This is a genomic window from Streptomyces sp. (assembly GCF_036524955.1).
GTDB lineage: Bacteria > Actinomycetota > Actinomycetes > Streptomycetales > Streptomycetaceae > Actinacidiphila.
This window is the reverse complement of record NZ_DATDBG010000143.1, coordinates 1-57119: the sequence shown is the minus strand read 5'-3', so window position 1 is coordinate 57119 and position 57119 is coordinate 1. Positions and strand designations below refer to the sequence as shown.

The 57119-nt window shown below is 72.3% G+C and carries 49 protein-coding genes; 15 read left to right on the top strand and 34 right to left on the bottom strand.

What is annotated here, in order from left to right; translation table 11 throughout:
• Nucleotides 1-10: 10 nt before the first annotated feature.
• Nucleotides 11-1429, top strand: a complete 1419-nt coding sequence (locus VIW71_RS11765; RefSeq protein ID WP_331622047.1) for an MFS transporter — start codon at nucleotides 11-13, stop codon at nucleotides 1427-1429.
• A gap of 186 nt (nucleotides 1430-1615) precedes the next feature.
• Here the strand turns inward: VIW71_RS11765 and VIW71_RS11760 are convergent, their stop codons facing one another.
• Nucleotides 1616-2998: a glycine--tRNA ligase gene (locus tag VIW71_RS11760; RefSeq protein ID WP_331622046.1), complete on the bottom strand. Its 1383-nt coding sequence runs from the start codon at nucleotides 2996-2998 to the stop codon at nucleotides 1616-1618.
• Nucleotides 2999-3192: 194 nt separating this feature from the next.
• Here VIW71_RS11760 and VIW71_RS11755 point away from each other — a divergent pair, with 194 nt between their 5' ends.
• From VIW71_RS11755 to VIW71_RS11740, 4 genes are all read left to right on the top strand, one after another.
• On the top strand, nucleotides 3193-4182 hold the full coding sequence (locus tag VIW71_RS11755; RefSeq protein ID WP_331622045.1) for a metal ABC transporter substrate-binding protein: 990 nt from the start codon (nucleotides 3193-3195) through the stop codon (nucleotides 4180-4182).
• 16 nt (nucleotides 4183-4198) lie between these two features.
• Nucleotides 4199-4969: a metal ABC transporter ATP-binding protein gene (locus VIW71_RS11750; protein ID WP_331622044.1), complete on the top strand. Its 771-nt coding sequence runs from the start codon at nucleotides 4199-4201 to the stop codon at nucleotides 4967-4969.
• Nucleotides 4969-5928, top strand: a complete 960-nt coding sequence (locus tag VIW71_RS11745) for a metal ABC transporter permease (protein ID WP_331622043.1) — start codon at nucleotides 4969-4971, stop codon at nucleotides 5926-5928. The genes VIW71_RS11750 and VIW71_RS11745 overlap by 1 nt, the downstream gene beginning before the upstream one ends.
• 93 nt (nucleotides 5929-6021) lie before the next feature.
• Nucleotides 6022-6447, top strand: coding sequence for a Fur family transcriptional regulator (locus VIW71_RS11740; protein WP_331622042.1), 426 nt, complete (start codon nucleotides 6022-6024; stop codon nucleotides 6445-6447).
• A gap of 173 nt (nucleotides 6448-6620) precedes the next feature.
• Here the strand turns inward: VIW71_RS11740 and VIW71_RS11735 are convergent, their stop codons facing one another.
• From VIW71_RS11735 to leuA, 7 genes are all read right to left on the bottom strand, one after another.
• Nucleotides 6621-7418 carry an isoprenyl transferase gene (locus tag VIW71_RS11735; protein WP_331622041.1) on the bottom strand — a complete coding sequence of 266 codons (798 nt, stop codon included), beginning with the start codon at nucleotides 7416-7418 and terminating at the stop codon, nucleotides 6621-6623.
• Nucleotides 7419-7510: 92 nt separating this feature from the next.
• Nucleotides 7511-8257 carry a DNA repair protein RecO gene (gene recO, locus VIW71_RS11730; RefSeq protein ID WP_331622040.1) on the bottom strand — a complete coding sequence of 249 codons (747 nt, stop codon included), beginning with the start codon at nucleotides 8255-8257 and terminating at the stop codon, nucleotides 7511-7513.
• An 87-nt stretch (nucleotides 8258-8344) separates the two neighbouring features.
• Entirely contained in the window at nucleotides 8345-9037 is a 693-nt protein-coding gene (locus tag VIW71_RS11725) for a response regulator transcription factor (RefSeq protein ID WP_331622039.1), read from the bottom strand.
• On the bottom strand, nucleotides 9034-10257 hold the full coding sequence (locus tag VIW71_RS11720; protein ID WP_414720730.1) for a sensor histidine kinase: 1224 nt from the start codon (nucleotides 10255-10257) through the stop codon (nucleotides 9034-9036). Before VIW71_RS11720 ends, VIW71_RS11725 begins: the two co-directional genes overlap by 4 nt.
• Before the next feature lie 215 nt (nucleotides 10258-10472).
• Complete coding sequence (locus VIW71_RS11715; protein WP_331622038.1) at nucleotides 10473-10775, bottom strand: hypothetical protein; 303 nt, start codon at nucleotides 10773-10775, stop codon at nucleotides 10473-10475.
• Nucleotides 10776-11192: 417 nt separating this feature from the next.
• Nucleotides 11193-11906 carry a TerB family tellurite resistance protein gene (locus tag VIW71_RS11710; RefSeq protein ID WP_331622037.1) on the bottom strand — a complete coding sequence of 238 codons (714 nt, stop codon included), beginning with the start codon at nucleotides 11904-11906 and terminating at the stop codon, nucleotides 11193-11195.
• Nucleotides 11907-12174: 268 nt separating this feature from the next.
• The gene (gene leuA, locus VIW71_RS11705; RefSeq protein WP_331622036.1) at nucleotides 12175-13935 is read right to left on the bottom strand and encodes a 2-isopropylmalate synthase; all 1761 of its coding nucleotides are present in this window, start codon (nucleotides 13933-13935) and stop codon (nucleotides 12175-12177) included.
• Nucleotides 13936-14243: 308 nt separating this feature from the next.
• On the opposite strand from leuA, the gene VIW71_RS11700 reads away from it, so the two are divergent.
• Together VIW71_RS11700 and VIW71_RS11695 are read left to right on the top strand one after the other, a co-directional pair.
• On the top strand, nucleotides 14244-15380 hold the full coding sequence (locus tag VIW71_RS11700; RefSeq protein WP_331622035.1) for a M4 family metallopeptidase: 1137 nt from the start codon (nucleotides 14244-14246) through the stop codon (nucleotides 15378-15380).
• A gap of 15 nt (nucleotides 15381-15395) precedes the next feature.
• Nucleotides 15396-15662 carry a protealysin inhibitor emfourin gene (locus VIW71_RS11695; RefSeq protein WP_331622034.1) on the top strand — a complete coding sequence of 89 codons (267 nt, stop codon included), beginning with the start codon at nucleotides 15396-15398 and terminating at the stop codon, nucleotides 15660-15662.
• Between the two features lie 6 nt (nucleotides 15663-15668).
• Here the strand turns inward: VIW71_RS11695 and VIW71_RS11690 are convergent, their stop codons facing one another.
• From VIW71_RS11690 to VIW71_RS11680, 3 genes are all read right to left on the bottom strand, one after another.
• A complete protein-coding gene (locus tag VIW71_RS11690) occupies nucleotides 15669-16235 on the bottom strand; it encodes a DJ-1/PfpI family protein (RefSeq protein WP_331622033.1) in 567 nt (188 codons plus the stop codon).
• A gap of 128 nt (nucleotides 16236-16363) precedes the next feature.
• On the bottom strand, nucleotides 16364-17362 hold the full coding sequence (locus VIW71_RS11685) for a GTPase Era (protein ID WP_331622032.1): 999 nt from the start codon (nucleotides 17360-17362) through the stop codon (nucleotides 16364-16366).
• Nucleotides 17363-17410: 48 nt separating this feature from the next.
• Nucleotides 17411-17773, bottom strand: coding sequence for a cytidine deaminase (locus VIW71_RS11680; protein WP_331622031.1), 363 nt, complete (start codon nucleotides 17771-17773; stop codon nucleotides 17411-17413).
• A gap of 153 nt (nucleotides 17774-17926) precedes the next feature.
• Between VIW71_RS11680 and VIW71_RS11675 the strand changes: the two genes are divergently transcribed.
• On the top strand, nucleotides 17927-18121 hold the full coding sequence (locus tag VIW71_RS11675) for a hypothetical protein (protein ID WP_331622030.1): 195 nt from the start codon (nucleotides 17927-17929) through the stop codon (nucleotides 18119-18121).
• Between the two features lie 267 nt (nucleotides 18122-18388).
• Here the strand turns inward: VIW71_RS11675 and VIW71_RS11670 are convergent, their stop codons facing one another.
• The 5 genes from VIW71_RS11670 to VIW71_RS11650 all read right to left on the bottom strand — a co-directional run bounded on the left by VIW71_RS11670 (nucleotide 18389) and on the right by VIW71_RS11650 (nucleotide 25082).
• Entirely contained in the window at nucleotides 18389-19903 is a 1515-nt protein-coding gene (locus VIW71_RS11670; protein ID WP_331622029.1) for a vanadium-dependent haloperoxidase, read from the bottom strand.
• Between the two features lie 744 nt (nucleotides 19904-20647).
• The gene (locus tag VIW71_RS11665; protein ID WP_331622028.1) at nucleotides 20648-21997 is read right to left on the bottom strand and encodes a hemolysin family protein; all 1350 of its coding nucleotides are present in this window, start codon (nucleotides 21995-21997) and stop codon (nucleotides 20648-20650) included.
• Nucleotides 21998-22034: 37 nt separating this feature from the next.
• Entirely contained in the window at nucleotides 22035-22529 is a 495-nt protein-coding gene (ybeY, locus tag VIW71_RS11660; RefSeq protein WP_331622027.1) for an rRNA maturation RNase YbeY, read from the bottom strand.
• A 13-nt stretch (nucleotides 22530-22542) separates the two neighbouring features.
• Complete coding sequence (locus VIW71_RS11655) at nucleotides 22543-23601, bottom strand: PhoH family protein (RefSeq protein WP_331622026.1); 1059 nt, start codon at nucleotides 23599-23601, stop codon at nucleotides 22543-22545.
• A gap of 371 nt (nucleotides 23602-23972) precedes the next feature.
• Nucleotides 23973-25082 (bottom strand): carbohydrate kinase family protein, encoded by a 1110-nt coding sequence (locus VIW71_RS11650; protein WP_331622025.1) that lies wholly within the window; start codon nucleotides 25080-25082, stop codon nucleotides 23973-23975.
• A 71-nt stretch (nucleotides 25083-25153) separates the two neighbouring features.
• On the opposite strand from VIW71_RS11650, the gene VIW71_RS11645 reads away from it, so the two are divergent.
• Both VIW71_RS11645 and VIW71_RS11640 read left to right on the top strand, forming a co-directional pair.
• Nucleotides 25154-26482: a 6-phospho-beta-glucosidase gene (locus VIW71_RS11645; RefSeq protein ID WP_331622024.1), complete on the top strand. Its 1329-nt coding sequence runs from the start codon at nucleotides 25154-25156 to the stop codon at nucleotides 26480-26482.
• A gap of 434 nt (nucleotides 26483-26916) precedes the next feature.
• Nucleotides 26917-27390 (top strand): HIT family protein, encoded by a 474-nt coding sequence (locus tag VIW71_RS11640; protein ID WP_331622023.1) that lies wholly within the window; start codon nucleotides 26917-26919, stop codon nucleotides 27388-27390.
• Nucleotides 27391-27410: 20 nt separating this feature from the next.
• On the opposite strand, the gene VIW71_RS11635 is transcribed toward VIW71_RS11640, so the two are convergent.
• The 10 genes from VIW71_RS11635 to VIW71_RS11590 form a co-directional block, all read right to left on the bottom strand.
• Complete coding sequence (locus VIW71_RS11635; RefSeq protein ID WP_331622022.1) at nucleotides 27411-27998, bottom strand: hypothetical protein; 588 nt, start codon at nucleotides 27996-27998, stop codon at nucleotides 27411-27413.
• Complete coding sequence (locus VIW71_RS11630) at nucleotides 27995-29353, bottom strand: hypothetical protein (protein ID WP_331622021.1); 1359 nt, start codon at nucleotides 29351-29353, stop codon at nucleotides 27995-27997. The genes VIW71_RS11635 and VIW71_RS11630 overlap by 4 nt, the downstream gene beginning before the upstream one ends.
• Nucleotides 29354-29538: 185 nt before the next feature.
• Nucleotides 29539-30114 (bottom strand): hypothetical protein, encoded by a 576-nt coding sequence (locus tag VIW71_RS11625; RefSeq protein ID WP_331622020.1) that lies wholly within the window; start codon nucleotides 30112-30114, stop codon nucleotides 29539-29541.
• Nucleotides 30115-30148: 34 nt separating this feature from the next.
• Nucleotides 30149-30766: a hypothetical protein gene (locus VIW71_RS11620; protein ID WP_331622019.1), complete on the bottom strand. Its 618-nt coding sequence runs from the start codon at nucleotides 30764-30766 to the stop codon at nucleotides 30149-30151.
• Nucleotides 30767-30797: 31 nt separating this feature from the next.
• On the bottom strand, nucleotides 30798-32261 hold the full coding sequence (locus tag VIW71_RS11615) for a WXG100 family type VII secretion target (RefSeq protein ID WP_331622018.1): 1464 nt from the start codon (nucleotides 32259-32261) through the stop codon (nucleotides 30798-30800).
• Nucleotides 32258-32578 carry a hypothetical protein gene (locus VIW71_RS11610; RefSeq protein ID WP_331622017.1) on the bottom strand — a complete coding sequence of 107 codons (321 nt, stop codon included), beginning with the start codon at nucleotides 32576-32578 and terminating at the stop codon, nucleotides 32258-32260. The genes VIW71_RS11615 and VIW71_RS11610 overlap by 4 nt, the downstream gene beginning before the upstream one ends.
• A gap of 99 nt (nucleotides 32579-32677) precedes the next feature.
• A complete protein-coding gene (locus VIW71_RS11605) occupies nucleotides 32678-33583 on the bottom strand; it encodes a ribonuclease Z (RefSeq protein ID WP_331622016.1) in 906 nt (301 codons plus the stop codon).
• A gap of 22 nt (nucleotides 33584-33605) precedes the next feature.
• The gene (locus VIW71_RS11600) at nucleotides 33606-33962 is read right to left on the bottom strand and encodes a histidine triad nucleotide-binding protein (protein ID WP_331622015.1); all 357 of its coding nucleotides are present in this window, start codon (nucleotides 33960-33962) and stop codon (nucleotides 33606-33608) included.
• Nucleotides 33963-34434: 472 nt separating this feature from the next.
• Nucleotides 34435-37791, bottom strand: a complete 3357-nt coding sequence (locus VIW71_RS11595; protein ID WP_331622052.1) for a S41 family peptidase — start codon at nucleotides 37789-37791, stop codon at nucleotides 34435-34437.
• A gap of 173 nt (nucleotides 37792-37964) precedes the next feature.
• Nucleotides 37965-38159, bottom strand: a complete 195-nt coding sequence (locus VIW71_RS11590) for a hypothetical protein (protein WP_331622014.1) — start codon at nucleotides 38157-38159, stop codon at nucleotides 37965-37967.
• An 809-nt stretch (nucleotides 38160-38968) separates the two neighbouring features.
• Here VIW71_RS11590 and VIW71_RS11585 point away from each other — a divergent pair.
• Nucleotides 38969-40027: a threonine/serine dehydratase gene (locus VIW71_RS11585; RefSeq protein ID WP_331622013.1), complete on the top strand. Its 1059-nt coding sequence runs from the start codon at nucleotides 38969-38971 to the stop codon at nucleotides 40025-40027.
• 699 nt (nucleotides 40028-40726) lie between these two features.
• On the opposite strand, the gene VIW71_RS11580 is transcribed toward VIW71_RS11585, so the two are convergent.
• The 4 genes from VIW71_RS11580 to hrcA all read right to left on the bottom strand — a co-directional run bounded on the left by VIW71_RS11580 (nucleotide 40727) and on the right by hrcA (nucleotide 45184).
• On the bottom strand, nucleotides 40727-41470 hold the full coding sequence (locus VIW71_RS11580; protein WP_331622012.1) for a 16S rRNA (uracil(1498)-N(3))-methyltransferase: 744 nt from the start codon (nucleotides 41468-41470) through the stop codon (nucleotides 40727-40729).
• Nucleotides 41467-42537 (bottom strand): nitronate monooxygenase, encoded by a 1071-nt coding sequence (locus VIW71_RS11575; RefSeq protein WP_331622011.1) that lies wholly within the window; start codon nucleotides 42535-42537, stop codon nucleotides 41467-41469. Before VIW71_RS11575 ends, VIW71_RS11580 begins: the two co-directional genes overlap by 4 nt.
• A 493-nt stretch (nucleotides 42538-43030) precedes the next feature.
• On the bottom strand, nucleotides 43031-44167 hold the full coding sequence (gene dnaJ, locus VIW71_RS11570; RefSeq protein ID WP_331622010.1) for a molecular chaperone DnaJ: 1137 nt from the start codon (nucleotides 44165-44167) through the stop codon (nucleotides 43031-43033).
• Entirely contained in the window at nucleotides 44168-45184 is a 1017-nt protein-coding gene (hrcA, locus tag VIW71_RS11565) for a heat-inducible transcriptional repressor HrcA (RefSeq protein WP_331622009.1), read from the bottom strand.
• 331 nt (nucleotides 45185-45515) lie between these two features.
• On the opposite strand from hrcA, the gene VIW71_RS11560 reads away from it, so the two are divergent.
• Both VIW71_RS11560 and VIW71_RS11555 read left to right on the top strand, forming a co-directional pair.
• Nucleotides 45516-46241: an MBL fold metallo-hydrolase gene (locus VIW71_RS11560; RefSeq protein WP_331622051.1), complete on the top strand. Its 726-nt coding sequence runs from the start codon at nucleotides 45516-45518 to the stop codon at nucleotides 46239-46241.
• Nucleotides 46242-46446: 205 nt separating this feature from the next.
• The gene (locus VIW71_RS11555; RefSeq protein ID WP_331622008.1) at nucleotides 46447-47277 is read left to right on the top strand and encodes a DUF3097 domain-containing protein; all 831 of its coding nucleotides are present in this window, start codon (nucleotides 46447-46449) and stop codon (nucleotides 47275-47277) included.
• A gap of 391 nt (nucleotides 47278-47668) precedes the next feature.
• Here the strand turns inward: VIW71_RS11555 and hemW are convergent, their stop codons facing one another.
• The 4 genes from hemW to lepA form a co-directional block, all read right to left on the bottom strand.
• Nucleotides 47669-48901, bottom strand: a complete 1233-nt coding sequence (hemW, locus tag VIW71_RS11550) for a radical SAM family heme chaperone HemW (RefSeq protein ID WP_331622007.1) — start codon at nucleotides 48899-48901, stop codon at nucleotides 47669-47671.
• Nucleotides 48902-48977: 76 nt separating this feature from the next.
• Entirely contained in the window at nucleotides 48978-50987 is a 2010-nt protein-coding gene (locus VIW71_RS11545; RefSeq protein WP_331622006.1) for a SpoIIE family protein phosphatase, read from the bottom strand.
• A gap of 456 nt (nucleotides 50988-51443) precedes the next feature.
• Nucleotides 51444-53327, bottom strand: coding sequence for an AMP-dependent synthetase/ligase (locus tag VIW71_RS11540; RefSeq protein ID WP_331622005.1), 1884 nt, complete (start codon nucleotides 53325-53327; stop codon nucleotides 51444-51446).
• A 165-nt stretch (nucleotides 53328-53492) separates the two neighbouring features.
• Entirely contained in the window at nucleotides 53493-55343 is a 1851-nt protein-coding gene (gene lepA, locus VIW71_RS11535) for a translation elongation factor 4 (protein WP_331622050.1), read from the bottom strand.
• A gap of 263 nt (nucleotides 55344-55606) precedes the next feature.
• Here lepA and rpsT point away from each other — a divergent pair, with 263 nt between their 5' ends.
• The gene (gene rpsT, locus VIW71_RS11530; protein WP_331622004.1) at nucleotides 55607-55873 is read left to right on the top strand and encodes a 30S ribosomal protein S20; all 267 of its coding nucleotides are present in this window, start codon (nucleotides 55607-55609) and stop codon (nucleotides 55871-55873) included.
• Between the two features lie 466 nt (nucleotides 55874-56339).
• Nucleotides 56340-57083 (top strand): hypothetical protein, encoded by a 744-nt coding sequence (locus VIW71_RS11525; RefSeq protein WP_331622003.1) that lies wholly within the window; start codon nucleotides 56340-56342, stop codon nucleotides 57081-57083.
• Nucleotides 57084-57119 lie beyond the last annotated feature (36 nt).

The window sequence follows — 57119 nt, the reverse complement described above, 5'->3', positions numbered from 1 at the left end:
GGGAGCACGCATGCCCGAGCTGACCTCGCGGCGCCGCACGCTCGTCCTCGCCATCTGCTGCCTGAGCCTGCTGATCGTCAGCCTGGACAACACGATTCTCAACGTCGCGCTGCCGTCCATGCAGCACGACCTGCACGCCACCGTCTCCGGGTTGCAGTGGACGATCGACGCGTACCTGGTGGTGATCGCCTCGCTGCTGCTGCTCGCCGGGTCGACGGCCGACCGGGTCGGGCGCAAACGGATCTTCCAGACCGGTCTGGTGCTGTTCACCGCCGGCTCACTGCTGTGCAGCCTCGCGCCCGGCCTCGGCTGGCTGATCGCCTTCCGGATGGTGCAGGCGGCGGGCGGGTCGATGCTCACGCCGGTGGCGATGTCGATCATCACCAACACCTTCACCGACCCGCGGGAGCGGGCGCGGGCGATCGGCGTGTGGGGCGGGGTGGTCGGGATCAGCATGGCGGCCGGGCCGATCGTCGGCGGGGCGCTGGTGGAGTCGGTCGGGTGGCGGTCGATCTTCTGGATCAACCTGCCGGTGGGGCTGGCCGCGCTGGTGCTCACCGCTCGGTACGTCCCCGAGTCCCGGGCGCCGCGGGCCCGACGGGTCGACCCGGTGGGGCAACTGCTGGTCGTCGCGGCGCTGGGCACACTCACCTACGGAATCATCGAGGGGCCGGGCGCGGGGTGGACCTCGCCGCTGATCACCGGGTGCTTCGCGGTGGCCGCGGCGGCGGTGGCGAGCCTGGTCGCGTACGAGAAGCGGCGGACCGATCCGCTGATCGACATACGCTTCTTCCGCAGCGCGCCGTTCAGCGGCGCGACGGTGATAGCGGTGAGCGCGTTCGCGGCGCTCGGCGGCTTCCTCTTCCTCAACACGCTCTACCTGCAGAACGAGCGCGGCCTGTCCGCCCTGGACGCGGGCCTCTACATGGTGCCGATGGCACTGATGACGCTGTTCTTCGCGCCGCTGTCCGGGCGGCTGGTCGGCGCCAGGGGACCACGGCTCTCCCTGGTCCTGGCGGGCACCTGCATGACGGCGAGCGGCGTCCTCTTCGCGGCGCTGGACGCGCAGTCCGCCAACGCGCCGCTGTTCACCTCGTACGTCCTGTTCGGCATCGGCTTCGGTCTGGTCAACGCGCCGATCACCAACACCGCGGTGTCCGGGATGCCGCGCAGCCAGGCCGGGGTCGCCGCGGCGGTCGCCTCCACCAGCCGGCAGGTCGGCCAGTCCCTCGGCGTCGCCGTGATCGGCGCGGCGCTCGCCGCCGGCCTGCACACGGCCGCCTGGTGGATCGTCGTCGGCTGCGGCCTGTCCGTCCTCCTCGTCGGCACCCTCACCTCCGGCCGCTGGGCCCGCGCCACCGCGGAGCGCACCGCGGAGCTGCTGGCACCGGAGGCGGAGGAGCCGCGGATCGCGGCCCGGGCGCACTGACCGCACTGACCGCCGCACTGGCCGATGGCGCCGACCCCCACCGCTCGGACCGGCACACACCGGTCGCGCATGGGCACGCGGTTCCCCGCGCCCCCGCGGGGCGCCCCGGCCTTCGGGCTGGAAACCGCCGGGCGGACCGACCGAGTCCGCCCGGCGATGGCCGGGGCTTTCAAGGGCCTTCCGGGGTCAACAACCCCGCAGGCGAGTGGCTAGGTACCCCTCGACCTGATCCAGGGACACCCGCTCCTGGACCATCGTGTCGCGTTCCCGGACGGTGACCGCGTTGTCGTCCAGGGTGTCGAAGTCCACCGTGACGCAGAACGGCGTGCCGATCTCGTCCTGGCGGCGGTAGCGGCGCCCGATCGCGCCGGCGTCGTCGAACTCGATGTTCCAGTTCGCGCGCAGCGCCGTGGCCAGGCCCTTCGCCTTCGGGGAGAGCTCGGGGTTGCGGGAGAGCGGCAGGACGGCCACCTTCACCGGGGCCAGGCGCGGGTCGAGCCGCATGACCGTGCGCTTCTCCATGACGCCCTTCGCGTTGGGCGCCTCGTCCTCGTTGTACGCGTCGAGCATGAACGCCAGCATCGCGCGGTTGACGCCGGCCGCCGGCTCGATGACGTACGGGAACCAGCGCTCGCCGGCTTCCTGGTCGAAGTAGGAGAGGTCCTGGCCGGAGCCCTTGGAGTGGGCCGAGAGGTCGAAGTCGGTGCGGTTGGCCACGCCCTCCAGCTCGCTGAACTCCTGGCCGCCGAAGTTGAACCGGTACTCGATGTCCACGGTCCGCTTGCTGTAGTGGGAGAGCTTCTCCTTGGGGTGCTCGTACCAGCGGATGTTCTCCTCGCGGATACCGAGGCCGGTGTACCAGTTCCAGCGCTCCTGCATCCAGAACTCGTGCCACTTCTCGTCCTCGCCCGGCTTGACGAAGAACTCCATCTCCATCTGCTCGAACTCGCGGGTGCGGAAGATGAAGTTGCCGGGCGTGATCTCGTTGCGGAACGACTTGCCCATCTGGGCGATGCCGAACGGCGGCTTGCGGCGCGACGTGGTCTGCACCTGGGCGAAGTTGACGAAGATGCCCTGCGCGGTCTCGGGCCGCAGGTAGGCGACGGAGCCGGCGTCCTGGGTCGGGCCGAGGTGCGTCTGGAGCATGCCGGAGAACTGCTTGGGCTCGGTGAACGCACCCTTGGTGCCGCAGTGCGGGCAGTTGACGTCGGCGAGGCCGTTCGCCGGGAGGCGGCCGTGCTTGGCCTCGTACGCCTCCTCCAGGTGGTCGGCGCGGAACCGCTTGTGGCAGGAGGTGCACTCGGTGAGCGGGTCGGAGAAGGTGGCGACGTGGCCGGAGGCGACCCACACCTCGGGGGCCAGGATCACCGAGGAGTCGAGTCCCACCACGTCGTCGCGCGAGGTCACCATGGCACGCCACCACTGGCGCTTGATGTTCTCCTTGAGCTCGACGCCCAGCGGCCCGTAGTCCCAGGCGGCGCGCGAGCCACCGTAGATCTCACTGCTCGGGAAAACGAAGCCACGGCGCTTGCTCAGGCTGACGATGGTGTCGATCTTGTCGGCGGCCACGGTGCTCTCTTCAGTACGACGAAGCGGTCAGTTGTCCCAGATTACCGGCGTGTGCGGGGCGCATATCAAATCCGTTCGGCGGGCTGCAAGGACGAGCCGCGATCCCCGGCGCCCCGAGCGGCACCGGGGATCGCACCAGCCCCACCGCGAGCGGCAATTGACAATCGTTTCCAGTTAAGCTGAAAATGGTACTCATGAACAACAGTCGCCGTCTGATATCGGCCGCCGCCTTCGCCGGAGCCGCCGCGCTCGCCCTGCCGGCCCTCGCCGCGTGCTCCGACCCCGCGTCGGCGGGCGCCCAGGACGCCAAGAACGGCGGAAGGCTGAGGGTCACCGCGTCCTTCTATCCGCTGGAGTACCTGGCCGCGCAGATAGGCGGCGACCGCGTCAGCGTGACCGACCTCACCAAGCCGGGCGTCGAGCCGCACGACCTGGAACTCGCCCCCCGGCAGATCGCCGCCCTCGGGGAGGCGGACGTGATCGTCTACCTGCACGGCGTCCAGCCCGCGATGGACGCCGCGATCGAGCAGTCCGGTGTCAAGAACACCGTGGACGCCGCGAAGCTCACCACGCTGGCGGACCACGGCACCGAGGTGGACGGCCGGCACCACGCCACGGGCGACAACGGCACCGGCGCCGGGGAGGGCGCCGGTGCCGACCCGCACATCTGGCTGGACCCGGTGAAGTACGCCGAGGTCGCCAAGGGCGTCGGCACGGCCCTGGCGCAGGCCGATCCGGCGAACGCGGCGACGTACGCCAAGAACACCGACGCTCTGGTCGGCAAGCTGACCGCGTTGGACACCGAGTTCCGCGAGGGGCTGAAGAACCGTTCCTCCGACACCTTCGTCACCACCCACGCCGCCTTCGGCTACCTCGCCGAGCGCTACGGCCTGGTACAGGAGGCGATCAACGGCATCGACCCGGAGAGCGAGCCGAGCGCGGCCCGGATGAAGGCGCTCCAGGACCTGGCCGGAAAGAAACACGTCACCACCGTCTTCTTCGAGACGCTGGTCAGCGACAAGACCGCGAAGTCACTGGCCGGCGACCTCGGAGTGAAGACCGACGTACTCGACCCGGTCGAGGGCATCACGTCCACGTCCCGGGGCACCGACTACCTCCAGGTGCAGCGCAGTAACCTCAAGGCGCTCCAGGCGGCGCTCGGTGCGAAGCAAGGACTGGAGTAAGGACTTGGGACCACACATGACGACCATGACTGCGGACACGGTGGTGGAACTCCGCGACGCCAGCGCCTCGCTCGGCGCGCGGCCGGTGCTGCGCGGCGTCGATCTGACCGTCGGGCGCGGCGAGGTGGTGGCGCTGCTCGGCGCCAACGGCTCGGGCAAGTCGACGGCGGTACGGGCGGTGGTCGGCCAGGTGCGGCTCACCTCCGGTACGTGGGAGCTGTTCGGCACGCCGGGTGCCCGGTTCCGGCAGTGGGCGCGGCTCGGGTACGTACCGCAGCGCACCACCGCGGCCGGCGGGGTGCCCGCGACCGTACGCGAGGTGGTCTCCTCCGGGCGGCTGGCCCGTACCGGGCTGCGCTTCCCGGGCCGCGCCGACCGGGCGGCCGTGGACCGGGCGATCGGCCTGGTGGGCCTGGCCGACCGGGCGAAGGACCCGGTGGACGCGCTCTCCGGCGGCCAGCACCAGCGAGTCCTGATCGCCCGCGCGCTCGCCGCCGAACCCGAGCTGCTGATCATGGACGAGCCCATGGCCGGAGTCGACCTGGCCAGCCAGGACGTGCTCGCCGCCACCCTGCGCGAGCAGGTCGCCGGCGGCGCCACCGTCCTGCTGGTGCTGCACGAACTCGGGCCGCTGGAGCCGCTGATCGACCGGGCGGTGGTGCTGCGGGACGGCAGCGTCTGCTACACGGGCGGGCCGCCGAAGGGGGTCGGGCAGCACGCCCTGCCCGGCCACGATCACGTCCACCCGCACGCGCTGGAAGAAGACCGGACGGGGATGGCGGTCTGATGGACATCCTGAACTACGCCTTCATGCAACGGGCCCTGCTCGCCGCCCTGCTGGTCGGCGTCACCGCGCCGGCGGTCGGCACCTTCCTGGTCCAGCGCCGCCAGTCCCTGATGGGCGACGGCATCGGCCACGTGGCACTGACCGGCGTCGCGCTCGGCTTCCTGCTCCGGGTCAGCCCGGTGTGGATGGCCGTCCTGGTCTCCGCGCTCGGCGCCGTCGCGATGGAGCTGATCCGCTGGTACGGCAGGGCGCGCGGCGACATCGCGCTGGCCATGCTGTTCTACGGCGGCATGGCCGGCGGTGTGATGATCATCTACCTGGCGCCGAACGGCTCCAACGCGAACCTCACCTCCTACCTGTTCGGCTCGATCAGCACGGTCTCGCCGCAGGACATCCCGCCGATGGCCGGGCTGGCGGTGTTCGTGCTGCTGGTGGTGCTGGGCCTGCGGCGGCACCTGTTCGCGGTCTGCCAGGACGAGGAGTTCGCGCGGGTCAGCGGGCTGCCGGTGCGGGCGCTGAACCTGCTGCTCGCGCTGACCGCGGCGGTCACGGTCACGGTGGCGATGCGGGCGGTCGGGCTGCTGCTGGTCAGCGCGCTGATGGTGATCCCGGTGGCCGCCGCGCAGCAGGTCACCAAGGGGTTCGCGGGGACGCTCGCGCTCGCCATGACCATCGGGACGGTGGTGTCGCTGGCCGGCACGACGTTCTCGTACTACCAGGACGTGCCGCCGGGATCGAGCATCGTGCTCGCCTCGATGGCGGTGTTCCTGCTCTTCGCGCTGCTCGCGGCGCCGCTGGCGGCCCGCCGGGCGCGCCGGGCGGCACCCGCCGCCCGGCCGGAGGGCGGCGCGCTGGACGTCGAGGTGCGGACCGCCGACGCGCGGACCGACGTACGGAACGCCGACGTACGGGACCCGGACCTACGGGCGGGTGAGACGGCCGGGGCGCCGTTCGCGTAGCCCGCCGCGCGGGGCAGATTCCCCGCGGGCGCGGCTGGCACAATGGAGCCGTCCGGACAGGTGCACGATAACGACCCAGGAGGAGGTAAGCCGGTGACCACCGCGAACCACCCCGTGCGCGCCCGTTCGACCCGGCAGCGGGCGGCGGTGGCGGCGGCCCTCGAAGAGGTCGACGAGTTCCGCAGCGCGCAGGACCTGCACGACATCCTCAGACACCGCGGTGACTCGGTGGGCCTCACCACGGTCTACCGCACCCTCCAGTCGCTCGCCGACGCCGGCGAGATCGATGTGCTCCGCACCGGCGACGGCGAGTCGGTCTACCGCCGCTGCTCGGGCGGCGGCCACCACCATCACCTGGTCTGCCGCGCCTGCGGCAAGGCGGTCGAGGTCGAGGGCCCCGCCGTCGAGAAGTGGGCTGACACGATCGCCTCCGAGCACGGTTTTGTGGACGTCGCCCACACCGTCGAGATCTTCGGCACCTGTGCGGAGTGCGCTACCGGGCCGGCCACCGGGGAGTAGGGCGCCCCTTCGGCGCCCCCCGACACGGGGTGCGCGGACCCGTCGGGGGGCGCACCCGCGCGACCGGCCCCACCGGCCGGTGCCCGGCACGACCGGGGCGGGCGCCGGCCGGTGGGGGCCGGACCGCGGCACCGTCGTGGTGCGCGCCGCGCCCGTTGGGGCGCACCGGCCGGTCAGGCCTGCGCGGCGCCGAAACGGCGGTCGCGCTGGGCGTACTCCAGGCAGGCCCGCCAGAGGTCGCGGCGGTCGAAGTCGGGCCACAGGACGTCCTGGAAGACCATTTCCGCGTAGCTGCTCTGCCAGATGAGGTAGTTGGAGGTGCGCTGTTCGCCGCTGGGACGCAGGAAGAGGTCGACGTCCGGCATGTCCGGGTAGTAGAGGTACTTCGCGAAGGTCTTCTCGTTGACCTTGGCCGGGTCGAGGCGGCCGGCGGCCACGTCGCGGGCGAGCGCCTGGGCCGCGTCGGCGATCTCGGCGCGACCGCCGTAGTTGACGCAGAAGTAGAGGGTCATCGCGTCGTTGCCGACGGTCTGCTCCTGGGCGACCTGGAGCTCCTGGACCACGGACTTCCACATCTTCGGCATCCGGCCCACCCAGCGGATGCGGATGCCCAGTTCGTCCATCTCGTCGCGGCGGCGGCGGATGACGTCCCGGTTGAAGTTCATCAGGAAGCGCACCTCCTCCGGCGAGCGCTTCCAGTTCTCGGTCGAGAAGGCGTACAGCGACAGGTTCCTGACGCCGAGCTCCAGGCACCCCTTGAGCACGTCCATGACCACGCCCTCGCCGACCTTGTGGCCCTCGGTGCGGGGCAGGCCGCGCTCCTTGGCCCAGCGGCCGTTGCCGTCCATCACGACGGCGACGTGCCGGGGCACCAGTTCCCCCGGGATCTTGGGGGGCCGCGCGCCGGACGGGTGCGGGTCGGGCGTCCGGTACGAGGTTCGGGTTCGGGCCAGAATCCCGCGACGTGCCATGGTGGTACTTCTCCTGACGGTGTTCCTGACAGTGGGGGTGCCGCTGCTTCCTGACGCTACTGCCCGTCGCCGCTTCACGACGAACCGTGGCGCTACTTCTCCACGAACCGCAGCGATCGCAGCCCGCGTTCCAGGTGCCACTGGAGGTAGGCCGCGACCAGCCCGCTGCCCTCACGGCAGTGGCGGGGCTCGCAGGCGTCCGCGGTCTCCCAGTCGCCGCCCAGCAGCGCGCCGAGCAGTTCCAGTGCCTCCCGTGAGGGTACGACGCTGCCGGGCACCCGGCAGTCGCCGCAGACGACGCCGCCCGCGCCGACCGAGAAGAACCGGTTCGGCCCGGCCATGCCGCACTTCGCGCAGTCGTCGAAGCTGGGCGCGTAGCCGTTGACGGCCAGCGAGCGCAACAGGAAGGCGTCCAGGACCAGCCGGGGTTCGTGCTCGCCCGCCGCGAGGGTGCGCAAGGCCCCGACCAGCAGCAGGTACTGCTGTACTGCGGGTTCGCCCTCGTGGTCGGTGAACCGTTCGGCGGTCTCCAGCATGGCGGTGCCCGCGGTGTACCGCTCGTAGTCGGTGACGATGGCGCCGCCGTACGGCGCTATGGTCTCGCCCTGCGTGCACAGCGGCAGGCCGCGGCCGACCAGTTCCCCGCCGCGGGCGAAGAACTGCACGTCGACATGGCTGAACGGTTCCAGTCGCGCCCCGAACTTGGACTTGGTGCGCCGCACGCCCCTGGCCACCGCCCGCACCCGGCCGTTGCGCCGGGTCAGCAGCGTGATGATCCGGTCCGCCTCACCCAGCTTCTGGGTGCGCAGCACGATGCCGTCGTCGCGGAACAGGCTCATGGGCCCATTCTCGCGTACCGCGGGACGGCCGCGGACCGCGGCCCCGCCCCAGGGCCCCGGCCCGTGCCCTGCTCCGTGAGGCGCCGCTCAGCGGTCCGCGCCCGGTGCCACCAGCCCCGACTCGTAGGCCGCGATGACCAGTTGCGCGCGGTCGCGGGCGCCCAGCTTGCCCATGATCCGGCTGACGTGGGTCTTGGCGGTGAGCGGGCTGAGGCCCAGGGCCTCGCCCGCCTCGGCGTTGTTCAGGCCGCGGGCGACCAGCGTGAGCACTTCGCGTTCCCGTTCCGACAGACCCGCCAGCCGGGCCGGGGCCGGGGCGCTGACCTGCGGCCGGTCGGGCAGCCGGAGCACCCGGGCGATCAGCCGGGCGGTGGGCCCCGGCGACAGCAGCGAGTCGCCGGCCGCCACGGTACGGATCGCGTCCAGCAGGTCCGCGGGCTTGGTGTCCTTGACCAGGAAGCCGGACGCGCCCGCGCGCAGCGCCGCGACCACGTGCTCGTCGTCGTCGTAGGTGGTGAGCACGAGGATGCGCACCCCCGCCAGGTCGTCGTCCGCGGCGATCCGGCGGGTCGCCTCGATACCGTCCATCTCCGGCATCCGGATGTCCATGACGATCACGTCGGCGCGGGCGCTGCGGGCCAGTCCGACCGCCTCCAGGCCGTTCCCGGCCTGTCCGACCACCGCCATGTCGCGAGCCGACTCGACCAGCATCGCGAACGCGGCGCGTACCAGCGTCTGGTCGTCGGCGAGCAGTACCCGGATGGGCTCGGGCGTGGTCATCTGTGGTCCCCCCGGTGGTCCACGGTGAACGGCAGCTCGGCGGTGACCGCGAAGCCCGGCCCGTCGGGGCGCGGCCCCGCGGTGAGGGTGCCGCCGACGCTGCGGGCCCGTTCCCGCATGCCGACGATGCCGAAGCCCTCGGTGCGTACGCCCCCCGAGGGTTTCACGGGCCGGCCGTTGTCCTCCACCCGCAGGTGGAGGGCCGGGCCCAGCCGGTCCACCCGGACGTTCACCCGCGGGCTGGGCGCGCCCGCGTGCCGTACCGCGTTGGTCAGCGACTCCTGCACGATCCGGTACGCGGCGGCGCCGACCGCGGGCGGCACCGGCTCGGAACCGATGTCCACGGTCAGCTCCACCTGGGCGCCGGCCGCCTCCGCCGCCTTGGTCAGCGCCGGGATGCCGGCCAGGTCGGGCAGCGGCCCGTCGCCGTCCGCGCGCAGCACCCGCAGGGTGGTGCGCAGCTCGGCGCGGGCCTCCCGGCAGGTGTCCGCGATGGTGTCCAGTGCGCCGGCCACCGCGGTGCGGTCCAGCCGGCCGGGGTCGGCGACCAGGATGTGCGCGGCCACCGAGGTCTGCACGCCGATCAGGGTGATGCTGTGGGCGAGCAGGTCGTGCAGGTCGCGGGCGATCCGCAGCCGCTCCTCGGCGACCCGCCGGGCGGCCTCCTCCTCGCGGGTGCGCTCGGCCCGTTCGGCGCGCTCCACGATGGCGGCCACGTAGTTGCGGTGCATCCGCACCACCTCGCCGGCCACCGCGACGGCCACGATCCAGCCGGCGCTCTGCAGCATGTCGGTGCTCGCGTTGGGCTTGCCTATGGTGGACATCACGCCGACCATCGTGCCGATCACGGTGGGCAGCACCAGGAAGGTGCGGACCGGCGGACCGGCGACGGCCAGCGCGTAGAGGGCGACCATGGTGGACGGGAACGGCGCGCTCTGGATGTTCTCCAGGTAGTGGTACGGCGCCACGGTCACGACCATGCCGATCATGGTCCACATCGGGTACAGCCGCCGCCAGGCCAGCACCGCCGAGCCGGCCAGCAGCAGGGTCCACCCGAGGAAGTCCGGGCGGTGGCCGCCGATCTCCTCGGGCATGGTGGCCGCGAGCGCCGCCTCCACCACGAACACGAGCGCGGCGAAGCCCAGGTCACCGGGCGAGACGCGCGGCCTGCCGATCGCGGGCACTACGGGTGCGCGCCGGAGCGCGAGGCTGAGGGACACGCTTTCATCCTCCGTGATCGGCGGGCGGTCGGGAGCGGAGTTGTCGCGGACTTGTCGGTGACCGGACGGTTCTGCGGGGGTCTCGGTGACGGTGACGGCTTGCTGACGTTGTGACGCGGGTGCGTGGTGACCGTGTGGACCTCGGGGGCCGGCCCGGGTGTCCTCGCGGGGGCTGCGGACGCCCGGGCAGGCCGGATCACGGGGTGGGGCGGGCCTCACCCCGGCTGCGGGGCGGGCCGGGGCCCGGCGGTGACCGGTTCCCCGGAGTGCGGGTGGTCGTCACCGCCGGGGGACGTGCGTTCGTGGACCAGGACGAGGTCGGTGGCGCCGCCGCCGGGCATGGTCCGCCGGACCTTGCCGACCTGCGTGGACTGGGCGCTCGCCGACGGGTGGTCGACGGCGTCGTCGTGCTTGACGCCGCTCAGCCTGCCCGCGAAGAGGCCGGCAACGGCGAGGACGACGATCCGCAGGCCGAGCACGTTCCAGGGCAGGGCGTGGCGCTTCGTTGTCGTGGTCACCGGACCAGCGTCCCGGACGGGGCGGGGGTGGTACGTCGGGCCGGCGGCCGAACCGGGGGGTACTCCGGGGGTCTCACGGGGGGGGGTCGGTACTCCGTGGGGAGTAGGCGCGCCGGGGTCCGGGCCCTCCGGGGCAGGGGTCCGGCGTCGTGTAGGCACGGGCCTGGCGGCCCGCACATACACGTAAGTGTTCCGGACGCCTGCCCCTCCGACCCGCGCCCTCTCCCTCTGCGGCTCGTCGGGCCCAGCCACCTCCGACCGCCGCCCTTCCGAGGAGCGACACGTGGGTGGTGGACCGGTCAACGGGGACGGCACGTGGGTCGGTGGGCTGGTCGACGGGTGCGACAGGTGGGTCGGTGGACCGGCCGGTGGGGGGCGACCGGTGGGTGGGGCAGCCAGGGGGAAGGGGGTCAGGCGTCAGGAGGTGGTGGCCGCGGCGGCGAGGAGGCGGTCGATGTCGGGGAGGGGGATGGAGAGGCAGCGGCCGACGGATTCGAGGACTTCGCGTTCGGCGGGGAGGTAGGGGCCGTCGGCGAGGGCGATGTGGGCGCCCTGGAGGAGGACGCGTTCGCGGCCCTGGGGAAGGAGGTGGTCGGTGAGCGGTTCGAGCGCTTCGTGGAGCTCGATGGAGAGCCAACCGCCGCAGCCCTCGACGGCGTCGCCCGCGAAGGAGTCGGGGCCCAGTTCGGTGGAGGCCGCCCGGTAGCGGCCCTCGTCGGCGACGATCGCGGCGAGGAGGCCGAGGAGCTGGTCTTCCGTGCAGTCGGTGAAGCCGGCCGAGCGGACCGCGCCGACCGCGGCCTCGCGGGCCGGGCGGCCGGAGGCGCCGCCGGCGGTGAGGACGGCGAGCGCGATGGTGTGCACCGCGTCACGCAGCATCGCGGAGAAACGCGTGGTGGTGGGCCGGAGCAGCGCCTCCGGACCGTACTGCCGGTGGCAGGCGGTGCATTCGATGACGGTGCCGGCCGAGCCGCGGTTGAGCAGGGGCATGCCCAGTAAGGTCAGCCGCCGGGTGCCGGTTCTGCGGTGGTAGGCGCGGTCGCCGCCGCACTCGGGGCAGAAGAACTCGCCGTCGCCCTCCGTGTGCCAGGCCGTCCGCACACCCCAGATACACAGCCCCAGCCTCTTCACGCTGCACCCTCCGGCCGTCTTCGTCCCGGTACGCACCAATCCCGCCCATGGGTGCGCGAGGACGCCCCGGCCACGGTGCCGTACTGCCGCGATGTTAGCCACAGTGGTGACGTGCAGTCAGTACCACGTACGGGGCCAATTCGCCTTCGTCGCCGTCCGGCGCCGCGTCGACGGCTGCCCCGCCGAGCTGCGAAGCCGCGGACAAGGCGGGTCCGGCCGCGACGGCCGCGGCCGGACCCGTCCCCGCACGTTCACCCGGAAGACTGGGTCAGCGGCCCGCACGGTTGACGGCGGAGACCACGGCCTGGAGGGAGGCGCGGGTGGTGTTGGGGTCGATGCCGATACCCCACAGCACGTGGCCGTCGATCGCGCACTCGATGTAGGAGGCGGCCTGCGCCGAGGCGCCCTCGCTCAGGGTGTGCTCGGAGTAGTCCAGCAGCCGGGCGTCCACGCCGATGGAGCCCAGCGCGTCGAAGAACGCGGAGATCGGGCCGTTGCCGGTACCGGTGAGCACGGTCTCCTCGCCGTCCACCACGGCCTCGACGGTGAGGGCGTCGGTGCCGTCGCTGGAGGTGGAGGTCTGCGCGGAGCGCAGCGAGATCCGGCCCCACGGGTTGTCCGGGGTGGGCAGGTACTCGTCCTGGAAGACCGACCAGATCTGGCCCGGGGTGACCTCGCCGCCCTCGTCGTCGGTCTTGGCCTGGATGATCCGGGAGAACTCGATCTGCATGCGGCGGGGCAGGTCGAGCTTGTGCTCGTTCTTCAGCACGTACGCCACACCGCCCTTGCCGGACTGCGAGTTGACCCGGATCACGGCCTCGTAGGAGCGGCCGACGTCCTTGGGGTCGATCGGCAGGTACGGCACCGCCCACTCGATCTCGTCCACGGTCCGGCCCTGGGCTGCGGCGTCGGCCGCCATCGCCTCGAAGCCCTTCTTGATGGCGTCCTGGTGGGAGCCGGAGAAGGCGGTGTAGACGAGGTCGCCCACGTACGGGTGGCGGGGGTGGACCTCCATCTGGGCGCAGTACTCGGCGGTCCGGCGGATCTCGTCGATCTGCGAGAAGTCGATCTGCGGGTCCACGCCCTGGCTGAAGAGGTTCATGCCCAGGGTGACCAGGTCCACGTTGCCGGTCCGCTCGCCCTGCCCGAACAGGCAGCCCTCGACCCGGTCCGCGCCGGCCATCACCGCCAGCTCGGCGGCGGCCACCGCCGTACCGCGGTCGTTGTGCGGGTGCGTGGAGAGGCAGATGTACTCGCGCCGCGACAGGTTGCGGGACATCCACTCGAAGCGGTCGGCGTGCGTGGAGGGGGTGGAGCGTTCGACGGTGGCCGGCAGGTTGAGGATGATCTCGCGGTCCTCCTCGGGCTGCCAGACGTCCATCACGCTCTCGCAGACCTCCAGCGCGAACTCCAGCTCGGTGTCGGTGAAGATCTCCGGCGAGTACTCGTAGCCGAAGACCGTCTCCTCGCCGAGGATCTTGTCGGCGTACTCCATCACCAGCCGGGTGCCGTCCACCGCGATCTGCCGGACCTGCTCGCGGGTGCCGCGGAAGACCACCCGGCGGAAGACCGGCGCGGTGGCGTTGTACAGGTGCACGGTGGCCCTTCGAGCACCGACCAGCGATTCGACAGTCCGCTCGATCAGCTCCTCGCGGGCCTGGGTCAGGACGGAGATCGTCACGTCCTCGGGGATCGCGTCCTGCTCGATGATCGAGCGTACGAAGTCGAAGTCGGTCTGCCCGGAGGACGGGAAGCCGACCTCGATCTCCTTGTAGCCCATGCGCACCAGCAGGTCGAACATCTCCCGCTTGCGGGCCGGCGACATCGGGTCGATCAGCGCCTGGTTGCCGTCCCGCAGGTCGGTGGAGAGCCACCGGGGAGCCTTGGTGATCCGGGCGTCCGGCCAGGTGCGGTCGGGCAGGTGCACCGCCTCGTACCGCCCGTACCTGTGGATCGGCATCGACGTGGGACGCTGGCTGGCGGTCGCGGTGGTGACGGGCGTGGCACGGCCGACACGGTTCATGGTCATGGGGGCTCTGGCTCCTCGGGGATCCGCTCGGGGCAGCCGACGGCGGCATGGACAACGCCCGACTCCGCGGGGAGGGGGTCGGCCTACGACTGCGGGCCCTCGCCGCGGCAGCTAAGAAGAAGCAGCCCGAAACGCATGATGGGTCCGACCTTAACCGAGCGCGGCGGCATCTCGCATTCCGGTGCGTAGTTCCTCTCAGTATGCAAGATGGACGGCTCTGTCCAGCAAAAACATGATCTTTCGCTCATTTTCGCTAATCATCGGGAGAATCGCAGACAGTGTGTGATCACCGTGCCACATTGCGTTGCATGGGAGTCTTCTGCACGATCGTGCCACCGCACGTACTCGACCAGCTCGCGCGAGGGGAGGACCGGGCGCTGTCCGACACCGCCCGGCGCACCCTCGAACACGACGCCCGCGAGCGGACCCGCCGCCGGCTGACCACGGTGCTCGGCCCGACGGCGCTGAGCGCCGCCGCCGTGGACCGCGCCGCCGCCTCCTCCGACCAGCCGCGACGCACCGTTCACGACGCGAAGCACCACGACACGCTGCCCGGCCGCAAGGTGCGCGGCGAGGGCGACAAGCCGTCCAAGGACCAGAGCGTCAACCGGGCGTACGACGGCCTCGGCGCCACCTTCGAGACGTACCTGCACGCGTTCGCCCGGCACTCGATCGACGACCGGGGGCTGCCGCTGGTGGCCACCGTCCACTATCTGCGGGACTACAACAACGCCTTCTGGAACGGCGAGCAGATGGTGTTCGGCGACGGCGACGGCGATATCTTCCTGGACTTCACCAGCTCGGTGGACGTCATCGGCCACGAACTCACCCACGGGGTCACCCAGTACACCGCCAACCTCGAGTACTACGGGCAGTCCGGCGCGCTCAACGAGTCCGTCTCCGACGTCTTCGGCAGCCTCATCAAGCAGCACGGGCTCGGGCAGAGCGCGCAGGAGGCCGACTGGCTGATCGGCGCGGGCCTGCTCGCGCCGGGCGTGCGGGGCGTGGCCCTGCGGTCGATGAAGGAGCCGGGCACGGCGTACGACGACCCGCGCCTGGGCAAGGACCCGCAGCCGGCCACGATGGACGACTACGTACACACGTCGCAGGACAACGGCGGCGTGCACATCAACTCCGGCATCCCGAACCGCGCGTTCTACCTGCTGGCCACCGCGCTCGGCGGCAACGCCTGGGAGGACGCGGGCCGGATCTGGTACGACACGCTCACCGGCGGCGCCGTGTCCGCCCGCGCGGACTTCGCGGAGTTCGCGGCGGCCACCGCGGCGGCGGCGAAGGCCCGCTACGGGGAGGGCTCCGAACTTTCCGCGGTGGTCGAGTCGTGGGAGCAGGTGGGTGTTACGGTCGCTGCGAAGAGCGGCACCGCGACGGCCGGTTCGGCGGAGGTGCCGCGCCAGCAGCCGCCCGCGCAGCCGCAGGAGGCCTGAACCGAGGGAGCGCCCGTGCGCATCGAAGTGACCCGCACGGGCGGCTTCGCCGGGATTCCCCGCCGGGCGGTGCTGGAGACCTCCGGCCGCCCGGACGGGCCCCACCTCGAATCCCTGGCCCGCGAGGTGGTCTCCGCCGCTCCGGCCCGGCCCGCCCCCGGCGTTCCGGACGGCTTCAGCTACGAGATCGCCGCCGCGGGCCGCACCGTCCACTTCGCCGACCCGCACCTCACGCCCGCCCAGCGTGAACTCGTGCAGGCGGTCCTGTCCGAGGGCGCGTAAGCCGGCTCAGTCGAGCGGTGCCGTCTTCCGCAGCACGTCGATGAAGGCCCGCATCCAGCCCGGGTGGTCGGGCCAGGCACGCGCGGAGACGAGCGTGCCGTCCACCACCGCGTCGCCGTCCTGGTACTCCGCCCCCGCCGCCAGGACGTCCGGTTCGAGCGCCGGATAGGCGGCGCTGCGCCGACCGGACAGCACGCCCGCCGCCGCGGAGATCTGCGGGCCGTGGCAGATCTGGGCGACGGGCTTGCCCTCGTGGAAGAAGTGCTCGACGATCCGCCGCAGTTTCGGGTCGTTGCGCAGGTATTCGGGCGCCCTGCCGCCCGGGATGACCAGTGCCGCGTACGCCGCCGGGTCGACGTCCTCGAAGGCGAGGTCCGCCGGCCATGTGTAGCCGGGCTTCTCGGTGTAGGTGTCGAAGCCGTCTTCGAAGTCGTGCACCACGAACCGCAGTTTCTTGACCGCCGGCGCGGCGATCTCGACCGCGTAGCCCTCCTCCCGCAACCGCTGGTACGGGTACAGCACTTCCAGGGACTCGGCCGCGTCCCCGGTCACCAGAAGGATCTTCACCGTCATCGTCCCGTCCCGTCCTCTCACTCCGCGGGCGCCGGGTCGCGGCGCACCCGTTCTCCACGATGCCCCACCGCGGCCCGGCTGTCGCTCCCGCGGACACGATTGAGTCGGTGCCGCCGGCCGCGCCCGGCTCAGAAGCCGAGTTTCCGCAGTTGCCTGGGGTCGCGCTGCCAGTCCTTCGCCACCTTCACGTGGAGGTCGAGGAAGACGGGCGTGCCCAGGAGCGCTTCGATGTGGTGGCGGGACTTGGAGCCGACCTCCTTGAGGCGGGCGCCCTTGGGGCCGATGATGATGCCCTTCTGGCTGGGGCGCTCGATGTAGAGGTTGGCGTGGATGTCGAGGAGCGGGCGGTCGGCGGGGCGGCCCTCGCGGGGCAGCATCTCCTCGACCACGACCGCGATGGAGTGCGGCAGCTCGTCGTGTACGCCCTCCAGCGCGGCTTCACGGATCAGCTCGGCGACCATGACCTGCTCGGGCTCGTCGGTGAGGTCGCCCTCGGCGTAGAGCTGGGGGCCCTCCGGGAGCAGCGGGACCAGCAGATCGGCCAGCAGCGAGACCTGGCCCGCCCGTCGCCCGCCACCACCCCTGTCCGAGGGACCGCGTCCCGCCCCTCCTACTTCGCCGACCGCGGAGACCGGCACGATCTCCGCCCACTCCAGGCCCAGGTCGCGGCCGAGCTTGTCGACGGCGATGAGCTGCTGGGCGAGCTGCTTGGAGTCCACCAGGTCCGTCTTGGTGACGATGGCGACCTTCGGGGTCTTCCTGATCCCGGCCAGCTCGCGCGCGATGTACGTGTCGCCGGGCCCGAGTTTCTGGTCGGCGGGCAGGCAGAAGCCGATCACGTCCACCTCCGCCCAGGTGGTGCGCACCACGTCGTTGAGACGTTCGCCGAGCAGGGTGCGGGGCTTGTGCAGGCCGGGGGTGTCGACCAGGACGAGTTGCGCGTCGGGCCGGTGCACGATGCCGCGCACGGTGTGCCGGGTGGTCTGCGGCCGGTTGGAGGTGATCGCCACCTTCTGCCCGACCAGAGCGTTCGTGAGGGTGGACTTGCCGGCGTTGGGCCGTCCGACGAAGCAGGCGAAGCCTGACCGGTGGGGCGGGGTTCCGGCGGAGGGGGTACGAGCGCTCATGCGCCCATTCTCCCCGATGCCGAGGGCTGCGCGGACGCCGCCGGCCGCTCAGGCGCTCACCGTCGTGACAACCGTGCCGTCCGGGGCCGCCACGATCAGCGGGGTGTCCGCGCCGCCGAGGTCCCGTAGCGCCGCGAGGTCGCTGTCCGCCGGGGTGTCGGTCACGGTGACCACCGCCGCCGCCTCCAGCGACTTCGCGCCGCTGGCCACCGCCATCGCGACCGCGGTCTGCACCGCGGTGAGCCGCAGGGACTCCAGGTCCACGGATCCGGCCACGTAGGTGCGGCCGGTCTCGTCACGGACGGCGGCGCCCTCCGGTACGGCGTTGCGGGCGCGGGCCGACCTGGCCAGCGTGACGAGCTTGCGGTCCTCGGGGTCCAGTTCTGCTGCGGCCAGCGGCGATTCGCTCATAGCCGCGATCATAGGACGTGCGGGACGAGGCGGAGGCGCGCGCCCGTCCGCGGGGCGTTCCGACCACTTCTCACGCTCCGTGTCCGGAGATGCGCGTCGTGCGACGCCCGCCTAGCCTGAGCGAAGCAGTGTCATCATTCGAGGTGATCCGACATGCTTCTGCACATTCCCCTCGTCATCGCCCTCGCCGCGATCACCCTGTTCCTGGGTCGCAAGGGCGCACTCAAACCCACCCACGGACTCGCCTGCGGCGCCTTCGGCTTCTACCTGGCCGACACCAGTTTCGCCGGGTCCATCCACGCGGCCGGCGCGGATCTGCTGAGCATGATCGGCCACTTCGGCGGCTAGTGCCGGTGATCGGGTAAACGCGGCAGTCCTGCTGGTGGTGGCCGCGCTGGTGGCGGCGGACCTCGGCCGGTCCCGGTGCCCCCCGCGTGCGCCCGGCACACACGGGTCTTTCTGAGTACGCCCCAATTCCGGGGCGTACGGCTACCGGCGGGGATCCCGGTCGCCGGCCGGACGACCGGGACCCTGCCGGGCCGGTTGTGCTGACTGTTACCCGTGTGCGTTACCTGCGGGCGTTGTTACCTGCGGCGTTGTCACCCGTGCCCGGGTTCACTTGATCGGGGCGATCGGCTTCGCGACAGGGCTCGGGCCCATGGTGCCGTCGATGTGCGCCTTGAAGAACGTGTAGATCTCCTTGCCGACCTGCGTGCCTAGAACCTTCGACGCCTCGGTGGCAGCCCGGAAGTGCACACCGCCGTCGATCCGGCTCTGGGCGCAGTCGTTGACGAAGTCCGTGCCCGTGTCCCAGTGCAGGGTGATGTCCTGGGCCGGCGTGAGGCCCGGCTCGAACACCGAGGAGCCCTTCGGGTAGGTGTAGCTGACGTCCACCTTGTCGGTGCCCTTGAAGAGCCGGTTCACCTCGGCGAGTTCGGCGCACAGGCTGGTCGAGCCCGAGGGGTACTCCGGGTGGTCGGTCACCGGCGCATAGCTGGTCCACTGGCTGGCGGGGATGTCGCGGACGGTGCCCTTGCCGACGCCGCCCCACGCGGTGACCTTCTTGTCACCGTAGACGTAGCGGATCGCGGTGAACGGACGCACCGTGTCGTACATGTACTTGTTCCGCCAGATGGGGATCAGCGTGTCGAACCCGCCGACGTTCGAGGCGGCGAAGCGGTGCACGAACTCGTCCAGGGAGACGTTCAGACCGTCCGTGACGCCCAGGGTGCCGCGACCGAAGGCGAGGAACTTGTCGTTGAAGAACTCGACGTTCACCTTCTTCCTGTCGGTCAGCGAGGCCGAGGCCGCCAGTACCTCGTCGACCTGCTTCTTGTACGCCGCCTTGTTGCGGGCGTTGCTGCTGGCCGGCACGGGGAGCACGTACTTGGTCGGGTCGATGTCGGTGAACGGCGCGGTGACCCCCATCTGCGGGGTGACAGCGATGTGCGACTTGAAGCTGCCGTTGCCCTGGGTCTCGATGCCGGGCTGGTAGTGCGAGGGGTCGTTCAGCTGGTAGGCCGAGTTGACGGGCTTGTAGCCGGTCCAGTCGGCGTACGGCTTCCGGTTGTACGTGACGCCGCCCTCGTCGCCGAGTTGGTTCATGCCGTCGTGGAGGCGGGCCTTCACGACCGTGTTGCCTGCCAGGTTGCCGATGCCGATCGGAGTGGTCGTGTTCTCCTGGTCGTCGTCCGGGTCGAGGCCGACGCTTTCCATCATCGCGCGCCAGTTGGCGTCGTACTTCGGCAGCATGCTCTCCAGCGCGCGGTAACTCGCGTACATGAGGGCGATGTTCTTGTTCTTGTTGGTGACGGCCTCGGACGCCGGGCGCCTGCCGAGGTTCGAGTAGAGGCCGATCGCGGTGGGGTGGTACGGCGCGATCGCGTCGAACCAGCCGGCCTCGACGAGGGCGGCGAGGCGGAAGATGGTGGTGGCGTCCATGCCGCTGGTGGACAGGCCCACCCGGGTGGGCTGCTCGGTGGCCGGGAAGATCACCTCGGTGGCGATGTTCCCGGTGTCGAAGTTGAAGCCCAGGGTGTTCTTGCCCTCATCGGCCGCGACCGTGGAGCCGGCCGAGGTCCCGGCGATACCGATGAGGGCGGCACAGACCAGGGCCGCCGAATAGCGCATGCGAGTACTTCCGAACCTGCGTGACGTCCTTGATTCAGCCATGAATCAGCAATTCCTCTCCGTGACAGCGAAGGGTGCGGACATGCGAATGCTGCGGACTGCGCGCCGTGGTACGGCGATTCCGGGCACGCGGACATGGCGAGGCCGCGGACGGCCGGAAAAAGCCATGCGGTGATGACAGGAATGTAAATCAACGCGCCCATTGACATGGGTGTGCACCAGGCGCGGGATGACCGCTTTCAGGTGTGCGGGGACAGTTGGCCGGGAATGGGTTGCCCAGCGATCGGTTGTCCAGGAATCGGGTTTCCGTGAAGGGGGACCGAGCGAATCAGAGCGCGGTACTCAGCGTCGGAGCCTGGCGGGACGGTTCGCGGGACGCCCACTCCGGTGCCGCACCCACGTCGGTTGAGGAGGTTCTCCGACCTTCATAACGGCCTCGCTTTTCCGCTCGACGGACAGCCTTCTGCCACTGCGGCGCGAACGCCGCGGTCCCCCAGTGTGGTGCCGTAGCCCTGTGCGGTGCGGTCAGACCTCGATCGCGGGATGCGATCACACAGGCTCACACCGTCGCAGCGGTGCGAGCGAGTTCACCATAGCGGCCTCCGGGAGGCGGAAGACAGCCCTCCGACCATCTCGGTGGATCACTCGTGATTTGCGTGACAGGGCCCTCGGTGGCTTACCCGTCATCGCGTGACAAGCGCACCGATGGATTACCCACCCGTTTACTCACAAGCCTTCGCCGGGTCACCCGTCATTGCGTGACAGGCCCCCCGCCGCATCGTCCGCAGCCTCTTCCTCAGGCCCGGCCTCGGCCCGCTCCTCCAGCGGCTCGACCAGCACCGTGCCGATCTGGTTGCGCCGCCCCGCCTGGGTCTCCGCGGTCAGCCGCAGTGCGACCGTGTCGCGCTCGCCCGCGGCGTCCTCCGGCAGCGGGACCACCGCGGTCGCACCCGGAATCGGCACCCGGCCGAGGAACTTGGCGAGCAGACCCCCCACCGTCTCCACGTCGTCGTCGTCCAGCGGCACCCCGTACAGCTCCCCGAGGTCGCCGATGTCGAGACGGGCGGTGACCCGGTAGCGGCCCTCCCCCAGCTCCTCCACCGGCGGGGCCTCCCGGTCGTACTCGTCGGTGATCTCGCCGACGATCTCCTCCAGGATGTCCTCGATGGTGACGATCCCGGCGGTGCCCCCGTACTCGTCGATGACGACGGCGACGTGGTTGCGGTCCCGCTGCATCTCGCGGAGCAGGTCACCCGCGTTCTTGGTGTCGGGCACGAACGCGGCGGGGCGCATCAGGGAGGAGACGGGGTCGGACTCGGCCTCCCGGTTGATGTGCACGCGGCGGGCCAGGTCCTTGAGGTAGACGAAGCCGACGACATCGTCCTCGCTCTCGCCGGTCACCGGGATGCGGGAGAAGCCGCTGCGCAGCGCGAGCGTCATCGCCTGACGGACCGTCTTGAACCGTTCGATCATGACCAGGTCGGTGCGTGGCACCATCACCTCGCGCACGATGGTGTCCCCGAGTTCGAAGACCGAGTGCACCATCCGGCGCTCCTCGTCCTCGATCAGCGACTCGGACTCGGCGAGGTCCACCATCGCCCGCAGCTCCGCCTCGCTCGCGAACGGCCCGCGTTTGAAGCCCTTTCCGGGGGTGAGCGCGTTGCCGAGCAGGATCAGCAGCCCGGGGATCGGGCCCATCACCCGGGCCAGCGGCAGCAGCACGTACGAGGCCGCGGTCGCGGTGTTCACCGGGTGCTGGCGGCCGATGGTGCGCGGCGAGACGCCGACCGCCACGTACGACACCAGGACCATCACCCCGATGGCGACGGTGAGCACCTGCCAGGAGCTGTCGAAGCGGCGGTCGCAGACCACGGTGATCAGTACGGCCGCGGCGGTCTCGCAGGCGACCCGGACCAGCAGGGCGACGTTCAGGTAGCGGGTCGGGTCGGAGGCGACGGCCAGCAGGTTCGCGGCGCCGCGGCGGCCGGAGCGCAGGGCGTCCTCGGCACGGAACCGGGAGATCCGGGCGATGCCGGCCTCGGCGCAGGCGGCGAGCCAGGCGACGACGACCAGCAGGACAGCGGAGACGATCATGTGCGGTGTGCTCTCTTCCCAGCCCTGTCCGCCGCCGTCAGTGGGTCGTGGGGGCGGGAGAGGGTCCGAGCAGGCCGCGCTCGGTGCGCCAGTCGTCCAGGATCGCCTTCTGCAGGCCGAACATCTCGGCCTGCTCGTCCCGCTCCTCGTGGTCGTAGCCGAGCAGGTGGAGGACGCCGTGGACGGTGAGCAGTTGCAGCTCCTCGTCCATGGAGTGCTTGGTCGGCGCCTCCTCGCCCTGCTTCTTGGCGATCTCGGGGCACAGCACGATGTCCCCGAGCAGGCCCTGTGCGGGCTCCTCGTCGTCCTTCCCGGGACGCAGCTCGTCCATCGGGAAGGACATCACGTCGGTCGGCCCCGGCAGGTCCATCCACTGGAGGTGGAGCTGCTCCATCGCGGCGGCGTCCACGGCGATCACCGAGAGCTCGGAGAGCGGGTGGATGCGCATGCGCTGGAGCGTGTAGCGGGCGGCGTCGAGAACCGCCTGCTCGTCGATATCCCAGCCGGACTCGTTGTTGACGTCGATCGCCATGGTGGTGGTTCGGTTACTTTCTGTCGGGCCCTGCGCCGTTGCCACCGCTGGTGGAGCCGATGGCGCTGTCGTACCGCTCGTACGCGTCCACGATGCGTCCCACCAGCTTATGGCGGACCACGTCGGTGCTGGTGAGCCGGGAGAAGTGGACGTCCTCCACGTCGGCAAGGATCTCCTGCACCTGGCGCAGACCGCTCTTCGTGCCGTTCGGCAGGTCGACCTGGGTGACGTCACCGGTGATGACGATCTTGGAGTCGAAGCCGAGCCGGGTCAGGAACATCTTCATCTGCTCGGCGCTGGTGTTCTGCGCCTCGTCGAGGATGATGAACGCGTCGTTCAGGGTCCGGCCGCGCATGTACGCCAGCGGCGCCACCTCGATGGTGCCGGCCGCCATCAGGCGCGGAATGGAGTCGGGGTCCAGCATGTCGTGCAGCGCGTCGTACAGGGGCCGCAGGTACGGGTCGATCTTCTCGTAGAGGGTGCCCGGCAGGAAGTCGAGCCGCTCGCCCGCCTCGACCGCGGGGCGGGTCAGGATGATCCGGTTGACCTGCTTGGACTGCAGGGCCTGGACCGCCTTGGCCATCGCCAGGTAGGTCTTGCCGGTACCGGCCGGACCGATGCCGAAGACGATCGTGTGCCGGTCGATCGCGTCCACGTACCGCTTCTGGTTCAGCGTCTTGGGGCGGATGGTGCGACCCCGGTTGGACAGGATGTTCTGGGTGAGGACCTGCGCGGGAGTCTCGGTGCCCGGTCCGGTCGCGCTGCCGTTGGCCCGCAGCATGGCGATCGAACGCTCCACGGCGTCCTCCGTCATGGGCTGGCCGGTGCGCAGCACCAGCATCATCTCGTCGAAGAGCCGCTGGACCAGGGCCACCTCGGAGGCCTCACCGACGGCGCTGATCTCGTTGCCCCGTACATGAATGTCGACGGCCGGGAACGCCTGCTCGATCACGCGGAGGAGGGCGTCCCCCGAGCCCAGAACGGTCACCATGGGGTGCTTGGCCGGTACGACGAAGTGGGCGCGCGCCTGCGGCGGCTGCGGCTCCTGCTGCTTTGTCGGTGTCTGAGTCATGGGCCGGCGCTAAGGCCTGCTCATCCCGCTTTCTGCTGATCGAATGACCCGAAGGGCCTTGGTGTTCCAAGGGTACGACGTGCGCCCGCCCGGGCCGAGAGGATTTGGGCCACCCCGCTCGCTCACGCCGGGCCCTCACGGACTTGGTCGGTCTTCCTGCTCTCCCCCTGCCTTCGGCGGGAGGTGCCCCCACCCTCCGCGGGAGGCCTCGTCCCTCGGCCGCCGGGAGCTCGGGCGTCAGCCCCACCCCGTTCCCGGTCAGTCCTCCTGCTCACTCCCTCCGCGGCCGGCCTCGTCCCTCGGCCACCCACTCCGGGAGCTCGGGCGTCAGCCCTCCGCGGGCACTCACACCACTCCCCCGTGCGGCCGGCTCACGCCGGACGGAAGCCGATGGTCGGGACCGCGCGGCGCAGCGGCCAGGGGCGGGTGCCGGCCGGCAGGAGGGTCTCCAGGAAGGCGTAGCGGGTCAGGACCTCACGGTGGACGGCGACCTCGCCCGCGTACGCCTTCACCTGCTGCCACCAGCCGGCGATCTCGATCCAGCCGGGCGCCGACAGGGAGCCGCCGAACTCCTGGACGGACAGCGCCGCGCACAGCGAGGCGAAGGCCAGCCGGTCGGCGAGCGGCCAGCCGGCCAGCGTGCCGGTGACGAACCCGGCCACGAACACGTCGCCCGCGCCCGTCGGGTCCAGCGTCTCCACCAGCAGCGCGGGCACCTCGGCGGTCTCGCCGGTCGACGAGTCCACCGCGCACGCGCCCTCCGCGCCCAGCGTGACGACCGCGAGCGGCACCAGCTCGGCGAGCTTGCGGACGGCCTCGTGCGGGGTGGCGGCACGGGTGTAGTGCATCGCCTCGGCGGCGTTCGGCAGGAACGCGGTGCAGTGCCGCAGCCCCTCCAGGTCGACGGGGTCCCAACGGCCGGTCTCGTCCCAGCCGACGTCGGCGAAGATCTTCGTGCCGGAGGCGGCGGCGTCCGCGATCCAGTCCGGGGTCTCCTCCCCCGCGTGCCCGTGGTGCCCGAGCGCGGCGACCGCGGCCCGCGCGGGCGGCGGGCAGGCGGGCACCGCGTCCTCGGGCGGGGGCGCCCGGTGCCCGTGGCTGACCATCGTGCGCTCCCCCTCGTACGCCATCGACACGGTGACCGGCGAGTGCCAGCCGGGCACCCGGCGGGACAGGCCGAGGTCGATGCCCTCCCCGGTCTGCAGGCTGTCCCAGCAGTAGTCGCCGTACATGTCGTCCCCGAAGGCCGCGGCGAGCGTGGTCCGCAGCCCGAGCCGGGCCAGCGCGGTGGCCATGTTCGCGATGCCGCCGGGGCTCGATCCCATGCCGCGGGCCCACGACTCCGTACCGCGTACGGGCGCGCTGTCCAGGCCGGTGAAGATGATGTCCAGGAACACGGTGCCGGTCAGGTAGACGTCGGTGGCCGGGTCCCCCGGTACGCGCAGGGCGCCGAGCGGGTCGAGAACGGGCTGATCCTCCATGCTTGACACTGTGCATGAAGAGCCGTGCGGGCGTGTAGCTGCTGCGCGCGGCCCGTGGCGGACGGAGTCTGATGAGACTGACGATTCTCGGTGGCGGCGGATTCCGGGTGCCGCTGGTCTACCGGGCGCTGCTGGACGAGCCGGCGGTGAGCGAGGTGGTGCTGTACGACACGGACGCGGGGCGGGTGCGGGTGATCTCGTCCGTGCTGAGCGCCCTGCGGGCGGCCTCGCGGGGCCCGGAGGGGTTCGCCGGGCCCGCCGTGCGCGTCGCCCACGACCTGGACGACGCCCTGCGCGGCGCCGACTTCGTCTTCTCCGCCATCCGCGTCGGCGGTACGGCCGGGCGCGTGCGGGACGAGCGGGTGCCGCTGCGGCAGGGCGTACTCGGGCAGGAGACGGTGGGCGCGGGCGGCGTGCTGTACGGGCTGCGGACGCTCCCGGTGGCGGTACGGGTGGCCGAGCGGGTACGTGCCCTCGCCCCGGACGCGTGGGTGATCAACTTCACCAACCCGGCGGGCATGGTCACCGAGGCGATGTCCCGGGTGCTGGGCCCGCGGGCGATCGGGATCTGCGACTCGCCGGTGGGCCTGGTCCGGCGGGCGGCCCGGGCGGCGGGCGCGGACCCGGACGCCCCCGGCTTCGGTTACGACTACGTGGGCCTGAACCACCTCGGCTGGCTGCGGCGGCTCACCCTGGACGGCCGCGACCTGCTGCCCGGACTGCTCGCCGACCCGGCCGCGCTGGGCTCCTTCGAGGAGGGACGGCTCTTCGGCCCGCAGCTGCCGGCGATGCTGGGCGCGCTGCCCAACGAGTACCTGCACTACTACTACTTCCGGCGGGAGACGCTGGCCGCCGTCCGGTCCGCTCCCGCCACCCGCGGGGAGTTCCTCGACCGGCAGCAGTCCGGTTTCTTCGCGGCGGCGGGCGGTCTGCTGCCCGGGGCCGCGTACGAACTGTGGGAGCGGATGCGGCTGGAGCGCGAGGCGACATACCTGGCGGAGAGCCGGGAGGCGAGCGGCGGCTGGCAGCGCGACCCGCACGACCTGGAGGGCGGCGGTTACGACCGGGTGGCGCTCGCGCTGATGCGGGCGATCGCGCGCGACGAACGTACGGTGCTGATCCTCAACGTGCCCGGCGGCGGCGCGGTCTCCTTCCTCGACCCGGACGCCGTCGTCGAAGTGCCGTGCGAGGTGGGGGGCTTCGGGGTGCGCCCGCTGCCGGTGGCCCCGCCCGACGAGCACCAGGCGGGACTGATGCTGAGCGTGAAGGCGGTGGAGCGCGCGGCGATCGAGGCCGCGTCGACGGGTTCGCGTACGGCTGCGCTGCGTGCGCTGGCGCTGCATCCGCTGGTGGACTCCGCGAGTGCGGCGAGCCGGATCCTGGACGAGGTGTGGGGGTGAGGGCGCCGGGGGGCGGTGACGGTGTTTCCGCGTCGTGCCGCGCATGACCGCCCTTCCTGACTTCTCGCCTCGCGCAGTGCTACCCGCAGCACAAACGCTGTTGAACAGTCCTCCCCGCGCGTTCGGCATGCCGCCGGCAGTCCCGGACATGGGCCAGGCATGCCCGGTAAGCGACCTCCGCCCCGCCCCTCAGCGATGTTCACGCCGGCGGGCACAAGGTGTTCAGGGCCGGAGACGTCCTGCGACGGGTCCCTCTGCGGCCACTCCCCTACGCCCACCGCGTCTCCCGCCAGACGTCCAGGGGGGCGGGCACCGAACTCGTTCGCCGCACCTGGACGCACACGGCCAAGGCCGTGCCGCACTGTCGTGCAGGTTCGGATATTCGTGGGCGCGGAATAGCTCCTGCTGATCAGCCGTGTATAGGGTCGCTGATCATGACTGATGACTGGCAGAAGGACCGGATCGGTAGCGCCCTTCGAGGTGAGAATCCGACGGTGCTCCGGAGGTTGGAGGCCGGGTTCGCGGTGGTCGGGGACGTTCAGTTCCTGCCGGGATACTCGGTGCTGCTGGCGGATGATCCTGCTGTTCAGCGGCTATCGGAGCTTCCACGGAGTAAGCGGCTGGCGTTCCTGGCTGACATGGACAGGCTTGGGGAGGCCGTCGAGCGCGCCTGCAGCCGGTTGGATCCTGCCTTCCGGCGGGTCAACCTGGAGATTCTCGGAAACACCGACCCGTTCCTGCATGCGCATGTGTGGCCGCGGTTCGAATGGGAGCCGACCGAACTCGTGAGCAAGCCCGTGTGGCTGTATCCGCGGGAACGGTGGAGCGACGAGCGGTATGCACTCGGCCAGCAGCACGACGCCTTGTGTAAGGCGATCGGCGAGGAGCTGGACCGGCTCGCTGCTTGACGATCCGCAACAAGGTCCCGTCATGATCGACGGGCTACCTCGGCTGCGTAGGCGGTTCTGACGGCTCCTGCCGCCCACCGTTCGGCCGCGAAGGAGCTGACCCCGAGGAGCCGCTGGAGGACGGCTGGGGGCATCTGGATACAGAGATCGAGCAAGGCAGCGCATCGCGCGGCTTCGGAGGGGAGTCCGATGTTGCGGAGCCTACTTGCGAGTCGGCGGCTGGTCAGCGGCTTGCCGGGGCGCTGGGTCGGGAAGAGCCAGGGTGCGTTCTGGTCGTTGGACATCACCATGTGCTCATGGCTGCGGGCGATCTCAACGAGCTGGAGGCCGGTCAGTGGACCCGCGGCCCGGAGACTCAGATGCAGCTCGATCCCGCCGTTGCGGTACGCCTCCTCGGCACGCACCGCAAGTTCTTCCCTGGCCTGCGCCTTGAGCAGCGGCGCGTCGTCGAGCCCTTGGAACTGCCGCTCCACCAGCGCCGCGACGGCCGCCGCCCGGCCGTCGGGCGCGAGGTCGATCCGGAACCAGCCGGAGGGCAGCAGGAGGGTGTAGTCGGACGGCGCGTCCCCCTGCTCGGTCCCGCGGGCTGCGGGCTGCGAGACCGTCATGAGGCGGGTTCCTCCTGACCGGGTGCGGGGCGGTCGAGGCGCAGCCTGCCGTGCAATTCGTGGGCGGCGAGCGGGAGGAGGGTGCCGAGCAGCGCCAGCACGGCGAGGGTGACACCGACGGCGCGGGCGGTGGGGTGGCCTTCGACCAGCGCGCAGCCGAGGAGGCCGATGGCTCCGGTGCCCAGTGCGACTCCTGTTCCCGCGCCGCCCGACTGGCTGCTCGGGAAGCGGGTGACACGGCGGGCGACGGCCGGGCGCAGGGAGGAGAGATCGGTGTCCATCGCGGCCACCCGGTGCTGCGGCCAGTGCTCCTTCGCTGCGAGTTCCCGGTCCCTGACCGGAAGGGCGGTCGCCGTCACCAGCTCCTTCCACCTGGCCTCCCCCTTCGCCCCGGCGAACCAGCAGGCCCACGGCAGAGCACCGCGCACCTGCCCGTCAGGACCGTGCAGTTCGACGGCGACCGAGGAGCGGGTGCCATGCTCCACAATCCGCACCAGGGCGGCCACGCGGTGGGGGCCGGTACGCGGCAGCCAGCGTTCCTGACCGACCTGGTCGACCAGGACGAGGTCGCGGTCCTGGACGCGTACGGCGGCCGTCGTCACGAAGCGGACGGTCATCCCGGCGCCCGGCTCGGGGTCGGGTGTCACGCGCAGGCCACCCGGCGACGGAAGCCGGCGCTCCCGCAGGGCGGTCTGGGCCCGGGCGGCGAGGGTGAGCAGCGGCAGGAGTACGGCCGCGCCGGCGGTGACCACCCGTGCCCCGACCGGGGGGCGGTCCACCGGGAGGATCGCGATGACGAAGGCCACGAACCAGACGGCGAGGGCGGCGCCGCGGCCCAGCGTGTTCCAGACCGGCAGGAGCCTGCCCGGCCGGGCCCAGGCGCTTTTGTCGACGGTCGCGTTGTCCCGCTCCCGCACCGTCGTCACCGGTACCCGCAGGTCCGCCAGCAGCCCGGCGACCCCGGTCACCGCGAGCAGGCGTTCACCGCGGGGCGGCTCGGCGGCGAAGGCCGCCCCTTCCGGCAGCCAGTCGTCGAGTTCGATCCGCAGGACGCACCGGTCCTTCGCGTTCCGGAGATCGACGTACCCCCAGGGCCCGGGCAGGTCCGGCCCCATGCGGCCCCCGACGGGCGGGCCGGGCGCGTCGACGTGGACGGCGCGCCGGATGCCGCCGTCACCGACGAGGTGGCGGCGCTCGGTGCCGTGCCGGTCGCGTACCACCACGTCGCGCTTGTCGCGGAAGACACAGGCATTGCGCAGGACGTCGAGCCCCGGGCTGCGGCGGGCGGCGGGCCGCAGCGCCGGCTCGGGCTGTTCGCGGGTGGGGGGCAGGGCGCCCGGCGTGGGCGCGCTCACGATCGGCCCCCGTCGACACGGGCCTGCCACGCGTGCGGCCCACGGGTGGCCGGACATCCGGAGTAAGTGGGGGCGGGACTGCACAGTTCGCGGCCGAGGCGGGCGACCTCCTCCGGATCGCCCGGTACGGGGTCGCCGTCTTCGCCGAGCACTTCGCAGCCCTGAGTGGGACGGGTCATGTCCGGTCAGGTGCCGTCGCCGACGGTGAAGCTGTGGGCGATCTCGTCGGCGATCGGCACGATGAAATCAGCGACCCCGGGGGTGGCCCAGGAGAACAGCAGCAGGAACGCCCCCTCGGAGCCAGTCGGCAGCACACCGTAGGTGACGGTCTCCACCAGAGTGCTCGGGCCGCCGAATCCCGTCCGCCGGTCCGCCAACGCCTGCCGGATCCGCACCGCGGGCCCGGCCGGCAGACTGGCCCGCTCCACCTCCGGCTCCCCGAAGTCGGGTGCGGAGAAGGTCCCGACGATCCAGTCGAGCGTCGGCTCCGGCACCTCACCGTCCGGGCGGACGGCCTGTACTTCCAGCACCGCCATCACCGCGTCCATCTCCGGCGGGGCCGGGCAGTAGGCGAACGCGAGGATCGGCTCACGGCCGCGCCCGTCCTCGGCATGCTCACGCAGTTCATGCATGAGGCCCCTGGAACCTCCGAGCACCTTGGCCTGTTCCTTCGCCCACCGGCGGACATTGACGTCTCCTCGGACCGGCAGCGGAATCCAGTCCTCGGGGCACTCGATCCCGAAGTTCCAGGTGTCGCCCATACGCTCTCAGCAGTTCCCTTCGTTGCGCCTTGCTTCACATCCACCGGAAGGACAGGGCGACGGCGTCGAACAGGTCCGCCATCGCGTCGGCCACCGGATCGAGCGGCGTGGAGAACGACAACAGCAGGTACGCCTCGGTGCCCGGCACGGGCAACCGGTAGTCGACGGACGTCACCGGCAGCGTATTGCCGCTCGGATCGTCCGGCGCCGGAACGCTCCGCGTCCTGACCCGTACAGCACGTCCGGTCGGCAGCTCCTCGACGCTGATCTCCTGACCGACCGGCCCGTGCTCCGAAAGGTACGCCGCCAGGTCCTCCGGTGCTGTCGCACCCGGCCGCTGCGAAGGCACGAGCGTGATCAGAAGTGCGGCGGGCACGGTCAGCGGACCCGCCGCCTGGAGGCTCAGATACAGCTCGATCCCGCCGTTGCGGTACGCCTCCTCGGCACGCACCGCAAGTTCTTCCCGGGCCTGTGCCTTGAGCAGCGGCGCGTCGTCGAGCCCCTGGAACTGCCGCTCCACCAGCGCCGCGACGGCCGCCGCACGGCGCTCAGAATCAAGGTCGATCCGGAACCAGCCGTCGGGCAGCATCAGCCAGTAGTCCGTCGGCTCGTTGGGCGCTCCGGCGCCCGTCTCGGCGTCCGCAACTGTCATGGGGGCGACTCCCCACGGGCGGGAAGAGATCTCAAGAGCCGACCTCACGGATGGCCGCATCCTTCACATTCAGCGAGTCCCAGGCTTTTGCCTTGTCGCTCAGGTCCACCACGATCCCGGACCACGTAGTGCCCTGCCAGATCTTCAGGTGCAGCTTGGCGATGTCGGCGACCTTCTTGACGGCCGGGAGGTCGGCGATGTCCGGTGCGAGGCCGGTGGCCACCTTGTCGATGTCGGCGGACAGTGCCGGATCGCCGATCCGGAACCGGACGCCCTGCCACGTGGATCCCTCGAACAGTCTCGGGAAGTCGCGGAACGCCTTGAGTTCCTTCACCGTCTGCCAGCTCTCCTTGGCGATAGCGACCGGGTTCGCCGCCTCGCGTACGCGGGCCCAACCCGGGAACCAACTGCCCGGCGCCTCGGTAACAGCCTTGTACGCCTCGCGGCCACGCGGAGCGTCTTCCGCCGCGCGATTGGCTGCCTTCCAGGCCTTCTGCACAGTGGTGTTGTACCCCTTCGTGCCCTTCTTGAGCCCGCGGGCGGCTACCTGCTCCATGGCCTTGGTGAATTTCGCGGATCTCGCGAGCCCCCGGGCACCGATGGAAGCCCCGCGTGCGGCTCCGATGGCGCCGCGGCCGATGCCGAACGTCGCCAGACCGACCGCGTCGAGGACGACGTCGAACCATGATCCTTCGCCGGCGAGGGCAAGGACAAGGTGCGCTGCGAGGGATACGACGGCAGCCAGGAGGGCGATGGTGCCCAGGATGCCCGCGAGTGCCGGGCCGATGACCGGGATCCACCCGACGCACAGGGACAGGATTCCACAGACCGTGGCGACGATCCCCGCGATGTCGGCGATCTTGCTGATCCAGCCCGCGTTCTCGTGAACCCAGTTCTTGAACTTGTCCCAGCGACTGTCCTTGAGACCGTCGTGGTCGATGGCGTGGCGGATCTTGTGGGCGGCGTGCTGGGCGGCGGTGTCGCGGATGTGTTTGGCGGTGTGGAGGGCGGCTCGGGCCTGGTTGAGGGCGTCGGCGGAGGCGTCGCGGCGGGTGGTGAGGGAGGCGAAGTGGGGGTCGTCGTCGGGGGTCTCGGGGGGTTTGCGGTCCAGGGCCCGCTGGGCGACGGTGTGTTCGGTGTCCGCGTCCTGCGCGTCGCGCAGCGCCTTGTCGGCCAACTTCTGGGCGCGGTGCAGGTCTCCCGCGTACGTGCCCTCGACCACGTCGGTGCCGAGCGCTGCCGCGGCCTCTTCGTAGCGGTGCAGGGCCTTGCGCAGCTTGCCCTCCGCCTTCTGCGCCTGGTCGCGGAACTCGTCGGCGGACTTGCCCTTCCACGATTCGACGGAGGCGAGCGCGCGGATCTCGTTGGCCTCCTTCTCGATCGCCTCGGCGGTCCTTCGCAGCTCACGGCCGAGGCGGGTGACCTCCTCCGGATCGCCCGGCACAGGGTCGCCGTCTTCGCCGAGGACTTCCCAGCCGTGGGCGGGGCGGGTCATGTCCGGTCCTTTGCGTCGGCCTTGTCGGTCGCGGTGAGCGCCTGGGCGAGATCCATGTCGATCCGGTCGAAGGTTTTCGCGGCCTCGTCGGTGATCTTCGCCAGCCGCTCCAGCTCGTCCGTCAGCTTCCTGCGGTGGACTGTCCAGTTGCTTCCGAAATCATGGAACATGTCCACCAGCAGATCGGACCCGAGTTCGGTGCGGCCGTAGCCGTCCGCCGGGTTGCCGTGGTGCGCGAATTCATCGTGGATACGGGTGAGCGCCTGGGCGCACTGCGCGATCCGCGTGGTGCTCGCGACGAGGTCGCCGTCCCCCATGCGTGATCCCAGCCTCGTGGCCGCTGTGCCTCCGACTCGACCAGCACATTAACAAACGCTCACGCCCGGGACCGGAGGAAACGCGCAACTCCGGTGACATCAGCGGCGTTTGGGGAACGGGATGCGGGTCATGTCCTCGGCGACGGTCAGGTCGCCCTGGAAGCCGGCGGCGCGGGCCTCGGTGGTGAACGGGGCGGGGTCGGGGTAGCGCTGGGAGAAGTGGGTGAGGACGAGATGGCGGACGGCGGCGTCGCGGGCGACGGCGGCTGCCTGGCCGGCCGTCAGGTGGCCGTGGTCGGCGGCGAGACGGGCGTCCTCGTCGAGGAAGGTGGACTCGATGACGAGGAGGTCGCAGCCGGCGGCGAGGGTGTGGACGCCCGGGCACAGGCGGGTGTCCATGACGAAGGCGAAGCTCTGGCCCGGACGTGGTTCGCTGACCTCGGCGAGGGTGACGCCGCGGAGGACACCCTCGCGCTGGAGACGGCCGATGTCGGGTCCGGTGATGCCGTGGGCGGCGAGGCGGTCGGGGAGCAGACGGCGGCCGTCGGGTTCGGTGAGCCGGTAGCCGTAGGACTCGACGGGGTGCGACAGGCGTACCGCGGAGAGGGTGAAGGCGGCGGTGACGGCGAGCGGACCGTCGGCGGTGACGGGCTCTTCACGGAGGTCGGCGGTCTCGTGGTACGCGGTGGCGTACCGGAGGCGGTCGAAGTAGCGCTGCCCGCTGACCGGGTAGTGCGCGGTGACCGGGTGCGGGACGCGGTCGAGGTTGATCCGCTGGATGACGCCGGCCAGGCCCAGACTGTGGTCGCCGTGGAAGTGCGTGACGCAGATCCGGGTCAGGTCGTGCGCGGCGACCCCGGCGTGCAGCATCTGCCGCTGGCTGCCCTCGCCGGGGTCGAAGAGGATGCCCTCGCGATCCCAGCGCAGGACGTAGCCGTTGTGGTTGCGCTGACGGGTCGGGACCTGGCTGGCGGTCCCCAGGACGACGAGTTCGCGGGACGACACGGGGTTCGCCGGGCTCCTACCGTCAGACCAGCCGCTGGAGGTCGCGCCCGCCCAGTACGTGGGCGTGCGCGTGGAACACGGTCTGCCCGGCGCCGGGTCCGGTGTTGAAGACGATCCGGTACCCGGTGGCGTCCACCTTCTCCTGTACGGCCACCTCGCCCGCCTCCCGCAGCACGTCCGCGGTCACCGCCGGGTCGCCGCTGGCCAGCGCGAGGGCGTCGGAGTAGTGCACCCGGGGAATGACCAGCACATGCGTCGGGGCCTGCGGGTTGATGTCCCGGAAGGCGACGGTCGTCTCGGTCTCCCGCACGATGGTCGCCGGGATCTCCCCCGACACGATCTTGCAGAACAGGCAGTCGGCCTGCGGTTCTCCCGCCATCTCGGCGGCTCCCTTCTCGAACGGTGCGGTGCGCTCCGCGCGGTTGGCGTGGTGCGGTGGTCTGGGCGGTCGGCTGTTGCGGCGGCTCGGTGCGGTACGGCGGCCGCGGCCGGTTCGGCTCCGGCCGGTTCGGTTCGGTTCCGGCCGGCGTGGTGCGGCCGGCGTGGTGCGGTCGGCCGACACGAGCCGTATGGCGTGGTCAGCACGCCGCCGCGCGGCCCAACCGCCCGGTCGGCGCGCACTCGCGCAAACACGTGCAGCCCGGCGCAGCCGGTTCGCATGCTACAGCTCCGCGGCCCGGCACGATCCTTCGGCGGGGCCCGCAGGTGCCCCGGCCCGGGGTCCCGGGAGACCGGACGCGGGGGCCGGGCGCACCGGTCGCGGACAGCCGGCAGCACCGGACCCGGCCGCCGAGGCCGAGCGGCGGCGCCGCCGCGGAAGACCGTGGCCGCGTCCCCCGAAGGCGCCGCCGTCACGGCAGCTCCGGGGGCCTCTTCGCCGGGTGCTCCTCCAGCGCGGCCAGGGCGAGCGCGATGGCCGTGTCGAGTTGCGGGTCGCGGCCCTCGGCCCAGTCCTGGGGGGTGTGGACGACCTCGACGTCCGGGTCGACGCCGTGGTTCTCGACCGCCCAGCCGAAGCCCTCCAGCCAGATGGCGTACTTCGGCTGGGTGACTGCGGTGCCGTCGACGAGCTGGTAACGGCTGTCGATGCCGACGACGCCGCCCCAGGTGCGGGTGCCGACCACCGGGCCGATGTCCAGCGCACGGATCGCCGCGTTGACGATGTCGCCGTCGGACCCGGAGAACTCGTTGGCGACCGCGACGACCGGGCCGCGGGGCGCGTCCTGGGGGTAGCTGAACGGGTGGGTGCCGCGGGGGACGTCCCAGCCGACGACGCGGCGGGCCAGCTTCTCCACGACGAGCTGCGACGTATGGCCGCCGCGGTTCTCGCGGACGTCCACGACCAGGCCCTCGCGGGCGACCTCGACCCGCAGGTCGCGGTGGAGGTGCGCCCAGCCACTGCTGACCATGTCGGGGACGTGCAGGTAGCCGAGCCGGCCGCCGGAGGCCGCGTGGACGTGGGCGCGGCGGCCGGCCACCCAGTCGTGGTAGCGCAGCGGCTCCTCGTCCGCGAGCGGGACGGCGACGACATGGCGTACCGGGCCGCCGGCGGCGGGGGCCACGGTGAGTTCGACGGGCTTGCCCGCGGTGCCGACCAGCAGCGGGCCCGGCCCGAGGATCGGGTCCACGGGGTTGCCGTCCACCGCGAGCAGCGTGTCGCCGGCCCGTACCGCCACACCGGGCGCGGCCAGCGGTGAGCGGGCCTCCGGGTCGGAGGACTCGCCGGGCAGCACCCGTGCGATCCGCCAGCCTCCCCCAGCCTCCGGCCGCGGGGACCCCTCTGTCGCCGCGCTCGCGTCCGCGCGGGCGAGGTCCGCGCCGAGCAGGCCCTGGCGGTGCAGCGGGTCGCGGTAGCCGCCGGGCGGGATGACGTACGCGTGCGAGGTGCGCAGTTCGCCGTGGAGTTCCCAGAGCAGGTCGACCAGGTCGTCGTGGGTGGCGATGCGGTCCAGCAGCGGGCGGTAGCGCTCGCCGACGGCGTCCCAGTCGAGGCCGCCCATGTCGGCCCGCCAGAAGTTGTCGCGCATGAGGCGGTGCGTCTCGGCGTACATCTGCCGCCACTCGTCGGCGGGGCGGACGGTGACCCTGATACGGGACAGGTCCACGCTCACCGAACTGTCGGAGTCCTCGTCGGCCTTGCTGTCGGCGGGCGCGACCCGCAGCTGCGACCCACTGGTCAGCAGCACCTTGGTTCCGTCGCCGGTGACCGCGAAGTCGTCGGTGTCGTCGGCGATCGTCTCGGTCCGCAGCCTGCCCAGGTCGTAGCGCTCCAGCACGGTGCCGGGCGGGTGCGCCTCGGGGGTGGCCAGCGCCGCGCCGAGTGTGCCGACCAGCGGGTGCCGCAACCACAGCACGCCGCTCTTGGCGGCACGCAGCCCGGTGTACCGCCCGGCCTCCACCGGGAACGGGACGATGCGGTCGGCCAGGCCCTCCGGGTCCACTTTGGTGGCGGGGGTACGCGGCCGGTCCCCCTCGGTGCCGCCCTCCTCCGCGACGGGGGTCTCCGTCTCGTCCGCGGGGGTCTGCGGCTCCTCGTCGTCCGCGTCGTACGGGCGCCCGTGCCGCTGCGGTCCGAACGGCGACGGGGTCGTCGCGGCCAGCGTGATCAGGTACGGACGGCAGGCGTTGGGGAAGGACAGGTCGAAAACGTGCGCGTCGTAAACCGGGTCGAAGGCCCGCTCGGACAGGAACGCCAGGTGGCGGCCGTCGGCGGTGAACGCGGGCGCGAAGTCGTTGAAGCGCAGCTGCGTCGCGTCCACCACGGTCAGGTCGGCGGTGGTGGCGAGCTTGACCTGCCGCAGCGAACCGGGCCCGGGGTGCGACCAGGCGAGCCAGGCGGAGTCCGGGGAGAAGGCGAGCCCCGACGCGTCACCCGCGTCACCGGCCACCACCTCCCGTACCTCACCGGTCTGCGTCTCGACCAGCAGCACCCGGCCGTCGTGCGAGGCGACGGCGATCCGGTGCCCGTCCGGCGAGACCTCGATCTCGTGCACCCGGCCGAGGCGCCCGGCGGCGAGCCGGCGCGGCGCCGTACCGGCAGGCAGTCCGGTGGCGGGGGCGACCTCCAGCGCGTCGTCGCCGTCGGCGTCCGTCACCCAGACGACCTGCTGGTCGCCGTCGCCGCCCTGCGAGAACACCCGCGGGTGCCGGGTCCGCACTCCCGGCTGTGCGGCCAGTGCCCGTGCGGGGCCACCGCGGTGGGTGATCCAGTGGGTGGTGCCGCGGATCTCGACGGCGCTGCCGCGGCCGGTACGGTCGGGGCGCGCGTCGCCGAGGTGGTGGGCGGCGCGCACGGGGTGCGGCTGGAGGTCGGTGCGCTGGCCGCCGAGGGTCACCTCCAGCGGGCGCGGTGCGGCGTCCGGGTCGGTCAGGTCGTCCAGCAGGTGGATACGGCCGGCCGCGACGTACGCGACGCGCGTGCCGTCGGTGGCGGCATGGCGCGCGTAGAAGCCTCCGAGCGGGCTGTGCCGGCGCAGGTCGGTGCCGTCGGGGAGGCTGGAGTAGACGGCGCCCTCGCCCTCGTGGTCGGAGAGGAACGCGATCCGCTCCCCCACCCACATCGGGCACTCGATGTTGCCGTCGAGGTCGGCGTGCACGCGCTGGAACGCGCCGTCGCCGTCGCGGTCCAGCCACAGCTTGCCGGCGGTGCCGCCGCGGTAGCGCTTCCAGTGGGCGGCCTCGCGGGTCATGGTGGCGGTCTGCAGGAGGACGGGGGCGGCGGTCGCGGGGCCGCCGTTCCCGGAGGCGCCTTCCGGCCCGCCTCCCGGATCCCCGCCGGCCACCGGGCCGTACGCCAGATCGCCGACCGGCCCGTACGGCAGTCTCACCGCCGGTCCGCCGTCCAGCGGCAGCAGCCGCGCCCAGGTGCGGCGCGTCGACGGCTCACCCTCGGCGGTGACCACGACGAGCTCGCCGCCGGGCGTCCAGCCCCGTACCGCCGTCCGCCCGTTCCCCCAGTACGTCAGGCGCCGCGCGGGCCCACCGTCCACCGGCGCCACGTGCACCTCGGGCGCGCCGTCGCGCGTGGAGGTCCACGCCACCAGCTCGCCGTCCGGCGAGATCCGCGGCCGGCCCACGGGCATGTTGTCCGCGCTCACCCGCCATGCCCGGCCGCCGTCCAGCGGCGCCACCCACACGTCGTCCTCCGCGGTGAAGGCGGTCAAGTCGCCGTGCGGATGCGGGTTTCTGAGATACGAGGGCAGCGTCAGCGTGCGCCTGGCGTTGCGCGGCGTCGGCCTCTCGGGCGTCGGGTGCGTCACAACGCCACCCTAACCACGCTCAACCGCTGGCAGCAGTACGGGCGGTGGAGTTGCCCGGGCCTTGACGGAGCCCCGGGCCGCGTCGGGGGCTCCGTCAAGGCCCACCGGGGTCGGTCCCCGGGTCAGCCGGTGGTCAGCGGGGCGTTCAGGCCCTGGACGGAGGTGCGCGGGGTGAGCCGGCTCCCGGGTGCCACCGGGCTGGGGAAGCCCAGGACGGCCAACTCGCCGTTGACCTGGTTCTGGGCCCCGCAGTTGCTGGTGCAGACGGTGGGCGGGTCGGCGACCTCGGTGGCGTCCTCGCCGGTGACCATGCCCATCCGGCCGCCGCTGGCGACGTCCCAGATGCTCGGGCGCGGTGACCAGCGGGAGGACGGGGACCAGCAGGGAGAACGCGGCGCCTGCGGCCCACCCGAGGTGCCGTCGCCGGGTACGTGGCATTGCCATCTGGAGAGTGCTCCTTCGTCCGTACGTTTGCGGTTGCGATGCGCGGTTCGCTGTGGGCGGTTCGCTCTGTGCGTGGGCGGTTCGCGGTGCGCGGTGCGGGGCGACCGGAGTGATCGCCCGCCCCTCCGTACGGGGCACGACGCCCAGTTGTTCAATGCGCAAGCAATCTTTTGCGTAAGGGAGTTGGGTTGCCGTCGGTCGCGGGCGCGCGGGCGCCGCGGGACCGGCCGTGGACCCGGTCAACGGGCTGTCGCGGCGGCCCCGGCCGGACGCCGCGGGTCACCAGCAGCGCCGGTTCGTCGCGGACGCGGCCCACGAGCTGCGCAGCCCGGTGAGCGGCCTGCGCGCCCTACTCGACGTGGCGCCCCGGCACCCCCGGTCGACGCGGGTGGGACGCGCCGGCGCCCGAACTCGTGGCGGAGACCCGGCGGCTGTCCCGGCCGGTCGACGATCTCGTCCAGCCGGCCCGGCTCGACGCCCGCCCCACGCACCGCGAGCACCCGGTGAACGCGCCGATCTCCCGCCCCGTCGGCGGCCACCGTGGGCCTTCCCGCCGTGGGGGCGGGGCGGCGTGCTGAGATCCTGGGTGGCACCACCGTCCACGTCACCTGGCCCGCACCGCCTTCGGCCACTGACCGCGCCGCCACCGGCAGCGGCGGACCGCCATCGCAGGAGCAACGAAGTGCACCGACTCACGTACGACGACATCAAGGCCGCCACCGGTCGGATCGCCGGACGCGTCCGCCCCCTCACCCTCGCCCGGGTCGAGCCCGACACGATCCGCACCGCCCGCCGCGCCCCCGTGGACGGCCGCTCCGAGGAGCCCTGCCAGGTCTGGCTGGCGCTCGAACACCTGCAGCACACCGGCTCGTTCAAGGCCCGCGGCGCGCAGAACTTCATCGAGGCCCACCGCGGTGCGGGAACCCTGCCGGACGCCGGGGTGACGATCGCCTCCGGCGGCAACGCGGGCATGGCGTGCGCGTGGGCCGCCCAGCAGCAGGGCGTCACCGCCACCGTGTTCCTCCCGGAGACCGCTCCCCGGGTGAAGGTGGCCAAGCTCCGCTCGTACGGTGCCGACGTGCGCCTGGTCGGCTCGGAGTACGCCGAGGCCCTGGTCGCGTGCGAGGAGTTCGCGGCGGCGACCGGCGCACTCGCCTCGCACGCCTACGACCACCCGTTGATCGCCGCGGGCGCGGGCACGCTGCTGGAGGAGATCCACGCCCGGATCCCGGACCTGGACACGGTGGTGGTCGCGGTCGGCGGCGGCGGGCTGTTCGCCGGGGTGGCCACCGCGGCTCAGCACCACGGCATCCGCACGGTGGCGGTCGAGCCGGAGAACTGCCGCGCCCTGAACGCCGCTCTGGAGGCCGGCCGCCCGGTCGACGTCACCGTCGACTCCATCGCCGCGGACTCCCTCGGCGCCCGCCGTGCCTCCGCCATCGCCCTGCACGCCGCCCAGCAGGACGGCGTGCGCTCCGTGCTCGTCCCGGACACCGAGATCCGGCGCGTCCGCCAGGCGTTGTGGGACCGTCACCGCATCGCCGTCGAGCACGGCGCCGCCACCGCGCTCGCCGCACTCATGCCACCGGCGAGCCACAACGCCGACGGGGACACGCCGAGCGGGCCCGCCACCGTCCCGAGCCTCGGCTACCGGCCCGGCAGCGCCGAGAAGATCTGCGTGGTGCTGTGCGGGGCGAACACCGACCCCGGCGACTTGGCGCACCGGGCCGCCGCTCTCTGACCACGCCGGCACCGGGCCGCGTCCACGATCCGCCCGCACGGGCCCGGCCCGGCGCGGCGGGCCCGCGTTCGCGGGTCCGGGCAGCCGGCCGACCCCAACGCCATCACCGCGCGCCGCACGTTGACGGGCACCGCCCCGGCCCGCGGGGAGGGTAGCACCTTACCCGACGGCAGGCACTTTGAGTAGCTTCATGTTTACCTTGAGCGAGCAGCGTGGCGCCCGTGTGCACAGCAGGGCAACGGCCGCCGGTGCACCGCCTGCCCCGCGGCGGGTGGTCGCACGCAGCCGTTACGGCACATCCAGTGGCCCATCCGGAGAGCACCAAGCAAAGGCGGTAGCCATGGCTGAGGAAGCCACTGGTCGACTGGGTCACGGAACAACTCGTCCACTGACGCCGTCCGGGGCCGCAGTCCCACCGGCCGCCGCAGCGACGCGCCCGGCGCACCGCAGGCCGCCCGCTACCACCGACCGTCCGCGGCGCGGTGACCGAGGTCCGCCGAGGTCCGCCGAGGTCCGCCGGAAAGGCGCTGGTGCCGCGTCGGTCAGGGTTCGCCCGTCAGGAGCGGCGTCCGGTGCGGTGCGGCGCAGGGCGCCGGATCGGCCTCGGAGGGGGCCTGATCGGTCGGTGCGGCGACACCGCGAGGTGCCGCGCCGGGCGTCGCGACCGGGCAAACTCCGGCTGACGCGGCCGACGCGGCACTAGCTCCAGCGGCCCGTGCGGGTCAGGAGGAGTGCCGTCGCGGCGACGCCCGCCGTCGACGTACGCAGCACCGTGGGGCCGAGGCGGTACGGGGGTGCGCCGGCGGTGGCGAAGGCGGTGAGTTCGTCGGGGGCGACCCCGCCCTCGGGGCCGACGACCAGGACGAGGGAGCCGGCGGCCGGCAGGTCGGCGGTGGCCAACGGGGTCGCGCCCTCCTCGTGCAGGACGCCCGCGAAGTCGGCGCCGCCGAGGAGGCCGGCGACCTGGCGGGTGGTCATCGGTTCGGCGACGGACGGGAAGCGGAGGCGGCGGGCCTGCTTGGCCGCCTCCCGGGCGGTGGACCGCCACTTCGCGAGGGACTTGGCGCCCCGGTCGCCGCGCCACTGCGTGACGCAGCGGGCCGCCGACCAGGGGACGATCGCGTCCACCCCGGCCTCGGTCATCGTCTCGACGGCGAGTTCGCCGCGGTCGCCCTTGGGGAGGGCCTGGACCACGGTGATACGGGCGGCGGGTGCGGGTTCCTCGCGCAGTTCCCGTACCTCCACGTCGAGGGCGTCCTTGCCGTCGACGGCGGCCACGACCCCGTACGCGCCGCGCCCCGCGCCGTCCGCGAGGACGATCTCCTCGCCGGTCTGGAGCCGCCGTACCGACACCGCGTGCCGGCCCTCCGGCCCGGTGAGGGTGATACGGGACGGCGAGCCGTCGAGGGCGGCCGGCTCGACCAGGAAGACCGGGGCCGTCATGCCAGGGCCCGCTGGGCGGCGTGGAGTTCGGCGACGAGGGTTTCCACGAGGGCGCCGGCGGACAGTTCGCGGGCCAGGCGGTGGCCCTGGCCGGCCCACAGCGACATGCCCTGCGGGTCGCCCGCCTCGGCGGCGGCCTTGCGCAGGCCCGCGGTGAGGTGGTGGATCTGGGGGTAGCCGGGCGGGGCGTACGGACCGTGCTCGCGCATGAAACGGTTGAGCAGGCCGCGGGCCGGGCGCCCGCTGAAGGCCCTCGTCAACTCGGTGCGGGCGAACACCGGGTCGGTGATGGCCCGCTTGTGCAGGGGGTTCGCGCCGGACTCCGGGGTGACCAGGAACGCCGTGCCGAGCGCGGCGGCGTCCGCGCCGGCGGCCAGTACGGCGGCGATCTGACCGCCGCGCATCAGCCCGCCGGCGGCGATCACCGGGAGGCGTACGGCCTCGCGTACCTGCGGGATCAGCGCGATCAGGCCGGTACCGGCGCCGGTCCCGTCGAGCAGGGGGTCGTCACGGTGGGTGCCCTGGTGGCCGCCGGCCTCGACGCCCTGTACGCACACGGCGTCGGCCCCCGCCCACTGGGCGGCCATGGCCTCGGCGGACGAGGTGACCGTCACAACGGTGTATGTACCTGCTTTGGAGAAGGCGTCGAGCACGGCGCGTTCGGGGCACCCGAAGGTGAAGCTCACCATGGGCACGGGGTCTTCGAGGAGGACGGCGACTTTCGCGTCGTACGCGTCGTCGCCGCCCGCCTCGGGGTCGCCGAGGGAGGTCCCGTACCAGGCGGCTTCCCCGGCGAGCTGTTCGGCGTAGACGGCGACCGCGGAACGGTCCACGGTAGCGGGCTGCGGCATGAACAGGTTCACCCCGAAGGGTTGCGAGCTCAGGTCCCGAAGCTGGCGGATCTCCTCGTACATCGCCTCCGAGGTCTTGTACCCGGCGGCCAGGAATCCCAGCCCGCCGGCGGCGCTCACGGCCGCCGCCAGCCGCGGATTGGACGCACCGCCCGCCATCGGCGCCTGAATGATCGGATACGCCGAGAAGGAGGAGAGTTCGGTCAACGCGGCCATGCGCACATCGTCCCATGCGCGCGGCGGTCGCTCCCGCGCCGGTCCACCCGCGGGGGCACACCGCGGCCCCGCGCCCCCACCTGCGGTTGCCCGGCACCGCCGAACCGCCCGGTGGGGCCGAACGCCGTCGCGGCGGCACAAGTGCCCCGCAGATTTCCTGCGCCCCACGGAAGGCACCCGCGGCCCCACTCCGCCCGCACTCACGGTGCGCCCGGCACCGCTGAGAACCGCCGACGTGGCCGATCACCGTCGCGGCGGATCGAGGGTGCCCCCCGCGGGTCCCCCGCGCCCCGCCCCTCGCGGTGTGCCCGGTACCGCAGGGCCGTCCGGCGGGTGCGGCTCACTCGGAGCGGGTCGGGGTACGGGGGCGCGCGGCACCCCTCACACCGCCGCGACAGCGCGCTCCGGCGGTGCCGAGCCCACCGCGAGGGTGGTCGAGGCACCGCCGGAGGGAAGGGCACCCGCCGGGCGGACACCCCCCGGAGCGGGCGTTCTAACGACCGTTGAAGGCGTCCTTGAGGCGGGAGAAGAGGCCCTGCTGGCCCGGGGCGAACTGGCCGGTGGGGCGTTCCTCGCCGCGGAGTTTGGCGAGCCGGCGAAGGAGGTCCTCCTGGTCGGCGTCGAGTTTGGACGGGGTGAGGACTTCGACGTGGACGATGAGGTCGCCGCGACCGCCGCCGCGCAGGTGGGTGATGCCGCGCTGGTGGAGGGGGATGGACTGGCCGGACTGGGTGCCGGGCCGGATGTCCACCTCTTCGAGGCCGTCCAGGGTCTCCAGCGGGCACTTGGTGCCGAGCGCGCCAGCGGTCATGGGGATGGTGACCGTGCAGTGGAGGTCGTCCCCGCGTCGCTGGAAGACGGGGTGCGGGACCTCCCGGATCTCGACGTAGAGGTCGCCGGCCGGGCCGCCGCCCGGGCCGACCTCGCCCTCGCCCGCGAGCTGGATGCGCGTGCCGTTGTCGACACCGGCCGGGATCTTGACCGTAAGGGTGCGGCGGGAGCGGACCCGTCCGTCGCCCGCGCACTCCGGGCACGGCGTGGGCACGACCGTGCCGAACCCCTGGCACTGCGGGCACGGCCGCGAGGTCATGACCTGGCCGAGGAAGGACCGGGTGACCTGGGAGACCTCACCCCGGCCACGGCACATGTCACAGGTCTGCGCGGACGTGCCGGGCGCGGCGCCCTCACCGCTGCAGGTGCCGCAGGTGACCGCCGTGTCGACCTGGATGTCCTTGGTCGTGCCGAAGGCCGCCTCGTCCAGTTCGATCTCCAGCCGGATCATCGCGTCCTGGCCGCGCCGGGTGCGCGAGCGCGGCCCGCGCTGCTGCGACTGCCCGAAGAACGCGTCCATGATGTCGCTGAAGTTGCCGAAGCCCGCGCCGAAGCCGCCGGCCCCGCCGCCCCCGCCCGCTGCGGAGAGCGGATCGCCGCCGAGGTCGTAGACCTGCTTCTTCTGCGGGTCGGAGAGCACCTCGTACGCGGCGTTGATCTCCTTGAACCGCTCCTGCGTCTTGGGGTCCGGGTTGACGTCCGGGTGCAGCTCCCGTGCGAGCCGGCGGAACGCCTTCTTGATCTCGTCCGGGCCTGCGTCGCGGCGCACGCCGAGTACGGCGTAGTAGTCCGTGGCCACTTACGACTCCGCCAGGATCTGTCCGACGTAACGTGCCACTGCGCGTACCGCTCCCATCGTTCCGGGGTAGTCCATGCGAGTCGGTCCGACTACGCCGAGTTTGGCGACTGCCTCGTCGCCCGAACCGTAGCCGACCGCCACCACGGAGGTGGAGTTGAGCCCTTCGTGAAAATTCTCATGACCGATCCGTACGGTCATGGTCGAGTCCTTGGCCTCTCCGAGCAGCTTCAGGAGGACCATCTGCTCCTCCAGCGCTTCCAGCACCGGCCGGATGGTCAGCGGGAAGTCGTGGTTGAAGCGGGTCAGGTTGGCCGCGCCGCCGAGCATGATCCTTTCCTCGGTCTCCTCCACGAGGGTTTCGAGGAGGGTGGCGAGGACGGAGGAGACCGCGGGGCGCTCGTCCGGGTCGAAGCTCTCCGGCAGGTCCTGGACCAGCGGCGGCACGTCGGCGAAGCGACGGCCGACGACCCGGCTGTTGAGCCGGGCCCGCAGGTCCGCGAGCAGCGTCTCGCCGACCGGCGCCGGGCAGTCGATCAGCCGCTGCTCGACCCGTCCGGTGTCGGTGATCAGGACCAGCATGATGCGGGCCGGCGCCAGCGACAGCAGTTCCACGTGGCGGACCGACGAGCGGGTCAGCGACGGGTACTGCACGACGGCCACCTGGCGGGTGAGCTGGGCGAGCAGCCGTACCGTACGGCCCACCACGTCGTCCAGGTCGACCGCGCCGTCCAGGAAGTTCTGGATCGCGCGGCGCTCGGCGGACGACAACGGCTTGACGCCCGCCAGCTTGTCCACGAAGAGCCGGTACCCCTTGTCGGTCGGGATCCTGCCCGCGCTGGTGTGCGGCTGGGCGATGTAGCCCTCGTCCTCCAGGACCGCCATGTCGTTGCGCACTGTGGCGGGTGACACACCGAGCCGGTGCCGCTCGGTCAGCGCCTTGGACCCGACCGGTTCCTCGGTGCCGACATAGTCCTGAACGATGGCACGCAGCACTTCAAGTCTGCGTTCGCTCAGCATCGCGCACCTCCAACCGTAATGTCCGACCCTGGGGCCTGCCTGGGGCCTGGCACTCATGCGTTTCGAGTGCCAGCTTCCCCGGAGCCAGTGTACGGCGAGGCGGCAAGGGGTCGGCAAGAGCGGCTCCCCACCTGTGTACGGGAGCGGGTGCGCGGGTGGACGCGGCGGCGGGGCGGGCGTACGGAAGAGGATGGGCGGGGCCGGGCAGGGAGGCGTGGTGCGGCGGGCGGCGGGGCGGGCACGGCGATAGCGTCGTCCTGTGGAGTCCGAGCAACCAGAGGAGTCGGCGGAGGCGGCGGAGGCCGCTGCTGCCGGGAACGCGGCGGGGCCCGTGCCCTGCGGCTCGGGGTGGGAACAGCTCGCCCCGGGGGTCGCGCGGCGGCGGCTGCCCCACCTCGACGTGACGATCGGCCTGGTCGTCGGCGCGGACGGGGTGCTGCTGATCGACACCGGGTCCACGCTCCGCGAGGGCGCCGAACTGCGCGGACAGGTCGAGGCGCTGACCGGCCGCGCGGTCACGCACGTCGTCCTCACCCACGGCCACTTCGACCACGTCTTCGGCACGGCCGCGTTCCCCGGCACGCAGGTGTACGGCGAACGGTCCCTGGACGGCTACCTGCGCCGCGAGCGGGAGGCGCTGCGGGAGTCCGCGGCACGGTTCGGCACCGACCCCGGGGAGGCCGCGGAGGCCGCCGCCGCGCTGGTCCACCCGACCCGCCCGGTCACCGGTGAACTCGCCCTCGACCTCGGGGACCGCCCGGTGCGGCTGGTCCACCCCGGCGCCGGGCACACCGGCCACGACCTGGCGGTGATCGTCCCGGGCGGCACCGCGAGCACCCCGACGGTGGTCTTCTGCGGCGACCTGGTCGAGGAGTCCGGCGAGCCGCAGGCGGACGGGGACTCGGTCCCCGGCGCCTGGCCGGCCACCCTGGACGCCCTGCTGGCCCTCGGCGGCGAGACGGCCCGCTACGTCCCGGGCCACGGCGCGGTGGTGGACGCGCGCTTCCTGCGTGCCCAGCGGGACGCGCTCGCGGAGCGCTTCGGGAAGCCGTCGTAGGGCGTGCGGGGCGCGGGGGCGCGGGCGGCGTAGGCCGTGCGGGGGTGCGGGGCGCGCGGGGCGTGGGGCGTACGGGGCCGGGGACGTACGGCTCGGGGCGCACGGGGCGGGCCGGGCCCTACGAGCCCAGGACGTACGCGGCAGGGGCCGTATGGGGCAAGGGCCGTACGGGGTCGGTGCGGCGGCTGCGCCTACCATCTCCTGCATGAGCGGCAGGAGTTACGACCCGGATCTCACCCCTCCCTGGAAGAGGTCCGCACCGGCCCCGGACGTGGCCGCGGAGACGGACCTCGTGGTCGAGGAGGCGACGACCGGCTTCTGCGGCGCGGTGACGCGGGTGGAGAAGACCGCGGAGGGCCTGACGGTCACCCTGGAGGACCGGCACGGCAGGCTCCGGGTCTTCCCGATGGTCCCGCGCGGCTTCCTCATCGACGGGAAGCCGGTCACGCTCGTACGGCCCCGGGCCCGCCCCGCCCCGCGCGGTCCGCTGCTGTCCGCCTCCGGCTCGGTCGCCGTCCCCGGCGTGCGGCCCCGGGTCGCCCGCGCCGGACGGATCTACGTGGAGGGCCGCCAGGACGCCGAACTCGTCGAACGCGTCTGGGGCCACGACCTCCGAGTCGAGGGCGTCGTCGTGGAGTACCTGGAGGGCGTGGACGACCTCCCGGCCCTGGTGGCCGCCTTCTCCCCCGCCCCCGACGCCCGCCTCGGCGTCCTCGTGGACCACCTCGTCCCGGGTTCCAAGGAGTCCCGCGTCGCCGCGGCGGTCACCGGTACCGACGTGCTCGTCGTCGGCCACCCCTACATCGACGTCTGGCAGGCGGTGAAGCCCTCCTCCGTCGGCATCCCGGAATGGCCGCTCGTGCCCCGCGGCGAGGACTGGAAAACCGGTGTCTGCCGCGCCCTGGGATGGACCCACCTCTCCACGGGCGAGGCCTGGCAGCGCATCCTCGGCTCGGTCCACACGTACAAGGACCTCCAGCCGGAGCTGCTGGGGCGGGTCGAGGAACTGATCGACTTCGTCACCGCGCCCGCCTAGGGCGTTCCCCTTGCCACGGTGTGCGGATCTCGCGTTGCGTCGGCTGCGTCCGCGCGGCACCGGACACGACCCCCGGGCGGATCGCGGTCGATGCGGCGGTGATGCCCCGGACGGCTGCTGAGGCTCGGAGCGTTCTTCCACCGGGCTCCTCCTGCGAGTGCCTCCTTCCGCGCCGAGGGCAGGTAGGCACCGCGAGCACCGTAAGCGCCCGCGCGCGGTGGCCGGTTCTGCGGTGGCCGGTTCTGCTGCGGCCGGCGGAGGTCACGCGCCGCCGGATGGTCGCACACCTCGCCGTGGTGCGGGCGGGAGGAGATGCCCAGGTCGCTGCAGCGCGCCGCTCGACGGCCCGCCCTCGCCCCGGAAGACGCTCGCGGGGTGTGTCGGACAGGCACTAGTCCACGAGGTCCCGCACCACCGCGTCGGCCAGCAGCCGTCCGCGCAGGGTGAGGACGGCGCGGCCCCCGGTGTACGGGGCGGGCTCCAGGAGGCCGTCGGTGACGGCGCGGGCGGCGGCCCGGGTTCCGGCCGGTGCGAGGAGGTCGAGGGGGCAGCCGGCGGCGAGGCGGAGTTCGAGGAGGATGCGTTCGATGCGGCGGTCCTCCGGGGTGAGCAGTTCGCGGCCCGCGGCCGGGGTGCGGGATTCCGCGAGGGCCTGGGCGTACGCGCCGGGGTGCTTCACGTTCCACCAGCGGACCCCGCCGACGTGGCTGTGGGCGCCGGGACCGGCGCCCCACCAGTCCGCGCCGGTCCAGTACAGCTCGTTGTGGCGGCAGCGCCCGGCCGCGGAGGTGGCCCAGTTGGAGACCTCGTACCAGCCGAAGCCCGCCGTGGTGAGCCGTTCCTCCGCGATCAGGTAGCGGTCGGCGTGCACGTCGTCGTCGGTCGTCGGTACCTCGCCGCGCCGGATGCGCCGGGCGAGCTGCGTCCCCTCCTCCACGATCAGCGCGTACGCGGAGACGTGGTCGGGCCCGGCGCCGATCGCGGCGTCGAGCGAGGCTCGCCAGTCGTCGTCGGACTCACCGGGCGTGCCGTAGATCAGGTCGAGGTTGACGTGCTCGAACCCGGCCGCGCGGGCCTCGGCCACACAGCGCTCCGGGCGCCCCGGGGTGTGCGTACGGTCCAGCACCCGCAGCACGTGCTGCCGCGCGCTCTGCATTCCGAAGGACACCCGGTTGAAGCCTCCGGCCCGCAGCGCCGCGAGGTACGCCGGGTCCACGGACTCCGGGTTCGCCTCGGTGGTCACCTCCGCGCCCTCCGCGAGCCCGAACTCCTCGCGGATCGCGCCGAGCATCGCCACCAGATCGGCCGCGGGCAGCAGCGTCGGGGTGCCGCCGCCGACGAAGACCGTGTCGACCGGCCGCGGGTCGTCCCCCAGCACCTTCCGGGCCAGCCGGACCTCCTCGATCAGCACGTCCGCGTAGTTCTCACGGGAGGCCAGCGCGCCGCCCGAACCGCGCAGCTCGCTCGCCGTGTACGTGTTGAAGTCGCAGTAGCCGCAGCGCGTCGCGCAGTACGGCACGTGCAGATAGAAACCGAGCGGCCGGCCGGCGGCGCCGTCCAGCGCGTGCGCCGGCAGCGCACCGTCCGCGGGCACGGGTTCGCCGTCGGGAAGTACGGAAGGCATCCTCCCAGTATCCGGCACACCACCGGGTCCCTGGCTCCCCGGTCCCGGCTCCCCGGTCCCGGTCGGGACAGGCCCCCTACCGCGCCTGGAGGACGAGGACCGCCAGGTCGTCGTCGGGCGGTGTCGTGTCGTAGTCGTGGACCGCCTGACGGATACGGTCCGCGACGTCCGCGGCGCGCAGGCCCGCGCAGGCGCGCAGCGCGCGGGCCAGGCCGTCGGCGTCGTCGAACTGGCGGTGGCCGCGGCGGCGCTCGGTGACACCGTCGGTGACACAGAGCAGGGTGTCGCCGGGGGCGAGGTCCAGCGTTTCGCTGGTGTAGCGGACGTCGTCGGAGATGCCGAGCAGCATCTGCGGCGCTGCGGCGGGCCGTACCGTGCCGTCGGACGCGAGGACCAGCGGGAGCGGGTGACCGGCCGAGGCGAGCGTGCAGCCGGCGCCGTACCCGGGGGCGTACGGCACGATCTCGCCGTACAGCAGGGACAGGAAACGGGGCTGGCCGTCCTCCCACGCGGCGGTCCCCCCGATCAGCGCGGTGGCGGCCTCGTCGGCGAGCGCCTTGTTGAGCCGGTCGAGGACGTCGGAGACGCCGTAGCCCTCGCGGGCCAGCAGGCGCAGCACGGGCCGGGCGATGCCGGTGAGGGAGGCGGCCTCCGGGCCGTTGCCGCAGACGTCGCCGAGGGCGAAGCACCAGCGGCCGTCGCCGGCCGGGAAGAGGTCGTAGAAGTCGCCGCCGACCCAGTCGCCGGCCAGGGGCTCGTAGACCACGGCGTGCTCCACACCGGGGATCCGGCCGGCCGCGGGCGGCAGCAGACCGCGTTGCAGCACCGTACTGATCATGGCCTGGCGCGCGTACTGCCGGGCCGTGCCGAGCGCGAGGGCGACCCGGCGGGCGAAGTCCTCGACCAGGTGGATCAGTTCGTCGGCCAGGCCCAGCGGCCCGGTGCGGCCGAGCAGCAGCGTGCCGTGGCAGCGGCCGGCGGCGACCAGCGGGACGCTCAGCGCCTGGTCGGTCCTCCCGCCCTCCGCGGGTGGCCTCGTTCCCCCAACGCCCACTCCGGGGACCCAGGTGTCGGCCCTCGGGAGCGATTGGTCGGCCTTCCTGCTCTCCCCCTGCCTTCGGCGGGAGGTGCCCCCACCCTCCGCGGGTGGCCTCGTTCCTCGGCCGCCCGCTCCGGGAGCTCGGGCGTCAGCCCTCCGAGGCGCCCCGCCCTGGCCGCGTGGCGCGTCGTCGTCCATGAGCGGCCAGGGTGTGCGCCGCGCGCCGGGGCGGGTGGTGGGCTCGGGCGGCGACTTGTCCAGTACGGCGCGCAGGCCGTCGATACGGTGCTCCTCACTGTGCCAGACGTGCGACAGGCGGGGCGCGGCGCCGGCCGGGTACAGCCAGACCGCGCACCAGTCGGCGAGACGCGGTACGAGGAGCTGGGTGGCGAGGACGGCGACGTTCTCCTCGTCCAGTTGGCCGGCGAGCAGGTCGGACGCCTCGGCGAGGAAGGAGAGCGAGCCGCGGCTGATCCACTCCGCGTCGGCGCGGCGGGGCGCCTGGGCCGGGTCGGGTGCGAGGAGTTCGGCGGGGGCGCGGGGCGCGGGGACGTTTTCGGGGGCGGGGTGCTGCGGCGGGAGGGCCTGCGGGGCGGTTGCCTGGTCGGGGACGTCGACGGTGGCCTGCCGGGTTGCCCGGCCGCGGACGTCTTCGCGGGCGTCCTCGCGGGCGTCCTCGACGGCCAGGCGGCACCAGACGGTTTTGCGGTCGGGGCGGTACGTGATGCCCCACTCGTCGGACAGCTCGGCCACGAGGTGCAGGCCGCGGCCTCCCTCGTCGCGGTGGTCGTCGTCCTCGCGGCGCAGCATCCGGGTGGGGTGCCGGTCGGAGACCTCGATCACCAGCCCGGAGTCGAGGCGGCACAGCACGTCGGCGGCGGTGCCGGCGTGCACCACGGCGTTCGTCACCAACTCGCTGATCAGCAGGGTCGCGTCGTCCACGAGGCGGTCGGTGAAACCGGGGACCGCCCATTGGGCGAGCGTCGCCCGCAGGAAGCGCCGTGCGGTGCAGGCCGCCTGGGGGTTGCCGGGCACGGTCGTCCCCACGGGTTCCTGCGCGGCCGTGTGCCGCGGGGCGGCCGTCTGCCGGGCAGGGGCCTGCGCGGCCGTGAGTCTCGGGGCGGCGGTCGGCGGAGCCGCGTCCTGCGGAACCGTGAACGGGGTGCCCTGCGGGGCTGGGTGCTGCGGAGCCGTGGGTGGGGTGGGCCTCACGGTTCCGAGAGTGACACCTGACGCCTTCCGGGGTGCCGCGACGCCGGGCTGTTCCCCCCTTCCGGTCCCTTTTCCCCGGAGTCCGCCGCTGCGGGGCACCCCCCTCCGCTACAGTCCCGCGGCGTAGCGGCCGCGGGACCACAGGGGCGCGGGGAACTGCGCGACCGAACCCCACCGGCCGGCACCGCGGACGCGACGGGACGGTCCCGGCGCGTCCCGGCGCGCTCTGCCACGCGGCGTCCTGGCAGAGCGCGGCCCCACAAGGAGCCGCGCATACGCCGCCGGTGACCGCTATTTCTCCCGCGCGCCTTCGTACATCTCGTCGATGAGCGCGGCGAACTCCCGCTCCACCACCGGACGCTTCAGTTTCAGGCTCGGGGTGAGGTCACCGTGTTCCACGTCCAGGTCGCGCGGCAGGACGCGGAACCGCTTGATCTGCTGCCAGCGCTGAAGCCCTTCGTTGAGCCGGTTCACGTAGCCCGTGATCAGCTCATTGACCTGATCGGTGGCGACGAGGTCGCCGTACGCGCGGCCGTCGAGCCCGTTGTCCTTCGCCCAGCCGAGGAGCGTCGGCTCGTCCAGGGCGAGCAGCGCCGTACAGAAGTTGCGTCCGCCGCCGATGACCAGGACGTTGCTCACGAACGGGCAGACCGCCTTGAACCGGCCCTCCACCTCGGCGGGGGCGATGTACTTGCCGCCCGAGGTCTTGATGAGGTCCTTCTTGCGGTCGGTGATCTTGAGGAAGCCGTCGGGGGACAGCTCGCCGATGTCGCCGGTGTGGAACCACCCGTCGGGCTCCAGCACCTCCTCGGTCTGCTCGGGGAGGCCGTGGTAGCCCTGCATGATGCCGGGGCCGCGCAGCAGGATCTCGCCGTCCTCGGCGATCCTCACCTCCAGACCGGGCAGCGCCTTGCCGACCGTACCGGTGCGGTACGCCCTGCCGGGGTTGACGAAGCTCGCGGCGCTGGACTCGGTGAGGCCGTACCCCTCCAGGACGTGGATGCCGGCGCCCGAGAAGAAGTAGCCGATCTCGGGGGCGAGCGCGGCCGAGCCCGAGACGCAGGCCCGCAGCCGCCCGCCGAACGCCTCGCGCAGCTTGGCATAGACCAGCTTGTCGGCGACCGCGTGCTGGGTACGCAGGCGCACCGGCGCGCTCGGCGTACCGGTCAGCCGCATGCTGTTCTGGGTGACCTTGGCGTACTCGCGGGCCACCTCCGCCGCCCACGTGAAGATCCTGTGCTTGGCGGCGCCGCCCGCGCGGGCCTTGGCGGCGGCGCCGTTGTAGACCTTCTCGAAGATGCGGGGCACCGCCGCCATGTAGGTGGGCTGGACGACCGGCAGGTTCTCGATGATCTTGTCGACCCGTCCGTCCACCGCGATGACGTGCCCCACCGTGATGTGCGCGGCGGTGAGCACCTTGCCGAAGACGTGCGCGAGCGGCAGCCACAGGTACTGCACGTCGTTCTCGTCCAGCAGCTCGATCGCCTGGATGGCGAGGGCCATGTACGCCCACGCGTCGTGCGGCAGCCGTACGCCCTTGGGACGGCCGGTGGTGCCGGAGGTGTAGATGAGCGTGGCCAGCTGGTCCTTGGTGAGCGCGGCGACCGCGTCGGTCACCGCGGCGGGGTGCTGCTCCAGATAGGCGGCGCCCCGCTTCTCCAGCGCGTCCAGCGACAGCACCCAGCCGTCGCCGTCGGTGTCCGCGGCGTCGTCGGCCGTCATCACGACGACATGGGCGAGGTCGGGCAGGTCGGCGCGGGCCTGCCGCGCCTTGGCGAGTTGAGCGGCGTCCTCCGCGATCAGCAGCCGGCTGCCGGAGTCGGCGAGGATGAACGCGGTCTCGTCGGCGTTGGTGCTCGGGTAGACGGTGGTGGTGGCCGCGCCCGCACACAGCACGCCGAGGTCGGCGAGGATCCAGTCGACGCTGGTGTTGGCGGCGATGGCGACCCGCTCCTCGGGCCGTATACCGAGGTCCATCAGGCCGGCCGCGATCGCATACACCCGGGTGGCCGCCTCGCTCCAGGTGAGCGACTTCCACCCGTCCGGCCCCTGGCCGTCCTCGGGCGGGACCGGGTAGCGGTAGGCCTCAGCGTCGGGCGTGGCCGCCACCCGCTCGAGGAAAAGCGTGGCCACGGACGGCGGCCGGTTCTCGATCAACGTCTTTGTGTCGGTCACGCCAACCTCCGGGCACGTGCAGTGTTCTTGACTCGCCAGTGTTCTTAACTCGCCAGTAACCTATCCGTCGGATCAGCGTAGAGGGCCGACGCCCGACACGTAAGGGGGCGGACCGGCGGACCGCGCCGCCCCCGAACCGTCGGCCACCCGGAGGTTACCGACGAGTCACTTCTTCGCCTTCGACTCGCCCTCGGAGTCCGAGGACAGCACCGCGATGAAGGCCTCCTGCGGCACCTCCACGCTGCCGACCATCTTCATCCGCTTCTTGCCCTCCTTCTGCTTCTCCAGCAGCTTGCGCTTCCGGGAGATGTCGCCGCCGTAGCACTTGGCGAGCACGTCCTTGCGGATGGCGCGTACCGTCTCGCGGGCGATCACCCGGGAGCCGATGGCCGCCTGGATGGGTACCTCGAAGTTCTGCCGCGGGATGAGCTCGCGCAACTTGGCCACCAGCCGCACGCCGTACGCGTACGCCTTGTCCTTGTGGGTGATGGCCGAGAAGGCGTCCACCTTGTCTCCGTGCAGCAGGATGTCGACCTTGACCAGGCTGGCGCTCTGCTCGCCGGTGGGCTCGTAGTCCAGCGAGGCGTAGCCGCGGGTCTTGGACTTGAGGTTGTCGAAGAAGTCGAAGACGATCTCGGCCAGCGGCAGGGTGTAGCGGATCTCCACCCGGTCCTCGGAGAGGTAGTCCATGCCGAGCAGCGAGCCGCGCCGGTTCTGGCACAGCTCCATGATCGCGCCGATGAACTCGGTGGGTGCGAGCACGGTGGCCCGTACCACCGGCTCGTGCACCTCGGCGATCTTGCCCTCGGGGAACTCGCTCGGGTTGGTGACGACGTGCTCGCTGCCGTCCTCCATCGTCACCCGGTAGACGACGTTGGGCGCGGTGGCGATCAGGTCGAGGCCGAACTCGCGCTCCAGCCGCTCGCGGACCACGTCCAGGTGCAGCAGGCCGAGGAAGCCGACCCGGAAGCCGAAGCCGAGAGCGGCGGAGGTCTCCGGCTCGTAGACCAGCGCGGCATCGTTGAGCTGGAGCTTGTCCAGGGCCTCGCGCAGCTCGGGGTAGTCCGAGCCGTCCAGCGGGTACAGGCCGGAGAACACCATGGGCTTGGGGTCCTTGTAGCCGCCCAGCGCCTCGGTGGCGCCCGCCGTCTGGGTGGTGATGGTGTCACCGACCTTGGACTGCCGTACGTCCTTCACGCCGGTGATCAGATACCCCACCTCGCCGACACCGAGGCCGGCCGCGGGCAGCATCTCCGGTGAGTTGGTGCCGATCTCCAGCAGCTCGTGCGTGGCGCCGGTGGACATCATCCGGATCCGCTCGCGCCTGGTGAGCCCGCCGTCGATGACCCGGACGTAGGTGACCACACCGCGGTAGGAGTCGTAGACCGAGTCGAAGATCATCGCCCGGGCGGGCGCGTCCGCGTTGCCGACCGGGGCCGGCACGTCGCGCACCACGCGGTCCAGCAGCGCGTCCACGCCGACGCCGGTCTTGGCGGAGACCTTGAGCACGTCGGAGGGGTCGCAGCCGATGAGGTTGGCCAGTTCCTCGGAGAACTTCTCCGGCTGGGCGGCCGGCAGGTCGATCTTGTTGAGCACCGGGACGATGGTGAGGTCGTTCTCCATCGCCAGGTAGAGGTTGGCGAGGGTTTGCGCCTCGATGCCCTGTGCCGCGTCGACCAGCAGGATCGTGCCTTCGCAGGCGGCCAGCGAGCGGGACACCTCGTAGGTGAAGTCCACGTGGCCCGGGGTGTCGATCATGTTCAGGATATGGGTGCTGCCCGCGCCCTCGCCGGTGGTCGGCGCCCAGGGCAGGCGCACCGCCTGCGACTTGATCGTGATGCCCCGCTCACGCTCGATGTCCATCCGGTCGAGGTACTGGGCGCGCATCTGCCGCTGGTCGACGACGCCGGTGAGCTGGAGCATCCGGTCGGCCAGCGTGGACTTGCCGTGGTCGATATGGGCGATGATGCAGAAGTTGCGGATCAGCGCCGGGTCGGTACGGCTCGGCTCCGGCACGTGGTCCGGCACATGGGAAGGGGTCGCGGGCACGCAGGGTCCATTTTCTTGAGACGGTTGTCGCCTGTGCTGGTCGGATCGACACGCAGCCTCCATAGTCCCATGGCTCGGGGCCCGGCATCGGTTTGGGAGCCGCCGGACCCGGCTGGTAGCCTGGGGCGCTGTGCCTCGTACGCTCTGACCTCTGACCGGAGTAAACCCGAGGCGTCGATGTGTCGGTAGTTTTCGGTAATTTACGGTAACGAACCTGAGAAGGCTCTTTCGTGGCGAACATCAAGTCCCAGATCAAGCGGAACAAGACCAACGAGAAGGCGCGCCTGCGTAACAAGGCCGTCAAGTCCGAGCTGAAGACCGCGATCCGTCGCACCCGCGAGGCCGTCGCCGCCGGTGACGCCGAGAAGGCCACCACCGCCGCCCGCCTCGCCGCCAAGAAGCTCGACAAGGCTGTCAGCAAGGGCGTCATCCACAAGAACCAGGCCGCCAACAAGAAGTCGGCGCTGGCTCACTCGGTCTCCGCGCTCCAGGGCTGATCACCCCGCGCCGTACGGGCCGCGCGCACCGTACGGCGGTACGACCGTAGGACCCAAGGTCCCGTAAGACCTGTACGACCGCAGGACCCGCCTTACCGCGGTCCGCGGCACCGCCGACAACCGGAATCAGCGGCCCCTCTACCGCCCGGACCGGCACCGCCCGGATCGCGCGCCGCACGCGGACGTTCGCCACGTGGGCAGCGGCGCATTCGAAGCACCCACGGCCCGCCCGGGAGAGCCCGGGCGGGCCGTGTGCTGTCCGGGGTCCTCCGGGTTCTCCCGCTTTCCCGGCCTTCCTCAGCTTTTCCCGGGGTTCTCCGGGTTCTCCGGGTTCTCCCCCGGGTCGGATGACGGTGGCAGCCCTTATTCTCGGCTCATGTCGACGCCGCCGGACCAGCCGAGCGCATCCCCGTACTCCACTCCTCCATCGGGTCCGGGCGACAGACCGGGCGGTTACGGTACGCCCGTGCCGCCGCAGCACAATCCGTACGCGCAGCCGAGTCCGTACGCGCCGCAGGGGTACTACGCACCCGGCGCGCCGCCGCCGGGTGCCGCGCAGCCGGGCGGGGGCCGCGGCGGCAGGGCCGGGCGGGCGGTGCTGTGGGCGGTGGTCGGGGCCGCGGTGGCGTCCGCGCTGTGGGGCGGCGGAGTGCTCCTGCTCGGCGGGTCCGACTCCGCCTCGGCCGACCTGCGCGGGTACCGCACGAAGAGCGACCTGTGCGCGACCGCCGACCTGTCCGCCTTCGAGGCAAAATACCCGCAAGCCGACTCGACGCCCACCGGCTACACCGCCAAGGGCGAGTCGCTGGACCGGATGTCGTGCGACAAGGGCCTGGAGATGGCGGGGTCCAGCTATGCGGACGCATACCTGTCCATCGACGTGGACCTGCACAAGAAGTCCGACCCGGCACCGGAGTTCGCCGACGCCTGGCTCGGCTACAAGCAGCACGGGGCCTCGTACGTGGTCACGCCGGTGGGCGGTTTCGGGGACGAGGCCTACCTGGTCACCGAGGACACGGTCACCTCCGGCAGCGGCGACCGCGAAGTGATCCTCGCGGTGCGGGACGGCTGGATGACGTACTCGATGAGCTGGCGCGTGTACGTGTCCTCGTACGACACCGACCAGGGGAAGACGGCGCCGACGGTCGGGGAGGCGACGGAGTGGGTGAAGGCGGCGACGAGGGCGACGCTGGCGAAGCTGAGGTCGTGAGGTGCCGCGCGGCGGTCAGGACCGGGAACCTCCCGG

Excerpts from the sequence above, each read along its gene's own strand:
- VIW71_RS11765 (WP_331622047.1), top strand. The coding sequence starts at position 11 with ATGCCCGAGCTGACCTCGCGGCGCCGCACGCTCGTCCTCGCCATCTGC.
- VIW71_RS11755 (WP_331622045.1), top strand. The coding sequence starts at position 3,193 with ATGAACAACAGTCGCCGTCTGATATCGGCCGCCGCCTTCGCCGGAGCC.
- VIW71_RS11750 (WP_331622044.1), top strand. The coding sequence starts at position 4,199 with ATGACGACCATGACTGCGGACACGGTGGTGGAACTCCGCGACGCCAGC.
- VIW71_RS11745 (WP_331622043.1), top strand. The coding sequence starts at position 4,969 with ATGGACATCCTGAACTACGCCTTCATGCAACGGGCCCTGCTCGCCGCC.
- VIW71_RS11735 (WP_331622041.1), bottom strand. The coding sequence starts at position 7,418 with ATGGCACGTCGCGGGATTCTGGCCCGAACCCGAACCTCGTACCGGACG.
- recO (WP_331622040.1), bottom strand. The coding sequence starts at position 8,257 with ATGAGCCTGTTCCGCGACGACGGCATCGTGCTGCGCACCCAGAAGCTG.
- VIW71_RS11725 (WP_331622039.1), bottom strand. The coding sequence starts at position 9,037 with ATGACCACGCCCGAGCCCATCCGGGTACTGCTCGCCGACGACCAGACG.
- leuA (WP_331622036.1), bottom strand. The coding sequence starts at position 13,935 with ATGACCATGAACCGTGTCGGCCGTGCCACGCCCGTCACCACCGCGACC.
- VIW71_RS11700 (WP_331622035.1), top strand. The coding sequence starts at position 14,244 with ATGGGAGTCTTCTGCACGATCGTGCCACCGCACGTACTCGACCAGCTC.
- VIW71_RS11690 (WP_331622033.1), bottom strand. The coding sequence starts at position 16,235 with ATGACGGTGAAGATCCTTCTGGTGACCGGGGACGCGGCCGAGTCCCTG.
- VIW71_RS11685 (WP_331622032.1), bottom strand. The coding sequence starts at position 17,362 with ATGAGCGCTCGTACCCCCTCCGCCGGAACCCCGCCCCACCGGTCAGGC.
- VIW71_RS11680 (WP_331622031.1), bottom strand. The coding sequence starts at position 17,773 with ATGAGCGAATCGCCGCTGGCCGCAGCAGAACTGGACCCCGAGGACCGC.
- VIW71_RS11675 (WP_331622030.1), top strand. The coding sequence starts at position 17,927 with ATGCTTCTGCACATTCCCCTCGTCATCGCCCTCGCCGCGATCACCCTG.
- VIW71_RS11670 (WP_331622029.1), bottom strand. The coding sequence starts at position 19,903 with ATGCGCTATTCGGCGGCCCTGGTCTGTGCCGCCCTCATCGGTATCGCC.
- VIW71_RS11665 (WP_331622028.1), bottom strand. The coding sequence starts at position 21,997 with ATGATCGTCTCCGCTGTCCTGCTGGTCGTCGTCGCCTGGCTCGCCGCC.
- ybeY (WP_331622027.1), bottom strand. The coding sequence starts at position 22,529 with ATGGCGATCGACGTCAACAACGAGTCCGGCTGGGATATCGACGAGCAG.
- VIW71_RS11655 (WP_331622026.1), bottom strand. The coding sequence starts at position 23,601 with ATGACTCAGACACCGACAAAGCAGCAGGAGCCGCAGCCGCCGCAGGCG.
- VIW71_RS11650 (WP_331622025.1), bottom strand. The coding sequence starts at position 25,082 with ATGGAGGATCAGCCCGTTCTCGACCCGCTCGGCGCCCTGCGCGTACCG.
- VIW71_RS11645 (WP_331622024.1), top strand. The coding sequence starts at position 25,154 with ATGAGACTGACGATTCTCGGTGGCGGCGGATTCCGGGTGCCGCTGGTC.
- VIW71_RS11640 (WP_331622023.1), top strand. The coding sequence starts at position 26,917 with ATGACTGATGACTGGCAGAAGGACCGGATCGGTAGCGCCCTTCGAGGT.
- VIW71_RS11635 (WP_331622022.1), bottom strand. The coding sequence starts at position 27,998 with ATGACGGTCTCGCAGCCCGCAGCCCGCGGGACCGAGCAGGGGGACGCG.
- VIW71_RS11625 (WP_331622020.1), bottom strand. The coding sequence starts at position 30,114 with ATGGGCGACACCTGGAACTTCGGGATCGAGTGCCCCGAGGACTGGATT.
- VIW71_RS11620 (WP_331622019.1), bottom strand. The coding sequence starts at position 30,766 with ATGACAGTTGCGGACGCCGAGACGGGCGCCGGAGCGCCCAACGAGCCG.
- VIW71_RS11615 (WP_331622018.1), bottom strand. The coding sequence starts at position 32,261 with ATGACCCGCCCCGCCCACGGCTGGGAAGTCCTCGGCGAAGACGGCGAC.
- VIW71_RS11610 (WP_331622017.1), bottom strand. The coding sequence starts at position 32,578 with ATGGGGGACGGCGACCTCGTCGCGAGCACCACGCGGATCGCGCAGTGC.
- VIW71_RS11600 (WP_331622015.1), bottom strand. The coding sequence starts at position 33,962 with ATGGCGGGAGAACCGCAGGCCGACTGCCTGTTCTGCAAGATCGTGTCG.
- VIW71_RS11590 (WP_331622014.1), bottom strand. The coding sequence starts at position 38,159 with ATGGGCATGGTCACCGGCGAGGACGCCACCGAGGTCGCCGACCCGCCC.
- VIW71_RS11580 (WP_331622012.1), bottom strand. The coding sequence starts at position 41,470 with ATGACGGCCCCGGTCTTCCTGGTCGAGCCGGCCGCCCTCGACGGCTCG.
- VIW71_RS11575 (WP_331622011.1), bottom strand. The coding sequence starts at position 42,537 with ATGGCCGCGTTGACCGAACTCTCCTCCTTCTCGGCGTATCCGATCATT.
- hrcA (WP_331622009.1), bottom strand. The coding sequence starts at position 45,184 with ATGCTGAGCGAACGCAGACTTGAAGTGCTGCGTGCCATCGTTCAGGAC.
- VIW71_RS11555 (WP_331622008.1), top strand. The coding sequence starts at position 46,447 with ATGAGCGGCAGGAGTTACGACCCGGATCTCACCCCTCCCTGGAAGAGG.
- hemW (WP_331622007.1), bottom strand. The coding sequence starts at position 48,901 with ATGCCTTCCGTACTTCCCGACGGCGAACCCGTGCCCGCGGACGGTGCG.